Source organism: Actinoplanes sp. DH11 (genome assembly GCF_020873875.1).
In the GTDB taxonomy this organism is placed as follows: Bacteria; Actinomycetota; Actinomycetes; order Mycobacteriales; family Micromonosporaceae; genus Actinoplanes.
On sequence record NZ_JAHWGU010000009.1, the window covers coordinates 168834 to 224760 of the forward strand.

The following is a 55927-nucleotide window of genomic DNA, read 5'->3' on the forward strand; positions in this document are numbered from 1 at the left end:
GCCAGGCTGGCGGCGATCTACGGCCTGACGATCCGGAATCGGTGACCGGACCGGTATCCGGGTGGGTGCCCGCAGGGCGTGCGCTTTGTCGCCTCTGGACGGATACTGGGCATCGGTCTTGGTGGATTCGCCGGAGTGGGTGAGATCTATGCGGAGAGCACCCTTTGTCGCGGCCGCGGTGGCGACGCTGCTGCTGGCCGTCGGAGTCGTGTGGGGGGACGACGACGCGGTCGCCGGTGACTTCCTGGACGGGCGGCAGCTGCGGCTGATGGCGCCGGCGGCGCCCGGCGGCGGCTGGGACCAGACCGCCCGGGAGATGCAGACCGCGCTGCGGGACGTGGTGGGGCGCACCGAGGTCTACAACGTGGCCGGCGCGGGCGGGACGATCGGGCTCAGCCAGTTCGAGCGGTACCACGGCGACGCCACCCAGCTCATGGTGATGGGCCTGGTCATGCTGGGGGCGATCGAGAGCAACGACTCGCCGGTCACGCTCGGCGCGGTCACGCCGATCGCGCGGCTCACCACCGACTACGAAGTGATCGTGGTGCGCGCGGACTCGCCGCTGAAGGCCATGCCGGACCTGGTGGCCCGGATGCGCGACAACCTGGGCTCGGCCTCCTTCGCGGGCGGGTCGGCGGGTGGCGCGGAGCAGATCCTGGCCGGCCTGATCGCCGGAGCGGTCGGTGCGGATCCGGGGGACGTCAACTACGTGGCGCACTCCGGTGGCGGTGAGGCGCTGGCCACGGTGCTCTCCGGCCGGGCCGCCGCGGGCGTCTCCGGCGTCTCCGAACTGGAGGCACAGATCCGGGCCGGCACGGTACGCGCCCTCGCCGTCTCCAGCGGCGACCGGCTGCCCAACCTGCCCGGCGTGCCGACGCTCAAGGAGTCCGGCGTCGACGTGGAACTGGCGAACTGGCGCGGCGTGGTCGCACCGGCCGGCATCGGCGGCGCCGACGAGAAGGCCCTGGAGGACCTGGTGGTGCGGATGACCCGGGGTGAGGCGTGGCGCGAGACGCTCACCCGGCGCGGCTGGGGTGACGCGACCCTTGCCGGACCGGACTTCGACAGGTTCCTCGGCAACGAGCAGCGCACCGTGCAGGACATCCTGGTGAAGATGGGGCTGGCATGACCGCGCCACCGGAACCGGGCCAGCCAGACAGCGCGCAGACGGACCGTGCTCAGGCGGACCGTCCGCTGGTGGACCGTGCGCAGGCCCGGGCCACCGCCCTGCTGGGACTGATAATGGTCATCGGGGCGATCGTCGTGCTCGTCGACGCGGCACGGCTGCGCGACTCCGACGACGCGGTCGGGCCGGCGGCGGCGCCCACGCTGCTGGGGATCCTGCTCGGCACGACCGGGCTGCTGCTGGCGGTGCAGGGGGCGCGCTCCGCCCGTACCGCACCGGAATCCGCTCTCGAGAAACGGCGCCTCTGGCGCCTCGCCGGCCTGGTGGGCGCGCTCATCGCGTTCGCTCTGCTTCTTCCGATCATGGGGTACGTGGTGAGCTCCACCGCCCTCTTCACGGCGGCTGCCCTGCTGCTCGGCGCGCCGCATCCCGCCCGGGTGGTGGCCTACGGGTGGACCGTCGCCGTCGCCGCTTTCCTGATCTTCGACCGGCTGATCGGTCTGTCGCTGCCCGCCGGGCCGTGGGGGTTCTAGACGATGGATGCGTTGCTGACCGGTTTTGCCGAGGCGCTGACCCCGGCGAACCTGTTCTGGGCGCTGATCGGCGTCACGATCGGCACGGCGGTCGGCGTGCTGCCCGGCATCGGGCCGGCACTCACCGTGGCGCTGCTGCTGCCGATCACTTTCCGCCTCGAACCGGCCGCCGCCCTGATCATGTTCGCCGGCATCTACTACGGCGGCATGTACGGCGGCTCCACCACCTCGATCCTGCTGAACACCCCCGGTGAGAGCGCGTCCGTCGCGACCGCCCTGGAAGGCAACAAGATGGCCCGCGCCGGCCGCGGCGCCGCGGCCCTGGCCACCGCCGCGATCGGCAGCTTCGTGGCCGGCACCATCGGCACGATCGCGCTCACCATCGCCGCGCCCCTCGTCGCCGATATCGCGACCAGTTTCGGACCCCCGGAGTACGTCGCCCTGATGGCCGTGGCGTTCGTGACGGTGAGCGCGCTGCTCGGCCCCAGCCTGCTCCGGGGCGCCGCGAGCCTGGTCATCGGCGCGACCCTGGGCGTGGTCGGCATCGACACGCTCACCGGGCAACCACGCCTCACCTTCGGCGTGCCGTCCCTGCTCGACGGCATCGACGTGGTGATCGTGGTGGTGGCGCTGTTCGCGCTCGGCGAGACGTTCGCGCACGCTCTGGCCGGCACCGGGCACACCCGGGTCGAGCCGGTCCGCGGCGTACCCATGCTGTCCCGCGCCGACTTCCGCCGCTCCTGGCCGGCATGGCTGCGCGGCACCGCGCTGGGTTTCCCGATCGGCAGCCTGCCGGCCGGTGGCGCCGACGTGCCCACCTTCCTCAGCTACGGCCTGGAGAAACGGCTCTCGAAGCACCCGGAGGAGTTCGGGCACGGCGCCATCGAGGGCGTCGCCGGGCCGGAGTCGGCGAACAACGCGGCAGCGGCAGGTGTGCTGGTCCCGCTGCTCACCATCGGCCTGCCCACCTCGGCGACGGCAGCGGTGATCCTGACCGCGTTCCAGTCCTACGGCCTGCAGCCCGGCCCGCAGCTGTTCACCGAGTCCGGTGACCTGGTGTGGGCGCTCATCGCCAGCCTCTACATCGGCAACGTCCTGCTGCTCGTGCTCAACCTGCCGCTGGCCCGGGTCTGGGCCCGGCTGCTGGGCATCCCCGCGTACGGCATCTACGCCGGAGTGCTCGTCTTCGCCTGCCTGGGCACGTTCGCGGCCGGCGGGACGATGGCGGATCTCGTGGTGCTGACCGTGCTCGGCCTGATCGGCCTGCTGATGCGCGAGGCCGGGGTGCCGGTCGCCCCGGCGATCGTCGGGCTGATCCTGGCACCGCTCGCCGAGCAGCAGTTGCGGCGGGCGCTGGCGCTGTCCGACGGCGACTGGAGTGTGCTGGTCTCCAGCCCGCTGACCGTGGTGCTGTGGATCCTGGTGGCGGCGGCCCTGCTGGCACCGGCGGTGCTGGCCGTGGTCAGGCACGTGCGCCGGCGGGAGGTTCGCGAGCGGGACCAGAAGCGGGACCAGGAGCGGGACCGAGACCGGGAGAGCGCGGGTGGGTCGGGCCGGGACAGTGCGGGTGAGCCGGGCCGGGACGGTGCGGGTGGGTCGGGCCGGGACGGTGCGGGTGGGTCGGGCCGGGACAGTGTGGGTGGGCCGGATCGGGGCAGCTCGGACGTCGATGGGCAGTGAGCGTGGTGTCTCGATGGCTTTGTCGAGCAGCGATTGTCGGCCTTCTGCCGTTTTGTGACGGTAGGTCGCCGTGCTGAGCGTGGCATACCGGACGTCGACGCGGCAGCGCGGTGTTTCGTTGCCCTCGGCTCCTTCGCGATCAGCCGCCCGGCGATGGTGATCTGCTAGCGCTACGAAATCGCGGTTTCAGCCCCTTGATCACAGCGATTTTGCATCGCTAGCAGATCAACATCTCGACGTGGATCACGCGTCCGGTGCCGCCGGGACCAGGAACAAGGGGCGGCCCGGGTTGATGCGCGGGCGGTATCGGGCTGGGGGCGACCGTCGGTTGGTGGCGGTCGGACAGCGACGTTCGGGCGGCGCGGATCGCGGGGCAGCGACGGCGCGGCCGGGGGTGACGGCCGTGGGGCGACGGTTCGGGCGGCGACGGCTTGGGCGCGGCCGGGGGTGACTGCCGTGGGGCGACGGTTCGGGGCGGCGACGGCTTGGGCGCGGCCTGGGGTGACTGCCGTGGCGACGGTTCGGGGTGGCGACGGCTTGGGGCGGCCCGGGGTGACCGTCGTGGGGCAGTGGTCGGGCGGCGGCGGTTGCGGGCGACGGTCGGGGGCTGACGGCCGGGGCCCGTCAGCAGCGGGCGTGCACCCGGGCGAAGAACATCGCCAGGCTGTGCTGCGCGCCCGCTCCGCCGTCGTAGCCACGCCAGCTCAGCCGCAGCGCGCCCGCCAGTTCGAGGCAGGCGTCGATCGGCACCAGGAAGCTGCCGCCGGACCGGCGCAGCAGCAGTGCCTCCACGCCGGGGCGCAGCGTGCCGAACGCCGGGTGCCGCCGGACGAGGCGGTCCCACACGGTGGCCGGCAGGGCTGTCTCGGTGGTGCCGCGCGGGCCGGGGCAGCAGGCGACGAGCCGGTCGGCGGCCATCGACAGGAAGGCGGGACCGGCCGGGATCCGCAGGTCGTCCCATGTCTCCTCGGTCAGCACCTCGCCGGGGAACTCCAGGTACCGCTCCGGTACGGGCTGGAACCGATCGTCGGCCCGGGTTTCGTGACAGGCCGGGCAGCCGCAGACGAGGGACTGTTCCCGCACGTCGACGAGGTGCCGGTGCCGGGCGCCGATGGTCGCGGAACAGAGGGCGCACCGCGGGCCGGCGGGTGACGGCGCGGGCCGGGCGGCCGGCGCGGACTGGCGGACTTTCGAGGTCATCACTACCTCCGAGGCGCCGGTGGGGCACACAGGCTAACCGCGCCGATGACGGTGTGCGCCGAAAACCACCCGACGGCGTGACCTCGTCGTTGAAAGAATTTTCATACCCGTCGAATGTGGCGTACGGGTTGCATATTGACGCAGCTCACCATGGGGCTGTGTGACAGCGCCCGGGCCGCCACTGTGGACGGAGGCCGCCCGCTGGCCGACCGATCGGAAGCAAGAACTTGCAGATCTTGCGGTCACTGTCGAAAGGGATCGTCATGCGTACCACGAAGCGTCTTGCCGCCGGACCGCCGGCTTCACCGCCTGGGGGCAGAGCGTCCAGGTCGTCGGCAGCATCCCGGAGCTCGGCTTCTGGAACACGGCGAAGGCCGTCCCGCTGACCACCACCGCCGGCACGTTCCCCACCTGGACCGGCGGGGTGGCGCTGCCGCCGAACACGTACGTCGAGTTCCAGTACGTCGTGAAGAACGCGAACGGCACGGTCGCCCGCTGGGAGAAGGGCTACCAGCAGAACCGGGCCACGATCACCCCGCCGACCGGCACCTGGATCACCCATGACACGTTCGGCGGATACTGAGCCGGCCCGCAAAAAGACGCAGGTAAAAGCGCGGATAGAAAGCGCAGGTAGAACGCCCGAGGGAGCGTGCCGAGGGATATGTCGCAGATATCCCTCGGCACGTCCGTCCATATAGTGTGCGGGTGGCACAGGGTCTGACCTACAACGACGCGCTCAAGCTGCTCGGCGGGTCCGGCCCGCTGCTGCGGCTCACCGACAACACGCTGGGCGGCGCACTCGCGGTGGCTACGGCGGGCGGCAGCGAGGCCGCGACGAGCCTCTTCGACGCCAAGACCGAGGTGATCCGGCTCGGCCGCCTGGTGTCGGCGAGGATCACCGATCTGGTACGGGGCCAGAGCCGCTACAACCGCAGCCAGCGCCTGCACGCCGCACACGGAGTGCTCGTCGTCACCGCGTTCTTCGAGGCCCTGGAGGGCTTCCTGGACGTGACCGGGGGCAGCCCGCCCGGCCTGTCCCGGGAGGACCAGATCGCCCTGCTGGCGGCCGTGCGGGAGCAGACCGGCGGCTGGCCGGAGCTGCTGCTCGCCGCCCCGATCCCCGGCCCCGGCCCGGACACCGGTCACGACGAGCTGCTGCGGCAGCTGACCGGCTGGTACACCGTCCGGGCCGCCGCGGTAGCCGCCGGAACCGCCGTCGGTGACCTGTCCGCGAGCGTGCTGCCGGAGCTGGCCGTCGCCCGGTACGAGGAGAGCCTGCGCCGCCTCACCGAGGAGGTCCCCGAGTTCGCCATCTGGATGGGTCACCAGGAGAACCGGGCCACCGCACGGGGGCTGGAGGCTCTGGAGGCCACCCTGCTCCGGGTCACCTCGCACCGCGACCCGGTACGTCACCGGCAGGCGCTCGCCATCGCCTACCGTGCCGACCTGGGCCGGCCCATCCTCGGCGGCGACACCGGTGACCTGTCGATGCCGAGCCTCGGCACCGCGTACCTCGACCCGCGCTTCCGGGTGAAACCGGCCGGACCCGGTGCCCGCCCCGCCCAGGAGGAGTGGTGGGACACCGGGATCGGCGCCGACTTCGCCGGTTTCCTGGGCACCTACCTGACCACGCCGTACGCCGTCCAGGCCCCGCTGCTCCTGCTCGGCCAGCCCGGCGCCGGAAAGTCGTCGCTCACCCGGATCCTCGCCGCCCGGCTGCCGGCGAGCGATTACCTCGTCGTCCGGGTGGTGCTGCGGGAGGTGCCGGCCGAGGCGGGGATCCAGGAGCAGATCGAGTTCGCGTTGCGCAACGCCATCGGCGAGACCGTGGCGTGGGCCGACATCACCCGGGAGGCCGACGGCGCGATGCCGGTCGTGCTGCTCGACGGCTTCGACGAGTTGCTCCAGGCCACCGGCATCCACCAGTCCGACTACCTGCAGCGGGTGGCGGCGTTCCAGCAGCGGGAGGCGGCGCTGGGCCGACCGGCCGCGGTGCTGGTCACCAGCCGGGTGGCGGTCGCTGACCGGGCCCGTCTCCCGGCCGGCACCCTCGCGGTCCGGCTGGAACCCTTCGACGAGCCGCAGCTCGACCGCTGGATCGCCACCTGGAACCACGCCAACGCCGCGTACTGGCAGGCGACCGGCCGCCGTCCGCTCACCCGGGATGTGCTCGGCCGTTATCCGGACCTCGCCGAGCAGCCGCTCCTGCTGCTGATGCTGGCGCTCTACGACGCCGACGACAACGCCGTCCAGGGCGCCGGTGAGGCCCTCAGCACCGCGCAGCTCTACGAACGCCTGCTGCACCGGTTCGCCGAGCGCGAGGTCCGCCGCATCCACCGCAACCAGCCCGAACCCACGGTTCCCGGCCTGGTCGAGGACGAGTTGCTGCGGCTGTCCGTGGTGGCGTTCGCGATGTTCCACCGCGGGCGCCTCTGGGTGACCACCGAGGAACTCGACAGCGACCTCGCCCAGCTCGGCCTGCCACCTCGCGGCCGGGAGACCGAGGCGTTCCGCAGCCCGCTCACCGCGGGACAGGAGATGGTCGGGCGCTTCTTCTTCATCCAGAAGGCGCAGGCGCAACGCGACGACCGGACCCTGCAGACGTACGAGTTCCTGCACGCCACCTTCGGCGAATACCTGGTGGCCCGGCTCGTGGTGCAGGCACTCACCGACGCCGCGGTCCGTGCGAAGGCCCGGACCCTGACGCTCGGCGCCGGTGCCGAGGACGAGCAGGTGCGGTCGTTGCTGGGGTACACCCCGCTCTGTGCCCGGGCCACGGTGCTGCCGTTCGTCCGGGAACTGCTGGGCGGGTCGGCCGACATCCGGGCCTGGCTGACGGACCGGCTGCGGGTCGCGGTGACCCGCCCCGAGTTCACCCCGCGAACCTACCGGCCGGTGGACAAGCGGACCGATCACTGGATGTCGACGTACTCCTTCAACCTCGCCGTCCTCACCCTGGCCTGCGGTGGCGAGGTGCGCGCCTCGGAACTGTTCCAGCACGCCCGGGACCCGGCGGCCTGGCTGCGCGACCAGGCCCTGATGTGGCGGGCGGCCGTGCCGGGCAGCATGTTCCTCGACGCGATGGCGTCCATCACGGTCGTCCGCAGGTGGACCCCCGACGAGCGCAGGGACTTGATCTTGGTCCGGGCGGTGAGCGGTGCGGACGTCTCCGCGGACGCCCTCTGGGTGCACGGGTTGCGGCCGAGCGCCCCACTACGGTCCGCGGAGGCGGGGACCACATTGCCCGGATCGTTCAGGTTGGCGCCGGCTCTGGTGTCGATGCAGCTCAGCGGTGCTCTCGGGGACGACCTGCTGCGGCACACCCTGGAACCGATGCTGAGATCGATGCCGGACGAGGTCACCGGCCTGGTCGTGCACGGCCCGGACGACGCCGAGTCACCGGCGCGCACCCTGCTCGAACTCTGGCAGGCTTCGTTCGTGGAGGGCGGTCCCGATCTGCCTGACGCCTATGAGCGAGCGGTCGTGGCCGTGACCAGCAGGGAGCAGACCGGCTTCGAGTCCGGCCGGGGTGCCGGCATGGTTCTGCACTTCCTGGCTTCCGACTCCCACCGCCTGCCGTCGGCCACGGTGATCCGCCTGCTCCGGAAGCTACGGCTGTTCCGTGACACGTTTACTTCCGCCGACGTGACGCTCACCTTGTTGTGCCTTTTCCGCTGCGGCGCCGCGGACAGCCCGGACGGACGGATCGAACTGGCCGCGGCGTTGGATCGCGTGGTGATCATCGCCCGACGTCTTGCCCCGCACGAGTGCCTTCAGCTGCTTGATGCCTTCAGCTGGGCAGGCTCGCGCTCGACTGTCGAGGAGGCCTGGAGTGCGGTGGAGGACTGCCTCGGCGGAGAGTGGAACCGGCGTGAGCTCACGCATTCCCCGGATCTGGCGCGACGGGTGGGCTTGGCGCGGGCCCGTCTCGAGGGACGGTTCGGGCGCCTTCGGTGACCCGTACGCCGCTCAGCTCCGCCTCCTCGGCCGCCGCCAGAGCCGGCGCAGGCCGGCGGCCATGCGCCCCATCGTCCTGTCGACCTCGCGCGTCGACTCGGTGTGCAGGTGGGCGATCAACCAGAAGTGATGCGGTGTCATGTGAGCACGACGCCGCGGATTCCCCGGAATCGACCGGTCGCCGGTGTCGATTTTCCGCCGGGCGCGGCGTCGTCAGGGTGAGAGAAGGAGGAGATCATGCGCTACATGCTCTGGATGCTGGGTGACGCCGGCGAGCATCACCGGGGGCAGCGGCTGCGCCCGGCGGCGGAGGCGGTCACGGTCCGGGTCCGGGACGGCGAGGTGCGGGTGACCGAGGGACCGTTCGCGGACACATCGCAGCACATCGGCGCGTTTGAGATCGTCGACGTGCCCGATCTGGATCAGGCCATCGAGATCGCTTCCGGTCACCCGGCCGGTGTCGAGATCCGTCCCTTCCACCCCGCGGAGCACTGACATGAGAATCCTGGCCTTCGTCTGTGCCGACGACAGCCTCACCATGACGGCGGAGGAGAACACGATCGAGCAGTGGCTGGCGTCGACGCCGCAGCGCGTCGAGGGGCATCAGCTGCGTGGCCGGGAGGACGCCACGACCGTTCGTGACCACGGGGCGCTGATCACGGACGGACCGTTCGCGGACACCAAGGAGTGGATCGCCGGCTACGACATCCTCGACTGCGCGTCGCTGGAGGAGGCCGTGGCGATCGCCGCCGGGCATCCGCTGGCCCGGTTCGGGGCGATCGAGCTGCGCCCGTTCGACGAATGACGCCGCACCGGGAGAAACCCTCGACGGACGCGGCGGGCGCGGTCGAGACGGCGTTCCGGGAGGAGTGGGGCCGGATCGTGGCGACCTTGATCCGGCTCACCGGTGACTGGGACCTGGCCGAGGAGTGCGCGCAGGACGCGTTCGCGAAGGCGCTGACCCGATGGCCGGTGGACGGCACACCGCGCAATCCGGGTGCCTGGCTGACCACGGCCGCCCGCAACCGGGCGATCGACCGGCTGCGCCGCGCGTCGGCCGAGGACGCGCGGCTGCGGGCGTTGCCGCCGGTGGAGTCGCGTGCGGAGGAGGGCCCGGTGCCGGACGACCGCCTGCAGTTGATCTTCACGTGCTGTCATCCGGCGCTGCCGCTGGACGCCCGGGTGGCGCTGACGCTGCGTACTCTCGCCGGTCTCACCACGCCGCAGATCGCCCGCGCCTTCCTGGTTCCGGAGGCGACCATGGCGCAACGGCTGGTCCGGGCGAAGCGCAAGATCCGTAACGCCGGGATCCCGTACCGCATCCCCGCCGCCCACCTGCTCCCGGAACGCCTCTCCGGCGTCCTCGCCGTGCTCTACCTGATGTTCAACGAGGGCTACTCGGCGGATCGGGGTGCCCTGGCGGACGAGGCGATCCGGCTCACCCGGGTGCTGGGCGCGCTGATGCCGGACGAACCGGAGGTGCGCGGCCTGCTCGCGTTGATGCTGCTGCACCACGCGCGGCGCGCCGCGCGCACCGACGCGGCGGGTGACCTGGTCACCCTCGCCGAGCAGGACCGATCCCGGTGGGATCAGGAGATGATCGAAGAAGGGGTACGCGTCCTCGAACAGTCCCGCGGTCGCGGCCCCTACCGGCTGCAGGCCGCGATCGCCGCCTGCCACGCGACCGCCGCGACGGCCGGCAGCACCGACTGGCCGCAGATCGCCGTGCTCTACGCCGCGCTGGCCCGGCTCGCCCCGTCCCCGGTGGTCGAGCTGAACCGGGCTGTCGCCGTGGCGGAGTCGGCCGGACCGGAGGCCGGTCTGGCGGTGCTGGACGGCGTCGACCTGCCCGGGTACCACCTGCTGCCGGCCGCCCGGGCCGAGCTGCTGCGTCGTCTGGGCCGGTTCGGGGAGGCCGCCGAGTGCTATCGCGAGGCGTTGTCGGCAGTCACGTCCGAGCCGGAACGCCGCTTCCTGACCGCCCGCCTCAGCGAGCTGCCGTGCGGAACCGCCGGCCAGTACGGCAACCGCCATTCGTGATCATGGCTGAGGCCGGCGGATCAGGCGGTGAAGGGCGAGCAACGCATGGGGACACCCGGCGTCCGTAGCCGGGCTCCCTCCTCGATCAGGTCGCCGAGCCGGGCATCGGCCGCACTCAGCTCATCGATCTTCGCGCGGATCCGGGCGCGCTCGGCGGCCAGCTGCGCGAGCATCTCGGGCGTGCTCATGCCGTCGTCCAGGAACGGCAGGAGACCCTTGATCGTCTTGCTGCCGAGGCCGGCGGCGAAGAGTAGCTGGATGAACCTCACCGAGTCCACCGCGGTCACCGGGTAGCGCCGATGACCGCCCGAGCTGCGATCGGGTACGAGGAGCTCCTGTTCCTCGTAGTAACGCAGGGCCCGCACGCTCACTCCGGTTCCGTGGGCCAGCTCCCCGATGCGCAAAGATCCCCCAAACGTCTGACTTGAATCTCACGTCAGCGTGACGTTTTAGCGTAACCCCATGAAGATCAACCAGGCCACCGCGCTCGTCACCGGCGCCAACCGCGGCATCGGCCGCGCGTTGGCCAAGGCCCTGCTGGAGCGCGGAGCGAAGGTCTACGCGACCGCGCGACGTCCGGAAACCCTCGATCTGCCCGGTGCCCACCTCCTGGCCCTCGACATCACCGATCCGGAAGCCGTCGCCGACGCCTCCCGAGCAGCGGGCGACGTCGACCTGCTGGTGAACAACGCCGGTGCGGGTTTCGGCGGCACCCTGCTGGGCGATCCGGACAGCCTGCGCGCGGAGATGGAGGTCAACTTCTGGGGCACCCTGTCGATGGTCCGCGCGTTTGCCCCGGTCCTGGCCGCCAACGGTGGCGGCGCCGTCGTGAACATCGCGTCCGCCGCCTCCTGGTTCCCGCTGCCCGGCGCGACCGGCTACGCGGCGAGCAAGGCCGCGCAATGGAGCATGAGCAACGGCCTTCGGCATGAACTCGCCGCGCAGGGCACCCTGGTCACGTCGGTGCATCTCGGTCTGGCCGACACAGACCTGACCAAGGGCCTGGACCTGCCGAAAGTCGACCCCGCCGTCGTGGCGCGGGCAACCCTGGACGGCGTCGAGGCCGGACGGTACGAGGTTGTCGTCGACGACATCGCGGCCCTCTTCAAGTCGTCGGCCACCGCCGACCCCGAGGACTTCTACACGCGGCTCGCGCAGCTGATCTGACCTGGCGTGTCCGGGCCCTGGACGTTACGTGGCAGACGGCCACCGCAGGCTGGAGGAGAGCTGCCGTGCGGGACCGCGTGCCCTCCCCCGATGGAGGCCGGGGGAGGGCACGCCGTTCGTGGAGGGACGGGACGTCAGACGTTGATGCGGCCGGCGCCGGCGTTGGCGGTCACGATGGACTTCACGCTCGACGCCGGGTCGGCGGTGTACGAGTACGGGATCGCCCGCACGCTGCCGCCGGTCTGCCCGCTGCCGGAGTTGACCAGCAAGTTGTTGCGGGCCACCAGCGTGCCCTCGTCCGACGAGCCTTCGCCGAGGTGGAACGGGTCGTCGACGTTCTCGAACGAGTTCGCCTCGACCAGGACGCCGGCGCCCTCGGTGGACGCCACGCCGTACCCGGAGTTGTCGTAGTAGTAGTTGTTGTAGACGTGCACCGGGTTGCCGAACCGCACCCGGGGGTGCCGCTGCGTCGACGCGTCGAACCAGTTGTGGTGGTAGGTCACCCGCAGGTGCCCGGTGTCCTGGCTCGCGTTGCTGTCACTGTGCCCGAGCAGCATGGATTTGTCGTGGTCGAATACCCGGTTCCACGAGACGGTGATGAAATCGGAACCGCGTTTGATGTCGACCGCGCCGTCGTTCCCGTTGCTGAAACTGTTGTGGTCGACCCAGATGTTGGTGGCCGACTCCTGCACGTTGATCGCGTCGTCGTTCCAATTCCGGAAAGAGAGATTACGGATGATGACGTTCCGGTCGCCGTTGATGTTGAATCCGCAGCCGACGATCGCGGCGCCGGAGTTCCCGATGATCGTCTTGTTGGAGCGGACCCGCAACATGCCGCTGCAGTTGATCGTCCCGGAGACCCGGATGTTAGACGCCGCACTGGAACCGAGGGCCGAGGTCAGGGCGGACGCGCTGGTCACGGTCGTAGTGGCGGCGTTGCCACCACCGGTGGTGCCACCGTTCTGCGTCGCCCAGCCCACCAGGTCGGTGATGGCGTAGGTCTGGGCGGGGGCCGCTGCGGCCGCGCCGGTGGCCGCGCCCGCGAGAACGAGCGGCAACGCGGCGGCCACGGCGAGCCGGGGAATGAGGCCAGGCATGTGGTACTCCCATTCGAAAAGCGTGATCCGCATTCGGGGAAACGCGGATCTTGGGGATGTGGGGAGCGCTCCTGCGCCTTAGAAAAACATAGGTGTACATGGATGTGAAGAGGAATTCGTTTGCAGGATTCCTGCAACAGGCAGTGCTGTGCGGCCCACCCGGCGTGGCGGCCCTCGTGGCGGCTTGCCGGGCACTGCTGCGACACCACTGTCCGCAGGGGCAATAATCGTCGGCGTGCGATCACCCTGGCAGCATCCGGCTCGGATCGTCCCGCTGGCATTCCTCGGGGCGCTCGCGCTCGGCACCGCGCTGATGATGCTGCCGGCCGCGCGCGCCGAACCCGGCCACGCGCCGTTCATCACCGCGCTGTTCACCGCCGCCTCCGCCGTCTGCGTCACCGGCCTGGCCGTGGTGGACACCCCGACCTACTGGACCACCTTCGGCCACGTACTGCTGACCGTGCTGTCGCAGATCGGCGGCTTCGGCATCATGACCATGGCCACCCTGCTCAGCCTGCTCGTCTCCCGCCGCCTGCGCCTGCGCGGGCGGCTGATGGCGCAGGCCGAGAGCGCCGGGCTCACCGGCGGCAACGTCGCGGCGGTCCTGCGCCGGGTGGCGCTGGTCATGCTGGTCTGCGAGAGCGCCATCGCCGTCGTGCTCATGCTGCGTTTCTGGCAGGGGTACGGATACCCGCTCGGCAAGGCCGCCTGGTACGCCGTCTTCCACGCCGTCCAGGCCTTCAACAACGCCGGGTTCGCGCTCTACCCGGACAGCATCGTCCGATTCGTCACCGACCCGTGGATCTGCCTGCCGCTCGCGTTCGGGGTGCTCGCCGGATCCATCGGGTTCCCGGTGCTGTTCGAGCTGTTCCGCGAGTGGCGCACCCCGGGGACCTGGTCCACGCACACCTTCCTGACCGTCGCCGGTTCGCTGCTGCTGACGGTCTTCGGCTTCCTGATGTTCCTGGTCTTCGAGTGGCGCAACCCGGGGACCCTCGGCCCGCTCGGCGTCCCGGCGAAGGTGCTGACCGCTTTCACCCAGGACGTGATGACCCGGTCCGGCGGCTTCAACAGCGTCGACCTGGGCCAGGCCAACAGCGAGACCCTCGCGGTGATGACCGGACTGATGTTCATCGGCGGTGGCAGCGCGAGCACCGCCGGCGGCATCAAACTCACCACGTTCCTGCTGCTGGCCTATGTGATCTGGGCCGAGATCCGGGGCGAGCCGGACGTGGTGGTCCGCAAACGCCGGGTCGCCGAGGAGGCACAGCGACAGGCCATCACGGTGGCGTTGATGGGCGTCGCGCTGGTCGCCGCCGGTACCGTCGCGCTCGACGCCCTGACCGAGAACGTACCGTTCGACAGGGCCCTGTTCGAAGTCACCTCGGCGTTCGCGACAGTCGGCCTGAGCACCGGTGTGACGGGCACCCTGCCGCCGTCCGCGCAGGTGGTCCTGGTGATCCTGATGTATGTCGGCCGCGTCGGCACGATCGCGGTCGGCACCGCGATCGCGCTGAACACCCGCCGCCGGCTCTACCGCTACCCGGAGGAGAGACCCCTCGTTGGCTGACAAACGTGTCGACAAATCCGAGAACAACGCGCCCGGCGGTACGAACGTCGCCGTCATCGGCCTCGGCCGGTTCGGCAGCGCCGTGGCCGAGTCGCTGCTGGAACTCGGCTACGACGTGCTCGGCGTCGACAGCGACCCGCGCATCGTCCTCGACTGGTCGGACCGCCTCACCCAGGTCGTCGAGGCCGACTCCACCGACGAGGACGCCCTGCGCCAGCTCGGCATCCAGGACTTCCCGCGTGCCGTCGTCGGCATCGGCACCAACCTCGAGACCAGCGTGCTCACCGTGCTCGCCCTGGCCGAACTCGGGGTGCCCGAGATCTGGGCCAAGGCGACAAGCGTCAAACACGGCAAGATCCTCGCCCAGGTCGGCGCCGACCACGTCATCTACCCCGAGGCCGAGATGGGCGAACGGGTCGCGCACCTGATCAGCGGCCGGATGCTCGACTACATCGAGTTCGACGACGGCTTCGCGATCGCCAAGGTCCGCGCACCGCACGGCGCCGGCGGCCGGACACTGGCCCAGCTGGCGCTGCGCTCGCAGTGGGGCGTCACGGTGGTGGGCACCAAACGCCCCGGCGAGGACTTCGTGTACGCCCGGCCGGAAACCCCCGTCCCCGACGGCGCCATCCTGATCGTCGCCGGCGACACCGCGAAGGTGGAGGCCTACGCCGCCCAGAACTGAGGCGTCCCGCCGGCCGCGGCGCGGTGGTGGGGCGACCGGGTTGGGGGAGGGCGACCGGGCGGTGGGGCGCTGTCATGGGCCGCACGCGGCGCTGGTACGGCCCTGACGCGGTGGAACAGGTGATGTCAGTCGGGGGTGCCCTGGTATGCGGGGTAGCCGAGACGTTCGACGAGTTTGCTGCCGGCGGCCTTGTCGAAGGCGGCCTGGATGTCGTCGTCGAAGTGGTTGCGCCAGTCGCCGGCCTCGCCCTTGCGGTAGTGCGACACGGTGCCGGCGCCCTTGCGGTCGTTCATCCGGGAGAAGCTGTAGCGGTTGAGCAGCGTCTCGAGCTCCGGCCGCGGCACGGCGATGCCGCAGTGCCGCAGCAGCCGGTCCATCTCCTCGAGCTGATCGGGACCGGTCAGGTCCTCGTAGCGCACCAACCGGACGGCCTCGTCCTCCGGCGCCAGCACCCAGGAGCGCAGCGCGTTGAACCGGCCCTTCTTGGCGAGATCCTCGATGAGGAAGAGCAGGCCCTCCTTCTTCGGCTTCTCGCGCAGCACCTTGCGCACCTCGAGGACGTCGCCCATCGGGCCGTGCGAGTCCTTGGTCGAGAAGTAGCTGGAGACGACCATGTCGCGCGGGTCGCGCATCACGAAGAAGGCCCGGTAGCGCTCCGGCTTGGGGATGTCGTCGAAGCGTTTGCGGGAGAAGAAGAGCGACAGCGCGATGCGATCCGGCGGGCTGACCCGCGGGTGACTCCAGTTGGCGAACCGCGGGTCGTAGGTGAGCAATCCGGAGTGACGGTAAACGATCGGATCGCTCATTACGGATTTGACCCACTGGCTGGCGGTCTTTCGCACGGCGCAGTGATAGATGTTGGTGTAATCGCACCGGGAGACGACCGGAACCGTGAGCCGGATCCGGGCGTTGTGCGCCTCCTGCTGCACCCGGCGGAACCGGACGCGCAGGTCGTTGGGGGTATGTTGCTTGGTGTACATCAGGGCGCGATTCAACATCGTCTGAGCCATGTCCTTCTCAGCGGCAGCGGCGGAGACGTTTGTGTCGGGGACTTTACAACAAGATCGATCAAGTTACTACAGAAGGTATTTCGTGTCCTTTGCCGGTGGCAAGGCATTGACCGGAAACGCTCAGTCGGTTCTCAGGTGCGTCCCAGACACGATTGCTATGGGCGATGGCCCCGATGAATCAAATATTGCGCAGTGGGAAAAATCCTGATGCGCGAGTGATCTTCGGACTTTATGCTCGCGGCCATGCCGAAGCCCCCTCGCCTGCTCGCGTCCGCCGTCTCCCGGTGGGGCGACGACCCGTGGGCCCGGGGCTCCTGGAGCCTGATCGGGCGGCACGGCACCCCGGCGGACCGGATCGCGCTCGGTGCCCCCGCCGGTGACCGGCTGCGGATCGCCGGCGAGGCCACCCACCCGACCCGGGCCGGGATGACCCACGGGGCGTACGAGCAGGGGGTCGGCGCCGCCGTCTGGGCAGCCGGTCTCGGCCACCGCCGGGTCCTGGTGGCGGGTGCCGGGATGGCCGGTCTCGCCGCCGCCCGGGAACTGGCCGCCCGGGGCGTGCGGGCGCAGGTGTGGGAGGCGCGGGACCGGATCGGCGGGCGGACCGCGGGGATCGACCTGGACGGGTTCACCTTCGACCTGGGCGCCAACTGGCTCCAGCAGTACGACGACAACGTCCTGGCCCGGATCGCCGAGGAACTCGGGCTCACGGTCGTGGACACCGACTTCACTGATCCGCTGGTGCTCGGGTCCGGCCGGGACGGCGTACCCGATGGTCTGGAGCGCGCGCTGCGCACCCGCCTGGCCCAGGCGCCGCCGCAGGCCTCCGTGGCCGACGTGCTGGCGGCCTGGCTCGCGGACCCGGCGCCGTTCACCGCCGGCGCGATCCGGCGGTTCGTCGACGCCGAGATCGTGATGGACTCCGGCGCACCGCTGACCTGGCTGAGCGCGCGGCACGGGTTCGAGCCCGGCGTCGGCGAGGGGGACCGGTGGATCGTGGGCGGGTACCGGCTGCTCGTCGAGCACCTGGCCGCGGGGCTCCAGGTGCGGCGGGCCCGGCCGGTCCGGAGCGTACGGGTGGACGCGGACGGCGTCACCGTGAACGACGCGGCCCGGTTCGACGCGGTGATCGTGACCGTGCCGCTGCCGGTCCTCGCCGCCGGCGGGATCGCGTTCGAACCGGCGCTCCCGGCGGCGCACCGGGCCGCGCTCGGCCGTCTCGGCGCCGGCCGGGTGGAGAAGGTGGTGCTGCGCTTCGACGCGCGGTTCTGGCCGGAGCACCCGGCGGGCTACTACCGGGTGCACGGTCCCGCGCCGACGGATGTCAGCGAATGGCTCGACGCGACCGCGGCCGACGGCGTGCCGACGCTCGTCGGGCTCTTCGCCGGTGCCTGGCTGGACGGCCTCTGGACCGGATCGGACGCCGAGGTGGCGCGGCGCGCCGCCGCGATCTTCACCGAGGCGGCGGCCGCGGGCTGACCCGAGAGCCGCCGCACCGCATTCCGCACCAGGGCCTGAGCCTGACGTGGAACCACCCCGCCGCGCGACTGGGGAAGCGCGGCGGGGTGGGGTCTGTCCGGTTCAGGCGGAGGTCGTCGTCGATTCCGCCTTGGCCGGGCCGGCCGGTGTCACCGTCGCCGCCGGCGTCGCCGGATCCGGGCCGTGCTCGTCGTCGACCATTGTCGACTCGTCGAACGGGTCGCCGCCGCTGAGCACGAGCGCCGCCCGCTCGCGGTCGAACTCGCGGGTCCAGATGCCGATCAGCACGGTCGCGACCGCGTTGCCGGCGAAGTTCGTCAGGGCCCGCGCCTCGGACATGAACCGGTCGATGCCGACGATCAGGCCGACGCCGTCGACCAGGTCCGGGCGGTGGCTCTGCAGGCCCCCGGCCAGGGTGGCCAGGCCGGCGCCGGTGACACCGGCCGCGCCCTTCGACGCGATGATCATGAACAGGAGCAGCGAGACCTGCTCACCGACCGCCAGCGGGTCGCCCATCGCCTGCGCCACGAAGAGCGACGCCATGGTCAGGTAAATGGCCGTGCCGTCCAGGTTGAACGAGTACCCGGTCGGCACCGTGATGCCGACGACCGGCCGGGAGACGCCGACGTGCTCCATCTTGGCGATCAGGCGGGGCAGCGCCGACTCCGAGGACGAGGTCGACACGATCAGCAGGAACTCGCGTCCCAGGTACTTGAAGAAGGTGAAGATGTTGATCCGGGCGACGGCCCACAGGATCGCGCCGAGCAGGCCGAACACGAAGATCACGCAGGTGGCGTAGAAGCCCAGCATGATCTGGGCGAGGCTGATCAGCGCGTCCACGCCGGTCGCGCCGACCACCGCGGCGATCGCGCCGAACGCGCCGATCGGCGCCAGCCACATCAGCATCGCGAGGACCCGGAAGACCAGCTTCTGGAAGATGCCGATCGCCCGCAGCACCGGCGCCGCGGACGAGCCCATGCCCTGCAGCGCGAAGCCGACGAGCAACGCGGCGAGCAGCGTCTGCAGCACGTTGCCGTCGGTGAGCGGCGAGACGAGCGTGGTGGGGATGATGCCGAGCAGGAAGTCCGCGGTGCTCTCCGAGGCGGTGTCGCCGACCGCCTTCTGCCCGGCGGCCGCGACCGACTCGCTCAGGTCCATACCGGAACCCGGGTGGATCAGGTTGCCGACCACCAGGCCGATCGCGAGCGCCACGGTGGACATGGTCAGGAAGTAGCCCAGGGCCAGGCCGCCGACCTTGCCCACCTTGGCGGCCTGCCGGACCGATCCGACGCCCAGGACGATCGTGCAGAAGATGACCGGTGCGATCATCATCTTGATCAGGTCGACGAAGCCGGTGCCGATCGGCCGCAGCTCGAGGGCGAAGTCCGGGACGACGAGCCCGACGCCGATGCCGAGGACGACGGCCACGACGACCGCGGGATAGAGGTAGCGGGTGCGGTCTTTCTTGACCTTCGGGGCGGGTGCGGTTTCCATGTCGAGAATGTGTCCTGGATCTCACCGGCGGATCACGATTTCGTTCATTCTGTTCACCCGGAAGGTGTTGCGGTGAGTCGTCGCTGGACCATCGCCCGCCAGCTGTTCGCCCTCCAGGTGCTGGTCGTGACCCTGCTGGTGGCGGTCGGTACCACCGGAGCGGTGCTGCTGGCCCACCGGGACGCCCGCACCGCCGCGATCGAGGAGGTCACCGCGATCGCGGACACCATCGCGCTCTCCCGGGCCGTCGTGGACGGGCTGCGCAGCGCCGACCCGACCCGCGCCCTGCAGCCGTGGGCGGAGGCCACCCGCCGGGCCACCCGCACCGACTTCGTCGTCGTGATGGCACCCGACCGGACCCGGTTCACGCATCCGACGGCCGAGCTGATCGGCAAGCCGTTCGCCGGCACCATCGAGAAGGCGCTGCGCGGCGGGGTCGTGCTGGAGGAGTACCGGGGCAGCCTCGGCGACTCCGTGCGTACCGTGGTGGCCGTCCATGACCCGGACACCGGAACCGTGATCGGCCTCGTCTCGGTCGGCATCACCACCGCCGCGATCAACCGCAGCCTGCTCGCCCAGCTCCCGGCCGTGGCCACCGCCACCGGCGTCGCCCTGCTGCTGGCCGCGGTCGGCTCCTGGCTGCTCAGCCGCCGCCTGCGCCGGCAGACCCACGGGCTCGGTCCGGCCGAGATGACCCGGATGTTCGAGTACTACGACGCGGTCCTGCACTCCGTCCGCGAGGGCCTGGTGGTCGTCGGCCGCTCCGGCCGGGTCGAGCTGATCAACGATGAGGGCCGGCGGCTGCTCGGCCTCGGCGCGGACGGGCCGGCGGACCTGCCCGCCGAGGTGGCCGGGCTGATCACCGAGCAGCGGCCGACCGTGGACGAGCCGGTGCTGGTCGGCGACCGGGTGCTGGTGGCCAGCCGGCGCGAGACGCGGTTCGAGGGCCGTACCCTCGGCACCGTGCTCACCCTGCGCGACCACACCGAGCTGCGCGCCCTCACCGGCGAACTGGATTCGGTGCGCGGCCTGACCGAGGCGCTGCGCGCGCAGGCCCACGAGGCCGCCAACCGCCTGCACACCGTGCTGACCATGGTGGAGCTGGGCCGCACCGACGAGGCGATCGCCCTGGCCACCGCCGAGCTCGAACTCGCGCAGCAGCTCACCGACCAGGTGGTCGGCGCGGTCGGTGAACCCGCGCTGGCCGCGCTGCTGCTGGGCAAGAGCGCCCAGGCCGGTGAGCGGGGCGTCGAACTGACCGTGGACCCGGCGTCCCGGCTCACCGGCACGCCGATCCCGTCGCGGGACCTGCTCACCGTGGTCGGCAACCTGGTCGACAACGCGCTGGAGGCGGTGGCCGGGCGGGACCTGCCGCGGCGGGTGCGGGTGCTGATCCGGGACGAGGACGGCGAGGTGCTTGTCGAGGTGCGGGACAACGGGCCGGGACTGCGCCCCGACCAGGCTGCTGCGGCCTTCCGGCGCGGCTGGTCGACCAAGCCGGGCGCGGGACGCGGCGTCGGTCTGTCACTGGTCCGGCAGGTCGCCGAACGGTACGGGGGTACGTACCTCATCGACACGTCGGCGGAGGGCGGGGCCGTGCTGACCGTACGGCTCCCGGTGCCGTCGTGATCCGGGTCCTGGTGGTGGACGACGAGCCACTGATCGCCGAGGCCCATCGCGCGTACACCGAACGGGTCCCGGGTTTCGTGGTGGCCGGGGTGGCGCACACCGCCCGCGACGCGATGACCCTGCTCCGCAGCACCGGGATCGACCTGGTCCTGCTCGACCTGAACCTGCCCGACAAACACGGCCTGGAGATCGCCCGCGCGCTGCGGACCGCCGGCAGCGGCACCGACGTCCTGGCCGTCACGTCCAACCGGGACATCGGCATGGTCCGCCAGGCCGTCGCGCTCGGCGTCACGCATTACCTGCTCAAACCGTTCACGTTCGCCGCGTTCCGCGACAAGCTCGACGGCTACGCCCGGTACCGCAAGCAACTGCTCGAGGCGAGCGAGGTGGCCGCGCAGCACGAGGTGGACCGGGTCTTCGCCACCCTGCGCGGCACCTCCGCCGAAAGCCTGCCCAAAGGCCTGGACCAGCGCACCTTCGACCTGATCCTGGCCGCGCTGCGGGAAGCCGCGCCGGCCGGGCTCTCCGCCGCCGAGGTCGCCGGGCGCACCGGCACCTCGCGGGTCACCGCCCGCCGCTACCTCGAACACCTCGCCGAGGCGGCCCGGGTGACCCGCAGCCCCCGGTACGGCGGACCGGGACGCCCCGAGGTCGAGTACCGGCCCGGCCCGGCGGGTATCGGGAGTCCATGACGGACCAGACCCTCATCATCCTCGGCGCGACCGGCGACCTGACCGCCCGACTCCTGCTGCCCGGCCTCGGTGCGCTGCTCGCCGCCGGTCACGTCCCCGGACTGACCCTGATCGGCGCCGCCACCGAGGACTGGGACGACTCCCGCTGGCAGCAGCGGGTGCGCGAATCGTCGGGTGGCTCGCCGGCAACCCGGTACGTCCGTGCCGATGTCACCCGGGCGGCCGATCTGCGTACCGTGCTCGCCGCCGCCGACGGCCCGCCGGCGATCTTCTTCGCCCTGCCGCCCGCGGTGACCGCCCGGGCCTGCGAGGCGCTGCTCGAGGTGGACCTGCCGGAAGGCACCCGGCTGGTGCTGGAGAAGCCGTTCGGCGTCTCCGCGGAGACCGCCGCCGCGCTGAACTCCCTGCTGACCAGGCTGGTGCCGGAGGAACGCATCCACCGGGTCGACCACTTCCTCGGCAAGGCGACAGTGCTCAACATCCTCGGCCTGCGCTTCGCCAACCGGATCTTCGAACCGCTGCTGAACAACACCCACGTCGCCTCGGTCGAGATCGTCTTCGACGAGAGCCTGGCCCTGGAGAACCGGGCCGGCTACTACGACAACGCCGGCGCGCTCGCCGACATGATCCAGAGCCACCTGCTGCAGATCCTCGGGCTGCTCGCCATGGAGGCGCCGATCAGCCTGGCCGCCGCCGAGTTCCGCGACCGCAAGGCCGACGTGCTGCGCGCCACCCGCCTCTGGGACGACGACCCGGCGGCGTGCAGCCGCCGGGCGCGATACACCGCCGGGTCACTTTCCCGCCTGGCGTACGCCGACGAGCCCGGCGTCGACCCGCACAAGCAGACGGAGACATTGGCCGAGGTCGTCCTCGCCGTCGACACCTGGCGCTGGTCGGGGGTCCCGTTCCGGCTGCGCTCCGGCAAAGCGCTCGGCGACACCCGCAAGGAAGCCGTGATCACCTTCAAGAAGCCGCCGCGCGTGCCGGACGGCCTGCACGGCTGCGACCAGCCGGACCGCCTGCGCATCGGCTTCGGCCCGGACCGGATCTCGCTGGACTTCAACATCAACGGCCCGGGCGACCCGTTCGAACTGGACCCGGTGTCGCTGGGCGCCGAGTTCGGCCCGGGCGATCTGCCGCCGTACGGCGAAGTGCTGCGCGGCGTCTTCGACAACGATCCGACCCTTTCCATCCGGGCCGACGTGGCAGAGCAGTGCTGGCGGATCGTCGAACCCGTCACGGCCGCGTGGCGGGCAGGGAAGGTGCCGCTGCAGGAGTACCCGGCCGGCAGCCGTGGGCCGGCGGACTCCCTGCTGGACGGCTGACACGGTGTCGGTGTCGGTGTCGGTGTGATCGGCCGTGCCGGGGCCGGCTGTCGCTCACGGTTGTTGGTGGTGGGCTCGGCTGTCGGTTACGGCTGTTCGCGGTGGGCTTGGCTGTCGTTCACGGTTGTCTGCAGTGGGCTGGCTGTCATGCATGGTTGTTCGCGGCGCGGTGGCTGTCATTCACGGTTGTTCACGGTGGGCTGGCTGTCATGCATGGTTGTTCGCGGCGCGGTGGCTGTCACCCACGGCTGTTCGCGGTGGCCCGGCTGTCACCAGCGGTCGTTGGAGAGCGTTTACCGCGACCATAGGTGACAGCTGGCCGCGCCGGCTGTCACTCATGGTCGTTGAGAGCGCTTTCGGACGACTGTGAGCGACAGCCGGCACTGACCATCCGAGCCGGGCGGGCCGGGCGGGAGCGGGGCGACGACTGGACACCCGTGGGCCCGCCAGATCGCAGCGGCCCGCTTCGCTGGCTGGGCCCAGTGAACGAAATCGGTCAGTTCCCCATCAGCGCGGTCGTCACCATCGTCGTGTGGCCGATCGTGACCCTGTCGCCTGTGGTCCGGCCGATCTCTTCCAGCAGGGCCGCGAGTCCGCCGGGCGGGAGCAGCTGGTGACCACCGGAGGTCGGCACCAGGTCGGTGGCGAGCCCGGCGCGGCCGGAAGCTCGTGAGGCGAGCCCTGCGCGGTCGGAGGCCCATGCGGCGAGCCGTGCCGGGTCGGAAGCCCGTGAGAGGAGAGCCCGGCCCGGCCGGAAGCCCGGCCCGGCCGGAAGCCCGGCGCGGCCGGAGGGCCGGCACGGTCATGAGGCAGGCGCGCTCACCCGGCGCCGTCGCTGCCGGACGGCCGCGCCTGCCCAGGAGACCGCGACCACCGCCGCCGCGAGGATCTGGATCGGCACCAGGTAGCGCTCCGGGTAGATCACCCCGGTCAGGTACGTGTCGATGAAGCCGCCCTGGAGCCCGGCGCTGCCGGCGCGTTCGCGGGCCCGGTCCTCCACCCAGGTCAGCGGGCAGTTGAACCGGAACAGCGCGATGCACAGTCCCCAGCCCGCCGCCAGCAGGTGCGCGACGATCGCCCGTGGCCACCGCCACGCCAGGAAGCCGCCGGTCACCACGAACGCGACGAAGGCGAAGTGCAGCACCATCGTCGCGTCGGCGAGGACACGCCATCCCATGCGACAAGTGTCCGCCTCCGGGCAGAATCTGCGCCATGGGTGGACGGTGTGCGGACAAGGTCGTGGTGGTCACCGGCGCGGCGCGCGGTCAGGGGGCCGCCGAGGTGGACGCGCTCCGGGCGGAGGGCGCGCTTGTCGTGGCCACCGACGTGCTGGCCGGTCCCGGCGTGCACCCGCTCGACGTGACCGACTTGGATCAGTGGGTGGCGCTCGCGGCGGAGCTGCGCGAACGGTTCGGCCGGGTGGACGCCGTCGTCAACAATGCCGGGATCACCGGGCGTGACCGGCTGCCGGACATCGACCCGGTCGCCTGGGAACGGGTCATGGCCGTCAACGTGACCGGGCCGATGTACAGCATGAAGACCCTGGTCCCGCTCATGCCGGCCGGTTCGTCCATCGTGAACATCTGCTCCGTGGCCGCCGTCTCGGGTCACGCCGCGGCACCGTACACGGCGAGCAAGTGGGCGCTGCGCGGCCTGACCCGCAGCGCGTCCCTCGAGTTGGGAATCCGTGGCATCCGGGTCAACGCGGTGATGCCCGGTCTCATCGACACGCCGCTGATGGACAGCGCGCCTCAGGAGTTCTTTGACGCCGCCCTGCCGGAGATCCCGCTCGGCCGGGTGGGTGTGCCGGCCGACGTGGCGCCGCTCATCGTCTACCTGGTGTCGGACGAGTCCGCGTACGTCAACGGCGCCGAGATCGTCGTCGACGGCGGCCTGACCGCGCACGTCTCGCACAAGGCGATCGCCGACGCGACCCGGCCGCCTTTTAATTAGATTGCCGGGACACGCCGGCAGGCCTATCGTTGTTCTCAACAGCGACACGAATGAGAGAAGGAGTAGATCATGATGCGCCGAGCCGACGCCCGACTTCTGCTCCCGCTCAGGTGGCGCGACTAGCACAACGCTAGCGATCATCGCGCCGCCCTTCCGATTACGGAACCGGGCGGCTTTCGTTTTTCGCACACCATGACATCCGGCGTCGCGTCGACAATCGTCCGCGCCGGCACCGGCGCCGCGCGAACCTCTCTCCGCGCCGCGCCCGCCCACCCGGTTTACTGCTCACCGGGTGGGCGCACGTCTCCGTAGCTCAGCGGACAGAGCACCGGTCTACGAATCCGGCGGTCGGGAGTTCAAATCTCTCCGGGGACACGCAACAAGCCCTCGTGGCCCAACAGGCAGAGGCACCAGGCGGAGAATCTGGACGGTGCGCGTTCGAATCGCGCCGAGGGCACGCACGAGAAGTATCAGGCCCGGGTAGCCCAAATGGCAGGAGGCACGCCGCTCAGAACGGCGGAAGTGCGCGTTCGAATCGCGCTCCGGGTACGCATTTGATGGCGGAAAGGGCTCGTAGCTCATCCGGTGGAGCGCCGGTCCAGCGGGGCCGTCTCATCCGGGGCGGCGGGCCTCGATCAGGGTGCGGGTGGAATGGGCCACGAAGGCGCCGCGCTCGCGGATCAGGGCGTCCAACTCGACCAGGCGGTCGTGGTACCGGGCGGTGCTGAAGTCCGGCACCCACCACACGCACTTGCGGAGCAGCCACACGACGGCGCCGATGTCGAACAGTTCCATGCGGAGTCGTACCGTCCGTAATTGATCCACCCGGAGACCCGCGTCCCGGGCCGCCGCCGCCTCGCGCCGCGGATCGCGTGCCAGGCGCTGCCGCGGCAGCGGCCCGGTGAAGAACTCGATCAGTTCGAAGGCGGACGCCGGCCCGACGTGCTGCGCCAGGTAGGCGCCACCCGGCGCCAGCACCCGGGCGATCTCGTGCCACGCCGGGTCCACCGGGTGCCGGCTGGTAACCAGGTCGAAGGCGCCGTCCTTGAACGGCAGCGGCGCACCCTGCCCGATTCTGACCACGGCGACGCCGCGCGGGCCCAGCAGTTCCCGGGCCCGTCGCGCGTTCGGCGGCCAGCCCTCGGTGACGACTGTCCGCCTCGCCAGACGTGGCAGCCCGGCGAGTACCTCACCGCCGCCGGTGTCCAGGTCGAGTGCCGATCCGGCGGCGGGCAGGCGTGCGGCGAGCATCCTGGAGTACGCCCACGGCGGCCGCTCCTCAGTGGCGCGACCGTCCAGCCAGCCGAAACCCCAGCCGGTCACGTCCGCGGCGGCGGCCTCGTCGATCAACTCCGGAAATGCGCGCACCCCGACATCCTGGCCGGTGCCCGGCCGAGATCCCACCGATATAAGGGCCCAGATCCCACCGATATAAGGCCGGATTCAAGGCCGATCAGGTCAGGCGTACGGTCATCGCGCGCAATGTGGATCAGTGAGCTGTTCGGCGGCACACCCCCAGGACGGCATGGCAGGATGCCGGGGATGCGGCAGTCAGTGGCGATCGTGCATCGGATGGTGACGGACCTGGAGCCGGCCGACAATCTCGAGGCCGAGCACCGGGCACATGCGCTGGGCTGGCTGCGTGCCACCGACGACGTGTTCCGCCGGGTCAAGCCGGCCGAGCCGCCGCAGCACCTGGTCTCCTACGTGGTGCCGGTCGACCCGGCGACCGGTCGCCTGCTGCTCGTCGACCACATCAACGCCGGATTGTGGCTGCCGCCCGGCGGGCACGTCGAGGTGGACGAGCACCCGCACGTGACGGCCGGGCGTGAGGTGCGCGAGGAGCTCGGCGTGCCGGCGACGCCGGACGAGCAGCCCCTGTTCCTGACCGTCACGCGGACGGTGGGCATCGACTCCGGGCACATCGACGTCAGCCTGTGGTTCGTACTCCCGCTCGCTCCGGACCTGAGCCTGACCCCCGACCGGGGTGAGTTCCGTGAGGTGCGCTGGTGGTCGCCGGCCGAGGTGCGGTCGGCTGATCCGGGGCGCTTCGACCCGCACCTGTCCCGGTTCTTGACGAAGCTGGAGCAGTCCTACCTGACGACGCGGTAGGTCAGGTGGGTGACGCCGGTGCCCTCGATCACCTCGGGTCCGGCGAGGCGGACCGGTGTCACGGTGAGGCCGCCGAAGAAGCTGACGCCCTCGCCGAGCAGCACCGGAACCAGCGAGACCCGGATCTCGTCGAGCAGGCCGGCATCCAGGTACTGCCGGGTGAGGCCGGCCGTGGAGACCGCCACGATCCGGTCGCCCGCTTCGGCCTGCGCGGCCTCCAGCGCGGACATCGCGTCCGGGAAGAAACCGCCCGGCGTCTTGTCGCCCGGCCGGTCCGCCGGCGCCGCATGAGTGACCACGAAGATCGGGCAACCCGCCGGGTGCCGGCCGGACCAGCCGTTCGTGCGGTCGAACCACCGCCTGCCGCAGATCAGCGCACCCACCCCACCGGTCAGGGCCGGGCCCAGGAACCGGGCGCTGGCCTCGGTGACATGGAACGTCCACCGCGGATCGGCGCCGCTGATCTCGACGTCACCGCTCTGGTACCACCCGATGAGTTCGCCGACCCCGTCATGCTCGTCGGCGACGAAGCCGTCGAGCGACATGGAGAGCGCGGACACGACCTTGCCCACGGCGGACCTCCTTCGACGGCTGTCACCGCAGACTGTTCCCGTGCCCGGCCGGCCGCAACCGGCCCGGCATGCCAGACCCGGGCGAATGACCGGAAACGGCCGGTTCATTCACGCACCCGCTACGTTCGCAGCCGGGCGCTCCTGAGGGTCGAAATCGGTCACTGTGGTTCCTGATGCACCTCGGCGGTCTTGTGCGTGACGCCGGTGGCGAAGAGGATGCGTTCGGTGTCGATCGCGGTGTCGGTGATGGTCGCGGTCCGGGTCTGGACCTGGATCGGGCCGCCGCGTGCCCACCCGGTCACCGGTCCGGCGGCGGCGGTTCTGCTGGTCGTGCTGAGCGGCCTGCCGGCGGCCTCGGTGGGCCTCACTCTCACCGGATGGGTGTACGCGCTGAGCGGCGTCGCCCTGATCGCGGCCGGGTACGGTGCGGGACTGCTCCTCCCGTACGCCCGCCGCGCCCTCGCCGAACCGTCCTTCCCGGCGCCGTGGCGCACCGCGCTCGTGGAGATCCCGCTGGCCACCGTGGTCTTCGAGGAGGTCGCCTTCCGGGGCGTCCTCTGGGCGCTGATCTCCGCCGCGCACGGCCCGGCCTGGGCCACCGCCGGCACCGCGGTGCTTTTCGGTCTCTGGCACATATCACCCGATCCGGGCGTCCGGCGGCAGGTTGGCGCAGTGGCGTTCACCACGCTCGCCGGCCTGGTCCTCGGCCTGCTGCGTGACCTCTCCGGCGGTCTCCTGGCGCCGTTCGCCCTGCACTGGGCGGCCAACGGCCTCGGCGTGCTGGCATCGACAGTGGTGCGCCGCCGTGCCTCCGGACCCGCCACCGGCGACTCTTCTGGCAGCTAAAAGGGGCGGTGGAGCCGGATTTACCTCGCTACGCTGCTCGGCGTGCGCCCCGGGTGCGCCGGCCAGCACCGCACGCCGGCCCCGCCTGCGGCAGACGTTCCCGGCCCCAGGAGACCTCGTGAGCAGTCAATCCGCGGCCGCGCCGGCCAAGCTCGACGGCGCAGTCCTCAAGATCGCCGGCGTGGTCGTGCTCGGCGCGATCATGTCGATCCTCGACGTGACGGTCGTCAGCGTCGCCCTGCCCACCTTCCAGACCGAGTTCGGCGCGTCGTACGCCGAGGTGGCCTGGACCATGACCGGGTACACCCTGGCCCTGGCCACGGTGATCCCGCTGACCGGCTGGGCCGCCGACCGGTTCGGCACGAAACGCCTCTACATGGCCGCGCTGGTGCTCTTCACGATCGGCTCGGGCCTCTGCGCCACCGCCGACGGCATCGCCCAGCTCATCGCCTTCCGGGTGCTCCAGGGCCTCGGCGGCGGCATGCTGATGCCGCTCGGTATGACGATCATGACGAGGGCGGCCGGACCGGAGCGGATCGGCCGGCTGATGGCCGTGCTGGGCGTACCCATGCTGCTCGGCCCGATCGGCGGCCCGATCCTGGGCGGCTGGCTCATCGACGTCGCCAGCTGGCACTGGATCTTCCTGATCAACCTGCCGATCGGCGCGATCGCCCTGATCTACGCCCAGGTCGTGCTGCCGAAGGACAGCCCCGAGCCGTCCGAGTCCTTCGACTTCATCGGCATGCTGATGCTCTCGCCGGGTCTCGCGCTCTTCCTGTACGGCGTCTCGTCGCTGCCCGAGGAGGCCACGATGAGCGCCACCAAGGTGTGGCTGCCGATGCTCGTGGGCGCCCTGCTGGTGATCGGCTTCATCTTCTACTCCTTCAAGCCCCGGCACCCGCTTCTCGACCTGCGTCTGCTGCGCAACCGCAACCTGACCGTCGCGACGATCACCCTGGCCGTCTTCACCGTCGCGTTCATGGGCGCCGGCCTGCTCTTCCCGAGCTACTTCCTGCAGATCCGCGGCGAGTCGACCCTCGACGCCGGTCTGCTGATGGCACCGCAGGGCCTCGGCGCCATGGTCACCATGCCGATCGCGGGCATGCTCGCCGACAAGGTGCCGGTCGGCCGAACCGTGCCGTTCGCCCTGCTCCTGATCGCCGGCGGCTTCTTCGCATTCACCCAGGTCGGCACGGACACGTCTTACCTGCTGCTCTGCGGCTCGCTCTTCGTCATGGGCCTCGGCATGGGCGGCACCATGATGCCGATCATGACCTCGGCGCTGCGCACCCTCACCAACCACGAGGTGGCCCGGGGCTCCACCCTGCTCAACATCCTCCAGCAGATCGCCGGCTCGATCGGCACCGCCGTCATGTCGGTGATCCTGAGCAACCAGCTCAACGAGTCGCCCGTCGTGCCCGGCGTCACCGACCCGGTCAGCGGCACACCGGTGACCGAGGCCGGCATCGCCATCGCCGCGAAGCAGGACCCGGCCGTCGCCCAGCAGTTCCCCGACCCGAGCCTGCTGGAACGCGGCCTCGAGTTCGCCGCCGACTCGTTCGCGACCACGTTCATGGTCGGCTTCGTGCTGACCCTGCTCACCCTGATCCCGGCCTTCTTCCTGCCCCGTAAGAAGGAGCGGTCCAACCTCACGGAATCCGAACCGGGCGCTCCGGCACCGGTGATCCTGCACTGACAGTTTTCCGCCGGGCCGGGCGGCAGGACCGCCCGGCCCGCCTTCCGTCTGCCTGGTGCCCGGGGTGCGCCAGATGTGGACGGTGCGCGGTTCGGCTTCCCGACACCCCGGGGTGATCCTCGCCCAGGCGGCGGTCGATCCGGCGCAGGAGCTGGCCGGTGTCGCCCGGGCGCTGCTGGCCGCGTACGCCCGTGCCGCCGCCGGTGAGATCCTCGCCGGTCTCGACGAGGCCGTGGCGATCCGGTCCGCCGACCCCGCGCTGACCCCGGCGGATGTCGACCGGCTTCCGGAGGTCGCCGCGCTCGTCCGATTCTTGTCGTAGGCCGGTGGCAGCATCCCGGGCATGTTCGTGTTGCTGCCGCACCACCCGGCCGGGCCGGTTCCGCGGCGTGGCGGGTCAGCCGATCCGGACCACGCGGGACCAGTCCGGCGGTGTCTCCGGCACGTAATCGTGGTCCTCGCTGTGCTGTGGCGGCCGGGGGAACAACCCGACCACCGTGCGGCACGGTGGCTGCTGCTCCGGCCACGGCGTCTGGCCGTCGGTCAGCGCGACGATGACGTCCGGGCGCGGCAGGCCGCGCAACGCCTGGCGGAAACCGGCCCGCAGGTCGGTGCCACCGCCGCCGACCAGCGGGATCGACTCGGCCCGGCAGAGCGGCACCGCGACCCGGGCCGCCGCGTCACAGGAGATCACCCGGACGGCGTCGCGCCGGCCGCCGAGCGAGCGCCCGATGGCGGCCACCTCGAGGAGCGCGCTGCCCAGCTCGGCGTCGCTCACCGAGCCCGACGTGTCGATCACGACGGTGACGCCGGGCGGGCGGTGCCGCAGGCTGGGCAGGACCACGCCGGGCAGGCTCGCCGAGCGGCGCGCCGGCCTGGCGTAGGCGTAATCGTCGCCCGCGCCCGCAGCCGAGATCGCCGACCGGACCGCGGCGCCGAGCAGCTGGCGCCACGGCTGCGGCGGGTGGAAGGCTTCCTCTGCCCACCGTTTCCAGCCGTCCGGGACGTCACCGGGCAGGCCCTGGATCCCCTGCGCCACCCGGAAACGCACCCGGTCGCGCTCCTCGCTGCTGAGCCCGTGCGACCCGCCCGGCCCGAGGTCCCACTCCCGGGTCCGGCCGTCGGCGCCGCTGCCGCAGTCCAGCCACGCCCATTGCTGGGTGAGCCCGCCGAGGGAGAACCGCCGGAGGTACTCCTCCATCAACAGACCGGTGTCCAGCCCCAGCCGGGCCGGGTGCACGGCCCCGGCAGGGAAGGGCAACCCGTCGCCGTACGCGTCGTCGTTGATCTCGAAATCCCCGGCGATGTTCATCCGCAGCCGCTCCCCGGCGCCGTCCACCTCGTGCCGGGCGGCGTACCGATCACCCCGCCCGTGGTGGTCGCGCAGCAGGTGGGAGACCTCGTGCACCCAGACCGAGGCCAGTTCCGCGAGCGGGGTGCGGTCGACGAACGACGGCGAGACATAACACCGCCAGTGCCGGTCGACCGCCATCGTCGGCACCCGCTGCGACTCCACCGGGTGCAGGGCGAACAGGGCCGTGGCCAGGTAAGGCCGGGCCCGCGTCGCATACAGCCGGGCCGCGAACAACTTCTCCCGGTCGAGTTCGGTCCCGGTGCTCATCGGCCGGCGCTCGCGCGTTCGGAGAGGGCGACCGCCGCCGACAGCCGCTCGATCGTCGCCGGGATCGGCCAGTCGTCACGGCGCTGCTTGGCGAGGGTGGCCGCCGGCACCACCACCAGATCCGGGGCGCCGGTGTCCAGCGCCCGGGCCAGGACCTGCCAGGCGGCGTCCCAGCGGGCCCGTTCCGGCCGTTTCCGGATCGCCTCGACGACCGCGTCGAGCACCGCCTGGCGCAGGTCACCGCGGTCCGGCAGCACCGCGTTCGCCGGGTCGGCGAGCAGGTCCTCCGGGTCCGGCAGATCCAGCCGGTCCAGGACGGCCAGCAGTTCCAGGCCGGGCCCGTCGCCGACCGCACCACGGACCAGCATGGACAGCGCCTCGCGGGAGGCGTCGGCGGCGGTGGCGAAGGCGAGCAGCCGCAACGCCATGTCCCAGCTGCGCGGCGACGGCCACGGCCCGCCGCGGCGGGTCTCGCTGTTCGGCAGCTGGTGCACCAGCTTGGGCCGGGCGTCGAGCAGCCCGCACACCGCGCGCCGGGCCCGGCCCACCGCCTCCGGCAGCCGCGCCGCGTCGAGCCGGGGCAGCGCCGCCCGCGGCCACGTGCCACCGAGGCCACGCACCACGACGTCATGGTCGTACGCCCATTGCAGGTGCACGAACCGGTTCGCCAGCGGCGCGCTCAACTCCCACCCGTCCGCCGCCGACGACCGCGGGTTGGCGGCCGCGACGATCCGGACGCCGGGCGGCAGCCGCAGCGCACCCACCTGCCGTTCCAGCACGACGCGCAACAGGGCGGCCTGCACGGCCGGGGGAGCGGTGGAGAGTTCGTCGAGGAAAAGCAACCCCCGTCCGGTGCGCGCCAGTCGCACCGCCCAGTCCGGCGGCGCCATCGGTACGCCCTGCACGGCGGGATCGTCACCGACAACCGGCAGCCCGGCGAAGTCGGACGGTTCGTGCACGCTCGCGATCACCGTGGTCAGCGGCAGGCCGAGGGAGCCGGCGAGGTGGTTGAGGGCCGAGGTCTTGCCGATGCCGGGTTCACCCCAGAGCAGCACCGGCAGGTCGGCGCTGACGGCGAGGGTGAGCGCCTCGAGCTGGGTGTCGGGCCGCTGCTCGGTGGCGGTGTCACCGAGCAGCGCCAGCAGGTCGGCGGCGACGTCGAGGGTGGCGGTGGTGGTGGGCGGGTGCAGCAGAGTCAAGTGAGATCACCGTGGTTTCTGTTCGGCGGAACGCGGAAGGGTCCGGCCTGGTCGCAGGCGCAGCCGTGAGACGGGGCCGGGTCGGTGGCAAGGCTCTTGATGGCGAGGCTGAGGCGCGCTCGGCCGGGCGAAGCGATCCGGGTCAGGGGTGGCGTGCGTGCCGGGGGCGGCTGCGGACCGTGCGCCGCCGGCTGGTCTGTGTGGGGCAGCGTGGCGGGCAGTGGCCGATCATCCCGGCGCGGAACAGGCCGTGGGTGACGCGCTGCTCGGCCGCGTAGCGGAGTTCGTCCCGCAACGTGCCGTCGCGCAACAGCACGTCCGGGCCGAGCAGGGCTTCCACGATGTCCAGCGCCCCGGCGTAATCACCGTGGTCCAGCAACGCCCGGACGTCGGTGAGTTCCTCCGGATGCCGGATCGCCGCGTCGACGGCGCGCAGGCAGGGCATGGGCGTGCCGCCGAAGGCCACCAGCAGTTGCTCGCGCCGCAGCTCGGCCGGGTCGTGATCGAGAGGCGTCAGGACGCCGTCGACCAGCCCGATGCGATGCCACACACCGTCACACTCGACGAGCCGCTCACCGACCGATGAGGCCGCCCCTGGCGACACCTCCGACCCGGATGCGACCCCGGGCTCGGACCCCGAGCCGGACCCGGACTGCGAGCCGGACCCGGACTGCGAGCCGGACCCGGACTGCGAGCCGGACCCGGACTGCGAGCCGGACCCGGACTGCGAGCCGGACCCGGACTGCGAGCCGGACCCGGACTGCGAGCCGGACTCAGACCGCGAGCCGAGACCGGGCACGAGCGCCGCCGCGACAAGCGGATGCAATCGTTCCGGGGCGATCAGCCCGGACCGCAACAGCAGCAGATCCGGTGGGACCCGGGTGGCGGCATCCGGCAGCACGGGCAGGTCGCGTCCGTACCGGGCGCGACCTGCCACAACATCATCGCGCGCCGGGTCGATCACCACCCGGCGGCCGGCGCCGAGACGGACCACGACCGGACCGGCCGGCAGGCCGTCGGCGGCGAGCAGGATCGCTGCCTCGTCTGCCCACCGGTGCACCGCATACCAGTCGGCCGCCGCCGGGTCCGCGAAGTCCGCCGCGGGGGATGGGGGAGCGGATGCCGGCGGCACCCGGGCCGACCACAGATCGGGGCGGGCCCGGTGCCGCAGTTCGCCCGCGCGGCTCGCATCCCACAGGAAGCGATGCAGATCCAGGCGGAAGCGCCGGTCCGGCCGGGGTTGCCGGTCCGGCCGGGCCGGAGCGCCGCGTTCCCACAGGCCCAGGCTGACCCGCTGCCCGGCGTCGGCCCAGGCCGGGGGAGTGCGGGCCACGAGGTGCAGGCCGCCGTACCGGGCCAGGGACACGGTCAGCCCGGGGCGCAGCAGGCCGGTGGAGCCGGAGCGGGGCAGGTGCCAGCGCAGCAGGTCGGGGGCGAGGTGGCGGAGGTCGTCGCGGAGCCGGGCGGCGACCGAGGTGCCGTGCGAGCGGGTCACCGCGCGCGGGTCGAGGTCGATGTCGAAGCGGGCGGCGGCGCAGGCGCCGGCCCAGTCACCCGCGGCGCGGCGGGCCGTGGCGGATTCGATCATCGAGGGCGGCACGGCGTAGGTCCGCACGCGCAGCCAGGTTGCCAGTCGGGTGTCGTTCGCGGAGCGCATCAGCACTCACCTTCGGCGAACGAGACCCCCGTTTCATACCAGTAGGTATTCATCGCCGGCGAGCCTACAACCCGCGGCGGCAGCCTGTCAGCCCGACGCCCAGCCTATTGACAGATTCGAATCTTTGGATTGCGGTGGAGGTCGACATCCTTCGACGCCGCAGGAGGTTCGATGCGCTGGCCGGCAACCCTGTCCGCCGCACTGCTCACCGCTACCCTGCTCACGGTCCAGCCGGCTACCGCAGCCGGACAGACCGCTGACGCAGCCGACAGCCTGGCCCCGATCACCCTCGCCGCCGGCGAGCGTGCCCTGATCAGATTCCAGCTTCCCGACGAGGCCGCCTTCGAGCGCCTGCTGACCAGCGGTGCCGACATCGCGGCCCGCCCGCGCACCACGCCGGGCGCGGTGCTGGCCGACGTCGTGGTGGACGACCGTGAACTTGCCGCGCTCGTGGCGAGCAGGGCGAAACCCGTACAGCTGATCCACTCGGAATCGGACTCCGCGCGGCGCGCCGCGCAGAGCCGGACCACCGCGCGGGCCGCGGCCGAGGACACCCTGAAGTTCCTGCAGTCCTACTGGTGGACCAGCAACGGGCGCACGTTCCTGCAGACGCAGGTCGCCACGACGGCCAGCGACGACCCGGACGTGGAGATCACGGTGACCTGGACGACCGCGGACGGGGCGACCGGCTCCTACCCGCTGGTGCGGTTCGAGGACGCCGACGAGTACCAGTACCACTACGCGCTGCCGCAGCCGCTTCCGGCGAAGCCGGTCCGCGTTGTCGCCACCTCCAGCCTCGGCGGGCAGTCCCGGGCGGTCACGCCGTCGGTCTGGCCCGGCTCGACGCCGCCGGCGAACCCGGCCGGCTACCAGAAGGACTTCATCGACGCCTACATGACGCCGACCGACGTCAGCGCCCGGATCAAGCGGCTGGCCCGGCAGTACCCGAAGCTCGTCGACCTGATCAACCTGCCGAACAAGACGCAGGGCTACCGGCGTACGGCAGTCGCCTACCTCGGTGACCCGGCCGCTGCCGCGATCGTGGTGGAGTCGGTGAAGTTCGGTGACCAGGGCTTCAACGGTGTCCAGGTGCGCACCGTGGACCCGGGCCGGAGCAACCGGCCGCTGAACGCGACCTACCGCGACCGGGTGCTGACCGTGCAACTCGCCACCGGACCGGCCGGCCAGGTGATCAGCACGACCGACCAGGTGGCCGCGTTCATCGCGGCCAGGTACCCGCAGCGGTTCACCGCGTTCGTCGAGGACGGCTCGGCGGGCCTGATCATGCCGGTCACCGGACCGGCCCGTCTCGACGACGGCCTGGCCGGGACCGAGGTCTCGAAGCGACCGCAGACCGTGCAGGCGCTGCGCATCGGCAAGGTCCGCGACGGGTCGAAGCCGGGCGTCCTGGCCTACTCGCAGGAGCACGCGCGGGAGTGGGCGACGCCGCTCGTCACGCTTGAGTTCGCGGAGCGGTTGCTGGCGAACTACGCCACCGACCCGGCGACCAGGGAACTGGTCGACGCGACGGACGTCTTCATCGTCCCGACGGTTAACCCGGACGGCGCCAACTACTCCTTCAACGACTTCAACTTCCAGCGCAAGAACCTGGTCAACCACTGCACGGGCGCCCAGCGCGACCCCCGGTACCGCAACTCGTGGGGCGTCGACGTGAACCGCAACTACGCGGTCGGCTCGCACTTCGACGGCTACGTCGGCGGCAGTGCCAACTGCCTCTCCGGGACGTATTCCGGCACGGCGGAACTGTCCGAGGCGGAGAGCCGTAACGTCGTCGCGCTCGCCGAGCAGAACTCCAACATCAAGTTCTCGATGAACGTGCACAGCTACGGCGGTTACTTCATGTGGTCGCCCGGCGCCTACAAGATCCCCGGCCGGGTCACACTGCCCCGGCCGTCCATCGACGAGGCCAAGTTCTTCCTGGACAGCGCGAAGCGCGTCGTCGGCGCCATCTCCACCGAGCGGGGCACGGTGACCTGGCCCGCCTACACCGGTCCGGTTGCCGACGTGCTCTACTCGGCCGCCGGCAACTCCGCCGATCATCTCTACTACGACCTGGGCATCACGGCCTGGAACTTCGAGGTCGGCAACGACCGCTGGAACGAGGCCACCCAGCAGTGGGAGGGCGTCGGCTTCCAGCCGCCGTTCGACGAGGCCCACGCCGAGGCGCAGGAGTACGCCGGCGGGCTGGTGGAACTCGTCCGCATCGCCCGCGACCAGTCCGAACAGCGATAGATCTCCGGGGCGCGCGCACCCTTGGCGGTGGGCGCGCCCTCCCGTCGCGAACCGGGACACTCGAAAGTGGAATGATCAGATAACGGTCCGGTTGCGGTGGCGAAATCGCTCTCTCTTTCGGGTGATCGGAATGGCGAATTTCGATCACTTTCGCGACCGATATGTCCATATTTTTCGGGTTTTGCTCTCTATTTTTCTGCTGTAAATGATCGATACCCTCGGCATTTTTCCGGCCAGTTTCGTTGATCCGGTAAACCTCAGTCAGTCGATCGGCTAAGGGTATGTGCGCAGAGTGCCTCCGACCGTTACGTTAAGTACCTGGCCGACGGGATCTCCGCTGGCACAGATTTGTGCTGACCTGCGACTGTCCGCGTTCATCGAGATCAATCAGGAATCTGCCGCCCCGGAGTCATCGGAATGGACACGGGGCGATAGAAAGGTAAGTGCATCAGGCGTTCCTGCCATGCCGACGCTCCTGGCCGCATGGCCGGCGTCCTTCGACGAGGGTGGTGTGATGATCCGGGTCGTCGTTGTGCGAGACGAGGGATACTTCGGTGTCCCGGTGCGGACGTTCCTCGAGACCGAGCCGGATGTGCACTACGTCGACACGCTGCCGATCGGCAGCGACCTCGCCCAGCGGGCGGCGCAGCTCTGGCCGGGCGTCGTGGTGATCGACACGCAGTACATGGTGAGTCAGATCCTGCCGATCGCCGACGAGCTGCACACCGCGATCCCGTCCTGCTCCATGCTGTTGCTCTGCGACCCGTCCAAGCGCGGCATGCTCCCGCCCCGCCGGTGGAACGGCGGACTCAACTTCCTGCTCAAGGACTGCTCGCCGAGCATGCTGGCCGATGCGGTGCGCCGGCTGGCCCGCGGCGAGCGGGTGGTCTCGCCGATGCTCCAGGCCGCCTCGCTGAACACCGACCGCGGCCTGAGCACCCGCGAGCTGGAGGTGCTCGGGCTGGCCGCCGAGGGGGAGTCGGTGAAGGAGATTGCCGGCCGGCTCTACCTCTCCGGCGGCACCGTTCGCAACTACCTCTCCGCGATCATCTCGAAGACCGGCGCCCGCAACCGTCTCGACGCCATCCGCATCGCCCGCAAGCAGGGTTGGCTCCGCTGATCTCCCAGAGCGCTCCCAGCCCTGCCGCGTACCGTTGGAAGCGATGCCAACTCACCACCTCACCATCCCGGCGCTGCCGGTCCTGGTGCCCTTGGGCGTCGTTCTCATGGTCGTCTCCGGCACCTGGCTGCGCCGTCGTGGCCTGCTGACCGCGGGTCGTCTCGGCGCCGCCTGGTTCGCCGGGTGGTACGCGGTGGCCGTCCTCGGCGCCACCATGCTGCCGATGCGCCTCTCCTGGGGGCGCGGCGCCGTCGAGGGATACCGGCTGATCCTGGAGCCGGTGGTCAGCATGCGCCCGATCGACTTCCTGCTCAACATCGTGATGACCGTGCCGCTGGCCGCGCTGCTGCACATCGTCTTCGGGGTGCGTGATCAGCGCCGCGTGGTGTGGATCGGTTTCCTGCTGAGCCTCTCGATCGAGCTGACCCAGGCGATCCTGGTGCTCACGCTGCACGGCAACCGCTGGGCCGACGTGAACGACCTGATGTCCAACACCATCGGGGCGTACGCGGGGTTTCTGCTCTTCGCCCGGCTCCGCCGCTCGGAGCGGTTCGGCCGTGCGGTGGAACGCCTGTCGTTCACCCGGAGCGAGCGCGGTACGCCAATAGCGGTGCGATGACCCGGCGCCGGCCGGGTGGCTCGGCGATGCGTTCGTAGAGCCGCCCGACGGCGGCGGCGAAGTGGTCCGCGTCGTACCGGATGCCCACCGACCGGGCCGGCAGCCGGGCCCCGCGCCGCTCGGTCAGGCAGAGCAGTTCGGCGCGCAGCGCCCGGGGCAGCGACTCCCGGTCCCGGGCGGCGAACCGGTGGGTGCCACGCACCGGCGCCCGGCCCGCGGCCCGCTGCTCCAGCGGCGGGCAGGTGGCGTAGAGGGCGGGCAGCCCGCAGGCGATCGCCTCGAGGGTGGCCAGCCCGGCGCTGCGCCGGTCCGGGGAGGCGAAGACGTCCATCGCGCAGAGCAGCTCGCGGGCGTGCGGGACGGCACCGGCGAAGAGCACCCGGTCGGCGACCCCCTCGATCACCGCGAGGCGTTCCAGGGCGGCCCGTGCCGAGCCGTCGCCGACCAGCAGCAGGCACGCGTCGGGCGTCTCGGCGACGGCCCGGATCAGCAGGTCGAACCGTTTCTCCGGCTCCAGCCGGCCGACGCCGCCGACCAGCGGGACGCCCGGCGCGATGCCGAGCCGGGCCCGGGCCCGGGCGCGCACCCGCTCGTCGAAGCGGAACTCGGCGGTGTCGACGGCCGCCGGGATCACGGCGATCCGTTCCTCCGGCACGCCCCAGGAGCGCAGCCGCCGGGCGATCGCCGGTGACGGCGCGATGGTCACCCGGCCGAGTCGTTCCCCGGCCAGGTAGACGGCGCGCACGCCGGGGGAGACCCGCCGTCCCCCGACCGGTCCGGCGCCGAGGTGGTGCCCCGTGTCGAAGCGGTGCCCGGCGCCGGGGTGGTGCCCGGCTCCGAGGTGGTGCTTGATGGCGAGGTGGTGCTCGATGGCGAGGTGGTGCTCGGTGGCGACGACGTTGCGCACCCCGGCCAGGCGCGCCGCGAGCCGCCCCTGCACACAGGCCTGGAAGAGGTGGGTGTGCACCAGGTCGTAACGCCCGGCCCGGATCAGCGCCCGCAACCGGCCGACCGCCCCCGGGTCCAGGTCGCCGCGGGTGGTCAGCCGGTGCACCCGGGTGCCGTCGGCGCGCAGCGCGTCGGCCACGACGTCCGGTCGGTCGGCGGAACTCGCCGGCGCGCCCACCGGCGTGAGCGTGACGACCTCGCTGTCGTGCGGCAGCCGGCGCACGAGCAGGCGCACCTGATGGCCGGCTCCACCCGGCCCCGGCGCACTGATCACATGAAGCACCCTCATCGTTCGTTATCCCCCGGTCGCATTGACGACAGAACGCTTGCGACACCCGCGCTGAATGACGCTGCCGGAATGAGGCTCTGATCGTAAGTCTCAGATGTCATGGGTAAGGCGAGAGGTTCTCACTGTAAGCATGACATCCTCGGCCGAATGGCCAGGTGAGTGAGGCCGATCGGTGTCTCCGAAAACCCGATCAAGGCCGCGTCATCACGCGAACAGGGAAAGTGAAGAATCCTCACGTAGGCCGTGACAATTGCTACTGTAATCGGCCCCTGCCGACTGCAACTCTAATTTTGCGAAAGGTCGAAACGGCGATCCAAGCGAGCGGGCGGGAGTTATTTCCGGCAGCCGGAAATGCATTCCGCCGGCTCGCTTTTCCTTGTCGCGGATCCGCGGCCGGCCGCGCCGGCATCGTACGAGGGGGATTCCATGCAGGTACGGCGATCAACGTCCGGCGACAGCCAGGCCGATGCCGCTCCAGGCGAGTGGCGCGGCCGGGGTCCAGCCCCGGCGCCCTGGCTCGCGACAGTCCTACCCGCCCGGGCCGCCCGGGCCGGCACCGACGCGCTGGCCCTCGCGGCCGCGCTGCTCATCGCCACACTGCTGCGGCACGACGGGCATCTCGGCGAGGTCGATCTCCGCGGCCTGCTGCTGCTCGCCGCGGTCGCCGCGGTCGTGCACAGCCTCGCCGGCATCCACTTCGGCCTCTACACCGGCCGCTGGGCGTACGGGTGCTTCGAGGAGATCGCCGCGCTGGTGAAGACCGCCGCCGTCGTGACACCGGTGCTGCTGGTGCTGGACACGGTGCTCGGCCGGCTGGTGCCACGTTCCTCGATCATCGCGGCCGGCCTGATCACGCTGGTCCTCGCGGCCGGGGTGCGCTACACGGTGCGGCTGCTCAAGGACAACCGGCTGCGGCCGTCGCCCGAGCACGGCATCCGGGTCGTGGTGATGGGCGCCGGCGAGGGCGCCACCCAGGTCATCCGGGCCATGCTGCGCAGCCCCCGCAGCCCGTACGTGCCGGTGGCCCTGCTCGACGACGACCCGGCCAAGCGCACCTACCGGATCATGGGGGTGCCGGTGGCCGGCAACCGGGACGCGATGGCCGACGTGGTCCGCCGGTTCGACGCCGAGGCCGTGGTCATCGCGATCCCGAGCGCCAGCGCCGACCTGATCCGCGCGCTCACCGACCTGGCCCAGCCGCTCAACGTCGACCTCAAGGTCGTGCCGCCGGTGGTCGAGCTGTTCGGCCGGACCGTGCGGGTGGAGGACATCCGCCCGGTCAGCCACGAGGACCTGCTCGGCCGCCGCGAGATCGGGATCGACCTGGCCGCCGTCGCGGGATACCTGGAGGGCCGCCGCGTCCTGGTCACCGGCGCCGGTGGTTCGATCGGCTCCGAGCTGTGCCGGCAGGTCGCCCGGTTCAACCCGGCCAAACTGATCATGCTGGACCGCGACGAGTCGGGCCTGCACGCGGTGCAGCTCTCGCTCGACGGCCGGGGCATGCTCGACGACCGTAACCTGGTGGTCGCCGACATCCGGGACCAGCAGCGTCTCGACGAGATCTTCACCGAGCACCGGCCGCACGTGGTCTTCCACGCCGCCGCCCTCAAGCACCTGCCGCTGCTCGAGATGCACCCGTCCGAGGCGCTCAAGACCAACATCATCGGCACCTACCAGATCCTGCAGACCGCCCTGCGGCACAACGTCGACCGCCTGGTGAACATCTCCACCGACAAGGCCGCCGACCCGTGCAGCGTGCTCGGCTACTCCAAGCGGATCACCGAGCGGCTGACCGCGGCCGCCGACACGGCCGCCTCCGGCACCTACTGCAGTGTCCGGTTCGGCAACGTGCTCGGCAGCCGCGGCTCGGTGCTCACCGCCTTCGCCGCGCAGGTCGAGGCGGGCGGCCCGATCACCGTGACGCACCCCGACGTCAACCGGTACTTCATGACCGTGCAGGAGGCGGTCCGGCTGGTCATCCAGGCCGGCGCGCTGGAGAGCACCGGCGAGGTGCTCGTCCTGGACATGGGCGAGCCGGTGCGCATCGCCGACGTCGCGAAGCGGATCGCCGACGCCGCCGAGCAGCACATCCAGATCGTCTACACCGGGCTGCGACCGGGCGAGAAGATCTCCGAGATCCTGCTGGGCCCGGACGAGCCGGACCACCGGCCCAACCACCCGCTCATCTCGCAGGCACAGGTGCCCCCGCTGGACGGCGCGGTGCTGTCGCTGCTGGACCCGTCGTCGCCCCGGACCGACATGATCGCCGTCCTCAAGTGGCTGGCCGAGAGCCCGGCGCTGCCCGCCGTACGCGTGCCGCCGCCCGCCCCGACCACCACCGCGCCCGGCGTGTGGCACCGCCCGGCGCCGCGCAGCAAGCCCCGCCACCCGGAGGCCGCCGCCGTCCCACCGGCCCGGCACCCGTGACCAGACGTGCCAAGACCGCCCGTTCGCGGGCGGCCCGCCCGCCGCAGCACCGGCCGGTGCCCGACGAATCGGCCGCTCACCCGCCGGACCGCACGACACCGGCACCGCGGACACCGGCTCACCCGAGTCCGGTCCAGCAGAAGGAGAGAACGCCCATGCGGGTGGTCATCGCCGGTCAGGGATATGTCGGACTGCCGCTCGCGGTCCGCGCCGCCCAGGTCGGTCACCAGGTCGTCGGCTTCGACGTCGACGAGGATCGGATCAAGCGGCTCGCCGCCGGCGAGTCCTACGTCGACGACGTCTCCTCGGCCGACCTCCAGGACGTCCTGGCCTCCGGTCACTTCACCCCGTCGTCCGACCCGCGCTCCTGCGGCGGCTTCGACATCGCCGTGATCGCGGTGCCGACGCCCCTGCGTGACGGCACGCCGGACCTGCGCTACATCGAGGAGTCCGCCCGCACCCTGGCGCGGTACCTGCGGCCCGGCGCGACCGTCGCCCTCGAGTCGACCACCTACCCCGGCACCACCACCGAACTCGTCGCGCCGCTGCTCGAGGAGGGCTCCGGCCTGATCGCCGGCGTCGACTTCCACCTCGGCTACAGCCCCGAACGCATCGATCCTGGCAACCGCGAGTGGAACCTGACCACCACGCCCAAGGTGGTCTCCGGCATCAACCCGGCCTCGCTCGAACAGGTGCGGGCCTTCTACGGCTCGGTCGTCGACCACACCGTCCCGGTCTCCGACACCAAGGTCGCCGAGCTGGCCAAGCTGCTCGAGAACACCTTCCGGCACGTCAACATCGCGCTGGTCAACGAGCTTGCGGTGTACGCGCACGACCTCGGCATCGACGTCTGGGAGGCGATCGACGCGGCCAGTTCGAAGCCGTTCGGGTACATGCGGTTCGTGCCCGGGCCCGGCGTCGGCGGGCACTGCCTGCCGATCGACCCGTCCTACCTCTCGTGGCGGGTGCAGCGGACCCTCGGCCAGAGTTTCCGCTTCGTCGAGCTCGCCAACGACATCAACAACCACATGCCGGACTACGTCGCCCGCCGGCTGGTCGCCGCCCTCAACACCCGGCGCAAGGCGGTCAACGGCTCCACGATCCTGCTGCTCGGTCTCGCCTACAAGAAGAACAGCGGGGACGCGCGCGAGTCGCCGGCCCGGCGGGTCGCCGCGCTCCTGCTCGACATGGGCGCCGAGGTGCGGGCTGCCGACCCGCACGTGGTCGAGGACGCGCACATCGACAGCCGGGTCGTCCGGGTCTCGCTCACCCCGGAACAGCTGGCCGCCGCCGACGCGGTGGTCGTGCTCGCCGACCACGACGACTTCGACCTCGACCTCGTCGTGCAGCACGCGGCGTACGTGCTGGACACCCGGCACCGCATCACCGGACCAACCGTCGAGTCGATCTGAACCGCCTGCGGAGGTAATCGTGGACCCCGTCGTACGCCCCGTTTGGAACGGCCTGCAACGCCTGGTCGCCGCCGTCATGCTGCTCCTGCTCGCCCCCCTGGTCGCCGCGATCGCGGCCTGGATCCGGATCGCCGACGGCCGGGGTGTGCTCTTCGTCCAGGACCGGGCGGGCCTGCGCGGCCGACCGTTCCGGATGCTCAAGTTCCGGTCGATGGTGCACGACTCGGTGGCGCTCAGCGCCAAGCTCGGCATCGACGACCCGTTCGGCCTGCTGGAGAACGATCCCCGGATCACCCGGTGCGGCAGATTCCTGCGGCGGACCAGCCTCGACGAACTGCCCCAGCTGATCAACGTGGTGCGCGGCGAGATGAACCTGATCGGACCCCGGCCGGACGTGCTGCCGCAGGTGGCGAACTACTCCGCCGAGGACGCCCGCCGGCTCGAGGTGAAGCCCGGCATCACCGGCTGGGCCCAGGTCAACGGCCGGGACGACATCGACTGGCCGCAGCGCTTCATCCTCGACCGGTGGTACGTCGACAACTGGTCGCCGGCCCTCGACCTGCGCATCCTCTGGCGGACCGCGGTCACGCTGCAGCGCGGCGAGCCGCCGGTGCACGTGGACACCCTCAACATCGCCCGGCAGCAGACGGCGGCCGGCGCGTTCGATCAGAAGGCCACCACCACCGCCCGGCCGCCGGCCGACCACAGCGTGACGGAGCAGGACGTCACCCGTGTCGCCTGACCGCACCGAGATCGGCTCGGAGTTCCACTGGGACCCGGCCGTCCTGCTCAATGCCGAGCAGGGCGGCCTGCCCCGGTGGATGCCCGAGCAGCACGAACTCTTCGCCACCGGCTGCGGCGCTCTCGCCGAACTGCTGCGCCGGATCGCCCCGGCCGGCCGGCTGCACGTGCCCTCCTACTTCTGCATGGGCGTGGCCGAGGCGCTCTCCGAGCTGATCCCGATCACCTGGTACCGCCACCTCCCCGACGGGCGCGGCCCGCGCTGGGAGACGCTGCGGGCCCGCGACGGGGACGTGGTCCTCGCGCAGAACCTGTTCGGCCGCGACGACGGCGGGCCGTGGCACGCCTGGATCCGGGCACACCCGGCGATCCCGGTGATCGAGGACCACTCGCACGACCCGTTCGGTGACTGGGCGCGGGACAGTGTGGCGGCGTACGCGATCGCCTCCCTGCGCAAGACGCTCCCGCTCCCGGACGGTGGCCTCCTGTGGTCGCCGCGCGGGCTCGGCCTGCCCCGGCCGCGCGGCCCGGAGAGCACGGGCGCGCACCTCAAACTCGCGGCCATGCTGCTCAAAGCGGCGTGGCGGAGCGGGCGGCCGATCGACAAGGAACACTTCCGGTCGCTGCAGCAGCAGGGCGAACACGAACTGCTCGGCCACGCCGGGCCGGCCTGCGCCTTCACCCGGGCGGCGCTGCCGCTGCTCGACGTGACGGGCCTGCGTGCGGCGGACGCGGCCGCCGCCCGGGAGCTGGCGGGAGTGCTGTCCGCCCGTACCCCTCTGATCCGGGTCGTGGGTGACGGGCCGTTCCGCGTACAGCTGGAATGCACCTCCCCGCAGGCGCGGGATGCGCTCCAGGCGCACCTGGCCCGGAACGGGATCTTCGCGCCGGTGCATTGGCGGCAGGACCGCCATGGGCTCTGGAGCGGCGATCACGAGGCTTTCGAGGCGGCCGGGCGGATGCTCACGCTGCCGGCTGATCATCGGTGCCGGCCGGCGGATCTGTGGCGGATGGCGGAGGTGGTACGCGCCTTCGAGCCGGCGCTGGCCGCCTGAGGTCTGCCGGGCCGCTCTCGTCGGGTGCTTGGCCGTCCTCGTCCGGTGGCAGGGTCGCGGAGATCGGCGCATGGGCATATCATCATTACGTGATGCGTCGATCAACGCAGAGTGATCAAGGACGGTGACCATGACCACCGCGACCTGGATTGCGCTCGGGCTGGCCGTCTACGGCGCCGTGAGCTACGCGGTGGGATCGATCCTCCAGGCCATCGGTGCGAAACGCAGCCACAACACCGTGAGCACGCTCGGCCACCCGCTTTACCTGATCGGCATCGCCCTCGACATCTCCGCCTGGGTCGCGGCGATGTTCGCGTTGCAGCACCTCGCGGTCTACGTCGTCGAATCCGTCCTGGCCGGCTCGCTCACCATCACCGCCGTGCTGGCCTGGCTGTTCCTGAAATCGAAGCTCCGGCAGCGCGACGTCATCGCGATCGTCTGCACCGCCGCCGCCCTGACCGCCCTCGCCATGTCCGCCGGCCAGCAGCACGAGATGGTGCCCTCGACCACCATGCGGATCGCGTTCCCGGCGGCCGCGGTCGGCGTCGTGATCCTCGGCTGGGCCACCACCCGGATCGGCATCCCCGGCCTCATCGCCGCCGTCGGCGGCCTCTCCCTCGGCGGCGCCGCGCTCACCGGCCGCGCACTGACCCTGCCGCCCGGCTCGATGGACTCGTTCGGCACCGCGGTTGTCGCGATCGCCACGGAACCGCTGGTCTGGGCCCTGCTGATCTTCCCGATCAACGGCATGATCCTGTACGCGAACGCGCTCCAGCAGGGCGACGTCGGCCGCGTCACGGCCGTGCACTGGACCGGCGAGGTCGTCGCCCCCTCGGTGATCGCGCTGACCCTGCTCGGCGACACCGTCCGCCCCGGCTGGGAACCGGCCGCCCTGCTCGCCGGCATTATCACCATCGCCTCCGCCGTCATCCTCGCGTCCGCACCCGCCGCCACCGCACCCGTCGCCTCCGACACCTCCACCCCGCTCCCGGTCGCCCCGCCCCAGGCCGGCCTGGCCCTCGTCCACGCCGAGGCCTGGCGGCTCGCCATCCCACCCGAAGCACACTGGCCGGCTTTGCAGCCGCCCCTCGTCCGGGGATACGGCACCTTCCTCTGGTGGGGCTCACCGACCACCCCGCAGCCCCTGTGGGTGCCGCCGGACCGCACCATCGACGTCCCCGGCGCGCTGCCCGCCTGGGCGGGTCCGCAACTGCCCGAACGACGCGGCGACGCCCCGGAGGAACAACCGGTAGTGCGACGCGCCCCGCAGCGCCGGCTCGGCGGCCGGCGCAGGGCGACGCCCGCCTTGATGTCCGGGCGCAAATCCACGGCGGCCTAAAGCGCGGTTTCTGGTTCCGGCACGGCGGGTGAGATGCCAATGTTCGGCGGGATCGACGCTGATGGCTGCCCGGTGGCGGTAGCATCGGGTCACCATGGAACTGCACTGGTGGACGATCGAAGTCATCGACGGCGCGCACCAATCCGCGGCGCGCTGGCAGGACTCCTATGCCACAGTGCTTGTCGAGACGGCCATCGCCCACGGTGCCTACGAGTGGAACTGGCTGCGGCAACCATGGGGCACCCTCTTCGAGATCGGTTTCCGCAGCGACGACCGCTGGTCTTCGTACCGTGAGTTGCCCGCCGTCCGCGCCGCCCTCGACGCCGTCCCCGATCCCGTCAACGGCCTGCTGATCTATCCCGGTCGCGGCGGCAGCTCGGGGCGTGCCGAGCCGCGCCGCCCGCTGCCCCGGACCGGCGCCGGGGCGGCACCCGTGCCCGAGGAGCCGAAGCGCGTCCGGGTGCGGCTGGCCGTCAGCGAGCCCGCCCCGACCGTAGGCGGCGTGGCAGCCTGACCGTCCGCCTCTACCGGCCAACCTGGCGGGCGCTTTCCTCCATGCTGTCCATGCTGTCCATGCTGTCCATGCTGTCCATAAACGGTCAGCGGGTGCGTGGCAGGTGTTCGTCGCTCGCGTGTTCCCCGATCATCACCTCCGCAGGGTGTCCTATGGTTCGGTCAGGCAGCGATCGCCTCTTCCTGCTGGTTTGTGCTGATCGGGCGTCGGAGGCGGATCTTGGTGTGCGCGATGCCGGCTCGCCGGTGCCGGGTGCGATGCCGGCTCGCCGGTGCCGAGTGGATCGGTGCGGCGTGGTGTTTTCGTGCCCTCGGTTCCTTGGCGGTCAGTGAGTGACCAGCCGCGACCCGCTGCGGTGGGCCCGCGTGGCGTTGTTGATCTGCTGGCGGAGCGAAATCGCGCTTTCAGGCCAATGATCACCGCGATTTCGTAGCGCTAGCCCTGCTTTCCGCGTGTCGGTGATCGTGGGTGGGTTCGGCGCGGCGGGTTGGCGGTGTGGGTGGTTGGTGGCAGCGTGCCGGGGTTGTGAGACAGCGTGCGCAGTACGGTTCGGTGCCGTCGGTGGAGAAGGCGTTGGGGTCGTTGCCGGTGGTCGCGGCGTTCGCCGGCCGGTTACGGATTCGTGCGGTCATCGATGAGTTGTGCCCGGCCGATGGGCGGGCGGAGTTGACGCACGGTCAGGTTGTCGAGGCGTTGGTCGCGAACCGGTTGACCTCGCCGGAACCGTTGGTGCGGGTGCAGGACTGGGCGGGCGGGTACGCGGTCGAGGAAGTTTTCGGCGTGCGCCCGGAACAGCTCAACGATGATCGGGTCGGCCGGGCGCTGGACGCGATCGCCAAGCGGGTCGACGCGATCGCCGGGTCGGTGGGTGCGGCCGCGATCGAGGCGTTCGGGATCGATGTGTCGCGCCTGCATTGGGACATGACCTCGATCTCGGTGCACGGCGAGTACGAGCACCCCGAGCAGGGGTATCCGGCGCCGAAGTTCGGTCATCCCAAGGACCGGCGCCCGGACTTGAAACAGGTCCAGACCGGGATCGCGGTGACCGCGGACGGTGGGGTGCCGGTGTTTCATCGCGCGTATGACGGCGGTGCCGGCGAAGTCGCTCAGGTGGTGCCGATGATGAAGTCGTTGCAGAAAATCGCTACCGAACGCCGGTTGTTGATCGTCGGGGACTCGAAGCTGGTGTCGTACGAGAATCTGGCCACGATGCAGGCCGAGCAGGTCCGGTTCGTGGCGCCGGCGTCGAAGCTGTATGTGCCGGCTACGGCTTTGGCCGGCCTGGATCTGGGCCAGGCCACCCGGGTCGACTACGTCGCCGCCCGTGACCACGGCAAAGACCCGGACAAGCGGGGCACATGGCACGTCTGGGAGGACACCATGGACCTGGCCGTGCCGCGCAAGAAGGGTCTGGTGCTGTCACTGCGCCGGGTGTTCGTGCATTCCAGTGCCCGCGCCCAGGCCGCGGCCACCGCGCGGGCCCAGAAACTGGACCGGGCCCGCGACGACCTGGCCCGGCTGAGCCGGGCCCTGGGCTCGCGGCACTACCCGGATGCGGCAGCGGTCGAGGCCCGCCTGGCGATGATCGGCAAGGCCCGCCGCGTCGGCGCCTACCTGCAGGCCACCACCGGCACCGACCCGGACACCGGCAAACCCACCTTGCACTGGCGTTTCGACCAGGCGGTAATCGATGCCGAAGCGGCCACCGACGGCTGGTACGCGCTACTGACCAACCTCGATCCCGGCGAGGCCGACGCCACCCAGGTGCTGCTGCACTACAAAGGCCAGGAAGCCGTCGAACGCCGCTACTCGGCGTTCAAAGGCCCCCTGGCTGTTGCCGCGATCTACCTGAAGAACAACCGCCGGATCACCGCCATGATCACCGTGATCTGTCTCGCCCTGCTCATCTTCAGCCTCATCGAACGCCAGGTCAGAGCCGCGCTACGCGCCCAAGGCCGGACCACCGTCGCCGGTCTCTACGCCGGCCGCCCCGCGATCCCGACCACCCGGCTGATCCTGCAAGCCCTCGCCGGCATGAGACTCATCCCCGCCATCGGCGGCAACCCGCCCACCATCCCGCTACCCACACCCCTGCAACACGAACTCCTCGACCTACTCGACGTCGATCCGCTGGAATGGTGCTGACGATCACCGACCTGCGGAAAGCAGGGCTAGCAGATCAACATCTCGCACGAGCGGCGCCGGGCTGATGTGGCTGACGTGCGTGATGGGCGCCGGGGTGATCTGGTCGAGGTCTGGGATAGAGGTGGTGCCTGCGTTGGTCGATCCGCAGGCGTGAGGTTGGGGGCGTCACCCGTTCGCGGAGCGGCCTCGAACGGGTGCTCGCGCGGCGCCGGAAACGGGTCCACACTGGTGCTGCGGCCACCGTCAGACCCGCCTTCGCGATTTCTAGGCAGTCCGGAGGATCGCGGTGGCCGCCTTCAGCATGATCACCCCCGGTTGTCGTTGCCGGGTGCCGTCACTGAACGCTCGTTACGTCATCGGTCGCTCACTCCGCGTGGTGTCGCTCGCTTGCCTGCTGCGAGTGGCGGCGCGAGACTGATCATCTGGTGCTGGTGCTGGTGCTGGTGCTGGTGCTGGTGCTGGCGGTGCGCGAGTGGGCGGGCAGGGGTGTGCTGTGACCACCCGGCGGGTTGTGCTGAGTCATGCGGAGATGGCTGCGCTTGTTGAGCAGGCGAGTGTGACGATCCCGCCGGACTGATCGACGAGGAACTGGCTGGTAGGTCGAGGGAGCCCGGAGCCGCACCGGATGGAGCAGCGACGGCGGCGCCGGTATCGGTAGCAGCGAGGGCCGCGCCGGTGTCGGCAGTTACGACGGCGGGGCTGGAAACGGCGGCAAGCACCGCGGCGGCGCGGGGAGCGGCGGCGCTGGGAGCGGGGGTGCGGGCCGCGGCGCGGGGAGCGGTGGGGAATCGTTGCTGGCTGATGTGGTGGTTCTGGCTGCGCCGGTGGCGGCTGTCCGGCTGGAGACCGCGGTGCCGGGCCGGGTGCTGCGAGGGCTGTTCAGTGTTTCCGGGATTCGGGGTGCCAGCCTCTTCACCCTTGCTGGCGGGACTTTGGAACTGTCCCTCTTCGACGCACCTGGTCGGGCGGACCCGTACGCAGATGCGCGGTAGCCTCTCCGCCCTGGCCACCGGGCGGGACCGGGACGGTGGCGTGCTTGCCGGGCAGGTGGCGTGGCTGCTCACCGGTGACCACTGGACCGGGCTGCGGCCGGTTCCGGGGTCCGGGGCCCGGCAGGTGCGGCTGGAACCGGTGGAGCGGGCCGATTTCCGGCGTGGGGGGCGCCGCACCTGGCGGCCGTGTTCGAAGCGGGCCGTGCCTGACGACGGGGGTGTATGCGTCATCCGCGACTACTGACGGTTCTGTTCCGGTCACGTGCCGAGAAATATGGCGGTGACGGCGTCGGGAGACGATACGACACGCTGGAGGCGCGACATGTCAGGCAACAGAGCGGTTGTCTATCAGGGTGCGGGACGGGTCGAGGTACGTGACATCGACTATCCGAGTTACGAGATGAAGGACGGGCCTGGCGTCAACAAGATGAACGTCGGGCGGCGTACCCCGCACGGCGCGATCCTGAAGACGGTGGCGACCAACATCTGCGGCAGCGACCAGCACATGGTGCGTGGGCGTACCACCGCGCCGGAAGGCCTGGTCCTCGGTCATGAGATCACCGGTGAGGTGATCGACGTCGGGCCGGACGTGGAGTTCATCCGGGTCGGTGACGTGGTGTCGGTGCCGTTCAACATCTCCTGCGGCAGGTGCCGCAACTGCAAGGAACGCAAGACCGGGGTCTGTCTCAACGTGAACCCGGACCGGCCGGGGTCGGCGTACGGGTACGTCGACATGGGCGGCTGGGTTGGCGGGCAGGCGGAGTACGTGATGGTGCCGTACGCCGACTGGAACCTGCTCAAGTTCCCCGACCGGGACCAGGCGCTGGAGAAAGCGCTGGATCTGGCCATGCTCAGCGACATCTTCCCGACCGGCTACCACGGTTGTGTGAGTGCGGGCGTGACGACCGGGTCCACGGTGTACATCGCCGGTGCCGGTCCGGTCGGCCTGGCCGCGGCCACGTCGGCGTTCCTGCTCGGTGCCGCGGTGGTCATCGTCGGCGACCTCAACGACGAACGTCTCGCGCAGGCCCGCAGCTTCGGCTGCGAGACGATCAACGTGGCGAACGGCGACCCGGTGGAGCAGGTGCAGCAGCTGCTGGGCCGGGCCGCGCCGGCGATCGGCCAGCCGCTGGTGGACTCGGCCGTCGACGCGGTCGGGTTCGAGGCGCGCGGGCACGGCCGGGACGCCGGCGTGGAGAAGCCCGCGACGGTGCTGAACTCGCTGATGGACCTGACCCGGGCCGGCGGCGCGATCGGCGTGCCCGGCCTCTACGTCACCGGTGACCCGGGCGGTGTCGACGACGACGCGAAGGTCGGCTCGCTGTCCCTGCGGCTCGGGCTGGGCTGGGCGAAGTCGCACTCGTTCGTGACCGGTCAGTGCCCGGTGATGAAGTACAACCACGGCCTGATGATGGCGATCCTGCACGACCGGGTGCAGATCGCGAAGAACGTCAACGCCAAGGCCATCTCCCTGGACGAGGCGCCGCAGGGGTACCAGGAGTTCGACCAGGGCGCCGCCCGCAAGTACGTCCTCGACCCGCACGGTGTCATGCGCCGCTGAGAATCCGCCGGCGACCGGCCGCCGACCCGCGGCCGGTCCCCGGCGAAGCAGCCGGTCCCCGGCGGAGCGGCCGGTCCCCGGCGGAGCGGCCGGTCCCCGGCGGAGCGGCCGGTCCCCGGCGGAGCAGCCGGTCCCCGGCGGAACTGGTCCGGAATGACCGTCAGAGGTAGGCGAGTTCGTGCGACTTCTCGTACGGGTGGCTCTCGGCGGACCGGCCGGACAGGGCCAGCCGCACCCAGGCCGGGTTCGCCAGCAGGATCCGGCCGAGCGCCACCAGGTCGAACTCGCCCTGATCGAGACCGGTCAGGAGGCGCTCGCGGTGGGAGATCTCGTGGTCCAGCGCCACCGAACCGACGGTGATCGTCGGCAGCCCGGTGATCCGCCGCGCCCAGCCGGCCAGGTTGAGCGGGGAGCCGTCGAAGGCGGGTTCCCAGAAGCGGCGCTGCGAGGCGTGCAGGACGTCCGCGCCGGCCGTTGCCAGAGGTTCCAGCAGGGCGGCGAGCCCGGCCGGTGACCGGGCGATCCGTGCGCGGTAGTCGCGTTCCTTGAACTGCGAGAACCGTACGATCAAAGGCATCGTGGCGGGCAGTTGCGCACGGACCGCGCCCACCACCGCGGCCGGGAAGGCCGCCCGGCGTGCCGGCGTGCCGCCGAACGCGTCGGTGCGCTGGTTGGTGACCGGCCAGAGGAACTCGTCGAGCAGGTACCCGTGCGCGGCATGGATCTCGACGGCGTCGAAACCGGCCCGGACCGCCACCCGGGCAGACTCGGCGAACGCCTCGACGATGGTGTCGATATCGGACAGCGTCATGGTCGACGGGGTCCACGAGGCCAGACCGTCGACGGGGGAGCGTTCGCTGCCGAGGTGCCAGAGTTGCGCGGCGATCCGGCCGCCGGCGGTGTGCACGGCGTCGGTGACCAGGCGCCAGCCCGCCTCGGCGGCGCCCGCGGTCATCCGGGGCACGGTGGTCTCGTGGCTTGCGCTCGGGTGCCCGATCAGGGTGCCCTCGGTGATGATCAGGCCGACGTCGTTCTCGGCCCGGCGGCGGTAGTATTCCGCCACTTCGGGGGTGGGCACGCCGCCGGGGGAGCGGAACCGGGTCATCGGCGCCATCACGAAGCGATTCGGGAGCGTGAATCCGCCGAGCGTGAGAGGGCTTGTCAGCGTCATGCCGTCACGCTAAGACTTGACACCGATGTCAGCTTCAAGCCTTTGTGACCGGCAAGACAGACCGGCAAGACAGACCGGCAAGACAGACCGGCGAGACAGCGCGGCAAGACAGACCGGCGAGACAGGTCGGCGAGACAGAGCGGCAAGACAGGGGGACGGATGCGGATCGGTGACCTTGCCGCGGCGACGGGTGCCAGTGCCCGGTCGCTGCGCTACTACGAGGAGCAGGGCCTGCTCACCAGCGAGCGCAGCGCCGGCGGCCAGCGCGGCTACCCGGCGGGCGCGGTCGAGCGGGTGCGGCTGATCCGCTCGCTGCTGGCCGCCGGGCTGACCAGCGCCACCATCCGCGAGGTGCTGCCCTGCGTCGCCGACGCGTCGATCCGCACGCCGTGGCTGGCGGCCCGGCTCGCCGAGGAACTGGAGCGGGTCCAGGTCCAGATCACCGAGCTGAACCGGACCCGCGACGTCCTGGCCGGGCTGGTGGAGAGCTTCAGCGGTACGGCGGGAACCGTCCCGTCAGCGACTCGGGTGTGATCGGCCCGGCCAGTTTCTCGAACGCGATCGGATCGGTGATCACCCGCCAGGTGTGGAAGTCCTGCCGGAGCGACCCGAACGCCGCCTTGTAACGGAACAGCGAGTCGTCCGACCCGCCCAGCCCGCCGCCGATGTGGAACACCTGGTTGCCGCGGTCCCGGCCCCACAGCCGCACCTCGTGGTAGAGCAGCTTGTCCGCCCACCAGATCTGCCCGTCCCGGGTGGCCTGCAGGTGGGTGTGCATGATGCCCTGGTGCTCGAAGAACAAGTTGCCGCCGAGCACCCCGTCGTCGTGCCGGGCCACCGCGAGGTGCAGGTGATCGCCGAGCGCGTCCCGCAGCCGGTGGAAGTGGTCGCGGTCGAAGAAGTAGAAGTCGGTGGCACCGACCCGGCGCATCGTGGCGTGGTAGGTGCCGATCCACTCGTCGAGCAGGCTCCAGTCGTCGAACTCGACCCGCACCCCGGCCCGCTTCGACTTGTTGATCTGGTTGCGGTGGGTCCGGTGCGTCTCACTCCACATCTGCTCGGGGGAGAGCGTCAGGTCGATGCCGACCGTCTCGCCGTGCCGGACGACCGTGCCGACCCGTTCCAGGGACACGGCCGGCACCGGCAGCAGCGGGTGCAGGCGCACGAACGCGGTGATCGCGTCGTGGCAGCGCAGCAACTCCACCATGGCTTTCGCGGCGCGCGCCCAGAACGCGGTGTTGGTCGGCGCCAGGTCACTGACCGGACCCGGATAGCCGTACGGGGACACGGCGTCCCGCAGCCCGGTGCCCGGGATGGTCCGCAGCACCAGCGGAACGAGCATCATGTGGTCGGCTTCGTCGTACCGGAACGCGGCGGGGGTGCCGCCGACGAGCTGTGCGTCGAGTGCGACGTAGTCGGGCAGGTGGTAGACGTCGTGGCGGGCACGATCGAGGGCATCAGCCCACGCCGTGTCGCCGGGTTCCAGCAGGGCGCCTTCGGCCATCGGTCATCCCCTCGGTGTTACCGGTCAGGCGGTATTGGTGATCATCGGGCCGGCGGTGACCGGCCGTCTGCGGGCGCGGCTCCACCGGCGGGCGCTCAGCGTCCACCGCAACATGGTGCGGGGCAGCGGGCTCTGCGTCGACATGTGCAGCAGATATCGCCACGCCGGGTACTCGCCGCGCCGGTCGGACAGCGCGTACGAGAATCGTTTGGCCGGCAGGTCGGCGTACTCGGGGAGGCGCTCGAACCAGGCGCTGCTCGCCCGCGCCGCCTTCTGCAGCGGCGCCATTGCCGCCTTGCGGCGGTGCTCGTAGCGTTCCAGCGCCACCGGAAGACCCTCACCGGACGCCCCGGCGACGGCGTCCGCCAGCGCCATCGCGTCCTGCATCGCCAGCTTCGTCCCCGAGCCGATGGCGAAGTGCGTGGTGTGCGCCGCGTCCCCCATCAGCACGACGTTGCCGTGGTCCCAGCGCTGCGCGGTGACCCGGCGGAAGTTCAGCCAGCCGGTGCCGCCGATCTCGGCCCGCTGGTCGATCAGCGGCGCCCCGTGCAGGTGGTCGGCGAAGATCTCCTGGAGCCGGGCGGAGCCGGCCCGTCCGTCGAGCGTGTCGAAGCCCAGCGCGGCCCACGTCGACGGCTGGCACTCCACGATGAACGTGCTCGTCGTGTCGTCGAACGGATAGGCGTGGTACCAGATCCAGCCGGCCTCGGTCCGCTCGAACCCGAACGTGAACGTGTCGAAGACGTGCGGCGTGCCGAGCCAGATGTACTTGTTGGCAGCGACCTCGACCTCGGCACCGAAATGTCCGGCGTGCGCCTCCCGGACCCGGCTGCGGGCGCCGTCGCACGCCACCACCAGGTCGGCCGGCGGCAGCGCGGCCAGGTCGCTGAGCTCGTCGGAGTAGCTGACGTTCACGCCCAGCTCGGCGGCCCGCTCGGCGAGGATCTCGAGCAGCCGGTGCCGGCCCAGACTGAACCCGTACCCGGCCAGGTGGGTGACGGGTTTGCCGGTGGCGCGGACCTCGTACTCGTCCCATTTGCGGGCCGACTCCCAGATCCGTTCCGCGCTGACCGGGTCGTACCGGAACAGGTCGTCCAGCAGGTCGTCCCAGAAGACCACGCCCCAGCCCCAGGTCACGCCTTTGGGGTTGCGTTCCAGCACGGTGACCTCGTTGGCCGGGTCGGCCAGTTTCGCCAGCACCGAGAAGTAGAGGCCGGCGGGTCCGCCGCCGACGCAGGTGATGCGCATGGCTCTCCTAACGGTAGGCGGGGAACATGGCGGTCACGTCGTCCGGGTCGGCCTGCGGCCGGTGCTCGCGCACCAGCGCCCGGTAGGCCGCCGGGCTGGCGATCACCCGCCAGGTGTGGAACGGGTGCCGGCGCGGCGAGAAGCCCGCCTTGTAGGAGAACAGCGAGTCGTTGCTGCCACCCTTGCCGCCGCCCAGGTGGAACACCTCGTCACCGCGCTCCTTGCACCACCGCCGCACCTCGTCGTAGA

At 71.2% G+C, this 55927-nt stretch carries 51 protein-coding genes and 3 tRNA genes (1 of these 54 running past the window's edge); 37 read left to right on the forward strand and 17 right to left on the reverse strand.

The features are described 5' to 3' along the window. The first annotated feature begins 148 nt into the window (after window positions 1-148). The 3 genes from LPA41_RS15540 (at window position 149) to LPA41_RS15550 (ending at window position 3339) form a co-directional block, all read left to right on the forward strand. Window positions 149-1129 carry a tripartite tricarboxylate transporter substrate binding protein gene (locus LPA41_RS15540; RefSeq protein WP_229071083.1) on the forward strand — a complete coding sequence of 327 codons (981 nt, stop codon included), beginning with the start codon at window positions 149-151 and terminating at the stop codon, window positions 1127-1129. 68 nt (window positions 1130-1197) lie between these two features. Then, window positions 1198-1659, forward strand: a complete 462-nt coding sequence (locus LPA41_RS15545; protein ID WP_229071084.1) for a tripartite tricarboxylate transporter TctB family protein — start codon at window positions 1198-1200, stop codon at window positions 1657-1659. Between the two features lie 3 nt (window positions 1660-1662). Beyond that, entirely contained in the window at window positions 1663-3339 is a 1677-nt protein-coding gene (locus LPA41_RS15550; protein ID WP_229071085.1) for a tripartite tricarboxylate transporter permease, read from the forward strand. A gap of 624 nt (window positions 3340-3963) precedes the next feature. Here the strand turns inward: LPA41_RS15550 and LPA41_RS15555 are convergent. After that, complete coding sequence (locus LPA41_RS15555; protein ID WP_229071086.1) at window positions 3964-4539, reverse strand: DUF5947 family protein; 576 nt, start codon at window positions 4537-4539, stop codon at window positions 3964-3966. Between the two features lie 160 nt (window positions 4540-4699). Between LPA41_RS15555 and LPA41_RS15560 the strand changes: the two genes are divergently transcribed. Continuing rightward, a complete protein-coding gene (locus LPA41_RS15560) occupies window positions 4700-5122 on the forward strand; it encodes a carbohydrate-binding module family 20 domain-containing protein (RefSeq protein ID WP_229071087.1) in 423 nt (140 codons plus the stop codon). 122 nt (window positions 5123-5244) lie between these two features. Then, window positions 5245-8496, forward strand: a complete 3252-nt coding sequence (locus LPA41_RS15565; protein WP_229071088.1) for an NACHT domain-containing NTPase — start codon at window positions 5245-5247, stop codon at window positions 8494-8496. A 12-nt stretch (window positions 8497-8508) separates the two neighbouring features. Here the strand turns inward: LPA41_RS15565 and LPA41_RS41910 are convergent, their stop codons facing one another. After that, window positions 8509-8637, reverse strand: a complete 129-nt coding sequence (locus LPA41_RS41910; RefSeq protein WP_255689738.1) for a hypothetical protein — start codon at window positions 8635-8637, stop codon at window positions 8509-8511. Between the two features lie 96 nt (window positions 8638-8733). Here LPA41_RS41910 and LPA41_RS15570 point away from each other — a divergent pair, with 96 nt between their 5' ends. Genes LPA41_RS15570 through LPA41_RS15580 form a run of 3 tightly spaced genes read left to right on the forward strand, consistent with a single transcriptional unit; the run spans window position 8734 to window position 10536 of the window. Further along, entirely contained in the window at window positions 8734-8991 is a 258-nt protein-coding gene (locus tag LPA41_RS15570; protein ID WP_229071089.1) for a YciI family protein, read from the forward strand. A gap of 1 nt (window position 8992) precedes the next feature. Then, window positions 8993-9301: a YciI family protein gene (locus LPA41_RS15575; protein WP_229071090.1), complete on the forward strand. Its 309-nt coding sequence runs from the start codon at window positions 8993-8995 to the stop codon at window positions 9299-9301. Then, window positions 9298-10536 carry an RNA polymerase sigma factor gene (locus tag LPA41_RS15580; protein WP_229071091.1) on the forward strand — a complete coding sequence of 413 codons (1239 nt, stop codon included), beginning with the start codon at window positions 9298-9300 and terminating at the stop codon, window positions 10534-10536. The genes LPA41_RS15575 and LPA41_RS15580 overlap by 4 nt, the downstream gene beginning before the upstream one ends. A 20-nt stretch (window positions 10537-10556) precedes the next feature. Here LPA41_RS15580 and LPA41_RS15585 read toward each other — a convergent pair whose 3' ends face one another. Further along, window positions 10557-10940 carry a MerR family transcriptional regulator gene (locus LPA41_RS15585; protein WP_229071092.1) on the reverse strand — a complete coding sequence of 128 codons (384 nt, stop codon included), beginning with the start codon at window positions 10938-10940 and terminating at the stop codon, window positions 10557-10559. 58 nt (window positions 10941-10998) lie between these two features. On the opposite strand from LPA41_RS15585, the gene LPA41_RS15590 reads away from it, so the two are divergent. Beyond that, window positions 10999-11703, forward strand: a complete 705-nt coding sequence (locus LPA41_RS15590; protein ID WP_229071093.1) for an SDR family oxidoreductase — start codon at window positions 10999-11001, stop codon at window positions 11701-11703. Between the two features lie 134 nt (window positions 11704-11837). Here LPA41_RS15590 and LPA41_RS15595 read toward each other — a convergent pair whose 3' ends face one another. Further along, complete coding sequence (locus LPA41_RS15595; protein ID WP_229071094.1) at window positions 11838-12800, reverse strand: polysaccharide lyase family 1 protein; 963 nt, start codon at window positions 12798-12800, stop codon at window positions 11838-11840. Window positions 12801-13035: 235 nt separating this feature from the next. Between LPA41_RS15595 and LPA41_RS15600 the strand changes: the two genes are divergently transcribed. Both LPA41_RS15600 and LPA41_RS15605 read left to right on the forward strand, forming a co-directional pair. After that, window positions 13036-14370 carry a TrkH family potassium uptake protein gene (locus LPA41_RS15600; protein WP_229071095.1) on the forward strand — a complete coding sequence of 445 codons (1335 nt, stop codon included), beginning with the start codon at window positions 13036-13038 and terminating at the stop codon, window positions 14368-14370. Further along, window positions 14363-15055, forward strand: a complete 693-nt coding sequence (locus LPA41_RS15605; protein ID WP_229071096.1) for a TrkA family potassium uptake protein — start codon at window positions 14363-14365, stop codon at window positions 15053-15055. Before LPA41_RS15600 ends, LPA41_RS15605 begins: the two co-directional genes overlap by 8 nt. A 125-nt stretch (window positions 15056-15180) precedes the next feature. On the opposite strand, the gene LPA41_RS15610 is transcribed toward LPA41_RS15605, so the two are convergent. Beyond that, window positions 15181-16053, reverse strand: coding sequence for a sulfotransferase domain-containing protein (locus tag LPA41_RS15610; protein WP_229071214.1), 873 nt, complete (start codon window positions 16051-16053; stop codon window positions 15181-15183). Window positions 16054-16308: 255 nt separating this feature from the next. Here LPA41_RS15610 and LPA41_RS15615 point away from each other — a divergent pair, with 255 nt between their 5' ends. Next, a complete protein-coding gene (locus LPA41_RS15615) occupies window positions 16309-17544 on the forward strand; it encodes an FAD-dependent oxidoreductase (RefSeq protein ID WP_229071097.1) in 1236 nt (411 codons plus the stop codon). 102 nt (window positions 17545-17646) lie between these two features. On the opposite strand, the gene LPA41_RS15620 is transcribed toward LPA41_RS15615, so the two are convergent. Continuing rightward, the gene (locus LPA41_RS15620) at window positions 17647-19038 is read right to left on the reverse strand and encodes a cation:dicarboxylate symporter family transporter (RefSeq protein ID WP_229071098.1); all 1392 of its coding nucleotides are present in this window, start codon (window positions 19036-19038) and stop codon (window positions 17647-17649) included. A gap of 72 nt (window positions 19039-19110) precedes the next feature. Here LPA41_RS15620 and LPA41_RS15625 point away from each other — a divergent pair, with 72 nt between their 5' ends. From LPA41_RS15625 to LPA41_RS15640, 4 genes are all read left to right on the forward strand, one after another. Beyond that, a complete protein-coding gene (locus tag LPA41_RS15625; RefSeq protein ID WP_229071099.1) occupies window positions 19111-20667 on the forward strand; it encodes a sensor histidine kinase in 1557 nt (518 codons plus the stop codon). Then, window positions 20664-21359, forward strand: coding sequence for a response regulator (locus LPA41_RS15630; protein WP_229071100.1), 696 nt, complete (start codon window positions 20664-20666; stop codon window positions 21357-21359). Before LPA41_RS15625 ends, LPA41_RS15630 begins: the two co-directional genes overlap by 4 nt. Beyond that, window positions 21356-22684 (forward strand): glucose-6-phosphate dehydrogenase, encoded by a 1329-nt coding sequence (locus LPA41_RS15635; protein ID WP_229071101.1) that lies wholly within the window; start codon window positions 21356-21358, stop codon window positions 22682-22684. The genes LPA41_RS15630 and LPA41_RS15635 overlap by 4 nt, the downstream gene beginning before the upstream one ends. A gap of 532 nt (window positions 22685-23216) precedes the next feature. Next, the gene (locus tag LPA41_RS15640) at window positions 23217-23357 is read left to right on the forward strand and encodes a hypothetical protein (RefSeq protein WP_229071102.1); all 141 of its coding nucleotides are present in this window, start codon (window positions 23217-23219) and stop codon (window positions 23355-23357) included. 129 nt (window positions 23358-23486) lie between these two features. On the opposite strand, the gene LPA41_RS15645 is transcribed toward LPA41_RS15640, so the two are convergent. Then, on the reverse strand, window positions 23487-23861 hold the full coding sequence (locus LPA41_RS15645) for a DUF2784 domain-containing protein (RefSeq protein WP_229071103.1): 375 nt from the start codon (window positions 23859-23861) through the stop codon (window positions 23487-23489). A gap of 35 nt (window positions 23862-23896) precedes the next feature. Here LPA41_RS15645 and LPA41_RS15650 point away from each other — a divergent pair, with 35 nt between their 5' ends. From LPA41_RS15650 to LPA41_RS15665, 4 genes are all read left to right on the forward strand, one after another. Beyond that, window positions 23897-24637 carry an SDR family NAD(P)-dependent oxidoreductase gene (locus tag LPA41_RS15650; RefSeq protein ID WP_229071104.1) on the forward strand — a complete coding sequence of 247 codons (741 nt, stop codon included), beginning with the start codon at window positions 23897-23899 and terminating at the stop codon, window positions 24635-24637. A gap of 302 nt (window positions 24638-24939) precedes the next feature. Beyond that, a tRNA-Arg gene (locus LPA41_RS15655) sits at window positions 24940-25012 on the forward strand. A gap of 8 nt (window positions 25013-25020) precedes the next feature. After that, window positions 25021-25094 (forward strand) — tRNA-Leu (locus tag LPA41_RS15660). Window positions 25095-25111: 17 nt separating this feature from the next. Next, window positions 25112-25186, forward strand: a tRNA-Leu gene (locus tag LPA41_RS15665). 63 nt (window positions 25187-25249) lie between these two features. On the opposite strand, the gene LPA41_RS15670 is transcribed toward LPA41_RS15665, so the two are convergent. Continuing rightward, window positions 25250-26005, reverse strand: coding sequence for a class I SAM-dependent methyltransferase (locus LPA41_RS15670; RefSeq protein ID WP_229071105.1), 756 nt, complete (start codon window positions 26003-26005; stop codon window positions 25250-25252). A gap of 174 nt (window positions 26006-26179) precedes the next feature. On the opposite strand from LPA41_RS15670, the gene LPA41_RS15675 reads away from it, so the two are divergent. Continuing rightward, window positions 26180-26749, forward strand: a complete 570-nt coding sequence (locus LPA41_RS15675) for an NUDIX hydrolase (protein ID WP_229071106.1) — start codon at window positions 26180-26182, stop codon at window positions 26747-26749. Here the strand turns inward: LPA41_RS15675 and LPA41_RS15680 are convergent. Continuing rightward, window positions 26731-27321, reverse strand: coding sequence for a dihydrofolate reductase family protein (locus LPA41_RS15680; protein ID WP_229071107.1), 591 nt, complete (start codon window positions 27319-27321; stop codon window positions 26731-26733). The genes LPA41_RS15675 and LPA41_RS15680 overlap by 19 nt on opposite strands. Before the next feature lie 225 nt (window positions 27322-27546). Here LPA41_RS15680 and LPA41_RS15685 point away from each other — a divergent pair, with 225 nt between their 5' ends. The 3 genes from LPA41_RS15685 (at window position 27547) to LPA41_RS15695 (ending at window position 30185) form a co-directional block, all read left to right on the forward strand. Then, entirely contained in the window at window positions 27547-28167 is a 621-nt protein-coding gene (locus LPA41_RS15685; RefSeq protein WP_229071108.1) for a CPBP family intramembrane glutamic endopeptidase, read from the forward strand. Window positions 28168-28285: 118 nt separating this feature from the next. Beyond that, window positions 28286-29863: a DHA2 family efflux MFS transporter permease subunit gene (locus LPA41_RS15690; protein ID WP_229071109.1), complete on the forward strand. Its 1578-nt coding sequence runs from the start codon at window positions 28286-28288 to the stop codon at window positions 29861-29863. Window positions 29864-29936: 73 nt separating this feature from the next. Further along, on the forward strand, window positions 29937-30185 hold the full coding sequence (locus tag LPA41_RS15695) for a hypothetical protein (protein WP_229071110.1): 249 nt from the start codon (window positions 29937-29939) through the stop codon (window positions 30183-30185). 75 nt (window positions 30186-30260) lie between these two features. Here the strand turns inward: LPA41_RS15695 and LPA41_RS15700 are convergent, their stop codons facing one another. The 3 genes from LPA41_RS15700 to LPA41_RS15710 form a co-directional block, all read right to left on the reverse strand. Next, window positions 30261-31484, reverse strand: coding sequence for a VWA-like domain-containing protein (locus LPA41_RS15700; RefSeq protein WP_229071111.1), 1224 nt, complete (start codon window positions 31482-31484; stop codon window positions 30261-30263). After that, the gene (locus tag LPA41_RS15705; protein WP_374238163.1) at window positions 31481-32683 is read right to left on the reverse strand and encodes an AAA family ATPase; all 1203 of its coding nucleotides are present in this window, start codon (window positions 32681-32683) and stop codon (window positions 31481-31483) included. Before LPA41_RS15705 ends, LPA41_RS15700 begins: the two co-directional genes overlap by 4 nt. Before the next feature lie 142 nt (window positions 32684-32825). After that, window positions 32826-34340: a hypothetical protein gene (locus tag LPA41_RS15710; RefSeq protein WP_229071112.1), complete on the reverse strand. Its 1515-nt coding sequence runs from the start codon at window positions 34338-34340 to the stop codon at window positions 32826-32828. 171 nt (window positions 34341-34511) lie between these two features. Here LPA41_RS15710 and LPA41_RS15715 point away from each other — a divergent pair, with 171 nt between their 5' ends. From LPA41_RS15715 to LPA41_RS15725, 3 genes are all read left to right on the forward strand, one after another. Further along, window positions 34512-36593 (forward strand): M14 family zinc carboxypeptidase, encoded by a 2082-nt coding sequence (locus tag LPA41_RS15715; RefSeq protein ID WP_229071113.1) that lies wholly within the window; start codon window positions 34512-34514, stop codon window positions 36591-36593. Window positions 36594-37056: 463 nt separating this feature from the next. Then, window positions 37057-37713: a response regulator transcription factor gene (locus LPA41_RS15720; RefSeq protein ID WP_304523768.1), complete on the forward strand. Its 657-nt coding sequence runs from the start codon at window positions 37057-37059 to the stop codon at window positions 37711-37713. 43 nt (window positions 37714-37756) lie between these two features. Then, window positions 37757-38332, forward strand: a complete 576-nt coding sequence (locus LPA41_RS15725; RefSeq protein ID WP_229071114.1) for a VanZ family protein — start codon at window positions 37757-37759, stop codon at window positions 38330-38332. Here LPA41_RS15725 and LPA41_RS15730 read toward each other — a convergent pair. After that, the gene (locus LPA41_RS15730) at window positions 38292-39569 is read right to left on the reverse strand and encodes a glycosyltransferase (protein ID WP_229071115.1); all 1278 of its coding nucleotides are present in this window, start codon (window positions 39567-39569) and stop codon (window positions 38292-38294) included. The two genes, LPA41_RS15725 and LPA41_RS15730, sit on opposite strands and share 41 nt — an antisense overlap. A 426-nt stretch (window positions 39570-39995) precedes the next feature. Between LPA41_RS15730 and LPA41_RS15735 the strand changes: the two genes are divergently transcribed. The 9 genes from LPA41_RS15735 to fdhA all read left to right on the forward strand — a co-directional run bounded on the left by LPA41_RS15735 (window position 39996) and on the right by fdhA (window position 51755). Then, on the forward strand, window positions 39996-41996 hold the full coding sequence (locus LPA41_RS15735) for a nucleoside-diphosphate sugar epimerase/dehydratase (RefSeq protein WP_229071116.1): 2001 nt from the start codon (window positions 39996-39998) through the stop codon (window positions 41994-41996). Window positions 41997-42151: 155 nt separating this feature from the next. Continuing rightward, window positions 42152-43408 carry a nucleotide sugar dehydrogenase gene (locus LPA41_RS15740; protein WP_229071117.1) on the forward strand — a complete coding sequence of 419 codons (1257 nt, stop codon included), beginning with the start codon at window positions 42152-42154 and terminating at the stop codon, window positions 43406-43408. 19 nt (window positions 43409-43427) lie between these two features. Further along, a complete protein-coding gene (locus tag LPA41_RS15745; RefSeq protein WP_229071118.1) occupies window positions 43428-44150 on the forward strand; it encodes a sugar transferase in 723 nt (240 codons plus the stop codon). Next, on the forward strand, window positions 44140-45204 hold the full coding sequence (locus LPA41_RS15750) for a hypothetical protein (protein WP_229071119.1): 1065 nt from the start codon (window positions 44140-44142) through the stop codon (window positions 45202-45204). Before LPA41_RS15745 ends, LPA41_RS15750 begins: the two co-directional genes overlap by 11 nt. 130 nt (window positions 45205-45334) lie before the next feature. Further along, window positions 45335-46543, forward strand: a complete 1209-nt coding sequence (locus LPA41_RS15755; RefSeq protein ID WP_229071120.1) for a hypothetical protein — start codon at window positions 45335-45337, stop codon at window positions 46541-46543. Window positions 46544-46637: 94 nt separating this feature from the next. Continuing rightward, a complete protein-coding gene (locus tag LPA41_RS15760) occupies window positions 46638-47057 on the forward strand; it encodes a hypothetical protein (protein ID WP_229071121.1) in 420 nt (139 codons plus the stop codon). A 525-nt stretch (window positions 47058-47582) separates the two neighbouring features. Continuing rightward, window positions 47583-49202 carry an IS1634 family transposase gene (locus tag LPA41_RS15765; RefSeq protein WP_229071122.1) on the forward strand — a complete coding sequence of 540 codons (1620 nt, stop codon included), beginning with the start codon at window positions 47583-47585 and terminating at the stop codon, window positions 49200-49202. A 981-nt stretch (window positions 49203-50183) separates the two neighbouring features. Then, complete coding sequence (locus LPA41_RS15770) at window positions 50184-50438, forward strand: hypothetical protein (protein WP_229071123.1); 255 nt, start codon at window positions 50184-50186, stop codon at window positions 50436-50438. 78 nt (window positions 50439-50516) lie between these two features. Further along, window positions 50517-51755 carry a formaldehyde dehydrogenase, glutathione-independent gene (gene fdhA, locus LPA41_RS15775; protein WP_229071124.1) on the forward strand — a complete coding sequence of 413 codons (1239 nt, stop codon included), beginning with the start codon at window positions 50517-50519 and terminating at the stop codon, window positions 51753-51755. A 160-nt stretch (window positions 51756-51915) separates the two neighbouring features. On the opposite strand, the gene LPA41_RS15780 is transcribed toward fdhA, so the two are convergent. Beyond that, window positions 51916-52926 carry a 12-oxophytodienoate reductase gene (locus tag LPA41_RS15780; protein WP_229071125.1) on the reverse strand — a complete coding sequence of 337 codons (1011 nt, stop codon included), beginning with the start codon at window positions 52924-52926 and terminating at the stop codon, window positions 51916-51918. 159 nt (window positions 52927-53085) lie between these two features. Here LPA41_RS15780 and LPA41_RS15785 point away from each other — a divergent pair, with 159 nt between their 5' ends. Continuing rightward, entirely contained in the window at window positions 53086-53460 is a 375-nt protein-coding gene (locus LPA41_RS15785) for a MerR family transcriptional regulator (RefSeq protein ID WP_229071126.1), read from the forward strand. Here LPA41_RS15785 and LPA41_RS15790 read toward each other — a convergent pair. The 3 genes in view from LPA41_RS15790 to LPA41_RS15800 are tightly spaced (at most 24 nt apart) and all read right to left on the reverse strand, a layout consistent with a single transcriptional unit that may run on beyond the window. Further along, window positions 53417-54430, reverse strand: a complete 1014-nt coding sequence (locus LPA41_RS15790; RefSeq protein ID WP_229071127.1) for a GNAT family N-acetyltransferase — start codon at window positions 54428-54430, stop codon at window positions 53417-53419. The two genes, LPA41_RS15785 and LPA41_RS15790, sit on opposite strands and share 44 nt — an antisense overlap. A 24-nt stretch (window positions 54431-54454) precedes the next feature. Next, entirely contained in the window at window positions 54455-55678 is a 1224-nt protein-coding gene (locus LPA41_RS15795; protein WP_229071128.1) for an FAD-dependent monooxygenase, read from the reverse strand. A 7-nt stretch (window positions 55679-55685) separates the two neighbouring features. Continuing rightward, window positions 55686-55927, reverse strand: partial view of a GNAT family N-acetyltransferase gene (locus LPA41_RS15800; RefSeq protein ID WP_229071129.1) — the final stretch only. It continues 781 nt past the right edge of the window; only the last 242 of its 1023 coding nucleotides appear in the window; the start codon falls outside the window, past its right edge; the stop codon is at window positions 55686-55688.

What these genes read in the sequence shown, in the direction of transcription:
- LPA41_RS15540 (WP_229071083.1), top strand. Translation starts at nt 149, where the DNA reads ATGCGGAGAGCACCCTTTGTCGCGGCCGCGGTGGCGACGCTGCTGCTG.
- LPA41_RS15550 (WP_229071085.1), top strand. Translation starts at nt 1,663, where the DNA reads ATGGATGCGTTGCTGACCGGTTTTGCCGAGGCGCTGACCCCGGCGAAC.
- LPA41_RS15555 (WP_229071086.1), bottom strand. Translation starts at nt 4,539, where the DNA reads ATGACCTCGAAAGTCCGCCAGTCCGCGCCGGCCGCCCGGCCCGCGCCG.
- LPA41_RS41910 (WP_255689738.1), bottom strand. Translation starts at nt 8,637, where the DNA reads ATGACACCGCATCACTTCTGGTTGATCGCCCACCTGCACACCGAGTCG.
- LPA41_RS15570 (WP_229071089.1), top strand. Translation starts at nt 8,734, where the DNA reads ATGCGCTACATGCTCTGGATGCTGGGTGACGCCGGCGAGCATCACCGG.
- LPA41_RS15575 (WP_229071090.1), top strand. Translation starts at nt 8,993, where the DNA reads ATGAGAATCCTGGCCTTCGTCTGTGCCGACGACAGCCTCACCATGACG.
- LPA41_RS15580 (WP_229071091.1), top strand. Translation starts at nt 9,298, where the DNA reads ATGACGCCGCACCGGGAGAAACCCTCGACGGACGCGGCGGGCGCGGTC.
- LPA41_RS15590 (WP_229071093.1), top strand. Translation starts at nt 10,999, where the DNA reads ATGAAGATCAACCAGGCCACCGCGCTCGTCACCGGCGCCAACCGCGGC.
- LPA41_RS15595 (WP_229071094.1), bottom strand. Translation starts at nt 12,800, where the DNA reads ATGCCTGGCCTCATTCCCCGGCTCGCCGTGGCCGCCGCGTTGCCGCTC.
- LPA41_RS15610 (WP_229071214.1), bottom strand. Translation starts at nt 16,053, where the DNA reads ATGTTGAATCGCGCCCTGATGTACACCAAGCAACATACCCCCAACGAC.
- LPA41_RS15615 (WP_229071097.1), top strand. Translation starts at nt 16,309, where the DNA reads ATGCCGAAGCCCCCTCGCCTGCTCGCGTCCGCCGTCTCCCGGTGGGGC.
- LPA41_RS15620 (WP_229071098.1), bottom strand. Translation starts at nt 19,038, where the DNA reads ATGGAAACCGCACCCGCCCCGAAGGTCAAGAAAGACCGCACCCGCTAC.
- LPA41_RS15635 (WP_229071101.1), top strand. Translation starts at nt 21,356, where the DNA reads ATGACGGACCAGACCCTCATCATCCTCGGCGCGACCGGCGACCTGACC.
- LPA41_RS15645 (WP_229071103.1), bottom strand. Translation starts at nt 23,861, where the DNA reads ATGGGATGGCGTGTCCTCGCCGACGCGACGATGGTGCTGCACTTCGCC.
- LPA41_RS15650 (WP_229071104.1), top strand. Translation starts at nt 23,897, where the DNA reads ATGGGTGGACGGTGTGCGGACAAGGTCGTGGTGGTCACCGGCGCGGCG.
- LPA41_RS15675 (WP_229071106.1), top strand. Translation starts at nt 26,180, where the DNA reads ATGCGGCAGTCAGTGGCGATCGTGCATCGGATGGTGACGGACCTGGAG.
- LPA41_RS15695 (WP_229071110.1), top strand. Translation starts at nt 29,937, where the DNA reads ATGTGGACGGTGCGCGGTTCGGCTTCCCGACACCCCGGGGTGATCCTC.
- LPA41_RS15700 (WP_229071111.1), bottom strand. Translation starts at nt 31,484, where the DNA reads ATGAGCACCGGGACCGAACTCGACCGGGAGAAGTTGTTCGCGGCCCGG.
- LPA41_RS15710 (WP_229071112.1), bottom strand. Translation starts at nt 34,340, where the DNA reads ATGCGCTCCGCGAACGACACCCGACTGGCAACCTGGCTGCGCGTGCGG.
- LPA41_RS15715 (WP_229071113.1), top strand. Translation starts at nt 34,512, where the DNA reads ATGCGCTGGCCGGCAACCCTGTCCGCCGCACTGCTCACCGCTACCCTG.
- LPA41_RS15720 (WP_304523768.1), top strand. Translation starts at nt 37,057, where the DNA reads ATGCCGACGCTCCTGGCCGCATGGCCGGCGTCCTTCGACGAGGGTGGT.
- LPA41_RS15725 (WP_229071114.1), top strand. Translation starts at nt 37,757, where the DNA reads ATGCCAACTCACCACCTCACCATCCCGGCGCTGCCGGTCCTGGTGCCC.
- LPA41_RS15730 (WP_229071115.1), bottom strand. Translation starts at nt 39,569, where the DNA reads ATGAGGGTGCTTCATGTGATCAGTGCGCCGGGGCCGGGTGGAGCCGGC.
- LPA41_RS15735 (WP_229071116.1), top strand. Translation starts at nt 39,996, where the DNA reads ATGCAGGTACGGCGATCAACGTCCGGCGACAGCCAGGCCGATGCCGCT.
- LPA41_RS15740 (WP_229071117.1), top strand. Translation starts at nt 42,152, where the DNA reads ATGCGGGTGGTCATCGCCGGTCAGGGATATGTCGGACTGCCGCTCGCG.
- LPA41_RS15755 (WP_229071120.1), top strand. Translation starts at nt 45,335, where the DNA reads ATGACCACCGCGACCTGGATTGCGCTCGGGCTGGCCGTCTACGGCGCC.
- LPA41_RS15760 (WP_229071121.1), top strand. Translation starts at nt 46,638, where the DNA reads ATGGAACTGCACTGGTGGACGATCGAAGTCATCGACGGCGCGCACCAA.
- LPA41_RS15770 (WP_229071123.1), top strand. Translation starts at nt 50,184, where the DNA reads ATGCGCGGTAGCCTCTCCGCCCTGGCCACCGGGCGGGACCGGGACGGT.
- fdhA (WP_229071124.1), top strand. Translation starts at nt 50,517, where the DNA reads ATGTCAGGCAACAGAGCGGTTGTCTATCAGGGTGCGGGACGGGTCGAG.
- LPA41_RS15780 (WP_229071125.1), bottom strand. Translation starts at nt 52,926, where the DNA reads ATGACGCTGACAAGCCCTCTCACGCTCGGCGGATTCACGCTCCCGAAT.
- LPA41_RS15785 (WP_229071126.1), top strand. Translation starts at nt 53,086, where the DNA reads ATGCGGATCGGTGACCTTGCCGCGGCGACGGGTGCCAGTGCCCGGTCG.
- LPA41_RS15790 (WP_229071127.1), bottom strand. Translation starts at nt 54,430, where the DNA reads ATGGCCGAAGGCGCCCTGCTGGAACCCGGCGACACGGCGTGGGCTGAT.
- LPA41_RS15795 (WP_229071128.1), bottom strand. Translation starts at nt 55,678, where the DNA reads ATGCGCATCACCTGCGTCGGCGGCGGACCCGCCGGCCTCTACTTCTCG.